This is a genomic window from Aeromonas jandaei (genome assembly GCF_037890695.1).
Taxonomy (GTDB): Bacteria; Pseudomonadota; Gammaproteobacteria; order Enterobacterales; family Aeromonadaceae; genus Aeromonas; species Aeromonas jandaei.
Genome location: NZ_CP149571.1, coordinates 710,483 through 760,000, shown reverse-complemented (window position 1 = coordinate 760,000; position 49,518 = coordinate 710,483). Strand labels below are relative to the sequence as shown.

Annotated in this window: 40 protein-coding genes, 2 rRNA genes and 1 pseudogene (2 of these 43 only partly in view); 22 read left to right on the top strand and 21 right to left on the bottom strand. The window is 57.4% G+C overall.

Annotated elements, in window-relative coordinates; all coding sequences use genetic code 11:
• The 3 genes from WE862_RS03760 to tcdA form a co-directional block, all read left to right on the top strand.
• Nucleotides 1–825, top strand: a 23S ribosomal RNA gene (locus WE862_RS03760) (it extends 2,064 nt beyond the left edge of the window).
• Nucleotides 826–907: 82 nt separating this feature from the next.
• Nucleotides 908–1,022, top strand: a 5S ribosomal RNA gene (gene rrf / locus WE862_RS03755).
• Nucleotides 1,023–1,216: 194 nt separating this feature from the next.
• Nucleotides 1,217–2,053: a tRNA cyclic N6-threonylcarbamoyladenosine(37) synthase TcdA gene (gene tcdA / locus WE862_RS03750; protein ID WP_042029618.1), complete on the top strand. Its 837-nt coding sequence runs from the start codon at nt 1,217–1,219 to the stop codon at nt 2,051–2,053.
• A gap of 21 nt (nt 2,054–2,074) precedes the next feature.
• Here tcdA and WE862_RS03745 read toward each other — a convergent pair whose 3' ends face one another.
• Together WE862_RS03745 and WE862_RS03740 are read right to left on the bottom strand one after the other, a co-directional pair.
• Entirely contained in the window at nt 2,075–2,509 is a 435-nt protein-coding gene (locus WE862_RS03745) for a SufE family protein (protein ID WP_042029601.1), read from the bottom strand.
• Nucleotides 2,510–2,522: 13 nt separating this feature from the next.
• Entirely contained in the window at nt 2,523–3,743 is a 1,221-nt protein-coding gene (locus WE862_RS03740; protein WP_042029600.1) for a cysteine desulfurase, read from the bottom strand.
• A gap of 181 nt (nt 3,744–3,924) precedes the next feature.
• Here WE862_RS03740 and rep point away from each other — a divergent pair, with 181 nt between their 5' ends.
• A complete protein-coding gene (gene rep, locus WE862_RS03735; protein ID WP_042029598.1) occupies nt 3,925–5,937 on the top strand; it encodes a DNA helicase Rep in 2,013 nt (670 codons plus the stop codon).
• A 2-nt stretch (nt 5,938–5,939) separates the two neighbouring features.
• On the opposite strand, the gene WE862_RS03730 is transcribed toward rep, so the two are convergent.
• From WE862_RS03730 to WE862_RS03710, 5 genes are all read right to left on the bottom strand, one after another.
• A complete protein-coding gene (locus tag WE862_RS03730; RefSeq protein WP_042029595.1) occupies nt 5,940–8,216 on the bottom strand; it encodes a putative bifunctional diguanylate cyclase/phosphodiesterase in 2,277 nt (758 codons plus the stop codon).
• Nucleotides 8,217–8,306: 90 nt separating this feature from the next.
• Complete coding sequence (locus WE862_RS03725; protein WP_042029593.1) at nt 8,307–8,762, bottom strand: c-type cytochrome; 456 nt, start codon at nt 8,760–8,762, stop codon at nt 8,307–8,309.
• Between the two features lie 196 nt (nt 8,763–8,958).
• Nucleotides 8,959–9,987, bottom strand: a complete 1,029-nt coding sequence (gene tdh, locus WE862_RS03720; protein ID WP_042029592.1) for an L-threonine 3-dehydrogenase — start codon at nt 9,985–9,987, stop codon at nt 8,959–8,961.
• Between the two features lie 60 nt (nt 9,988–10,047).
• The gene (locus tag WE862_RS03715; protein WP_042029591.1) at nt 10,048–11,238 is read right to left on the bottom strand and encodes a glycine C-acetyltransferase; all 1,191 of its coding nucleotides are present in this window, start codon (nt 11,236–11,238) and stop codon (nt 10,048–10,050) included.
• 115 nt (nt 11,239–11,353) lie between these two features.
• Entirely contained in the window at nt 11,354–11,998 is a 645-nt protein-coding gene (locus WE862_RS03710) for a TetR/AcrR family transcriptional regulator (protein WP_042029590.1), read from the bottom strand.
• Nucleotides 11,999–12,155: 157 nt separating this feature from the next.
• Between WE862_RS03710 and rfaD the strand changes: the two genes are divergently transcribed.
• The 4 genes and pseudogenes from rfaD (at nt 12,156) to WE862_RS03690 (ending at nt 16,993) form a co-directional block, all read left to right on the top strand.
• Nucleotides 12,156–13,109 carry an ADP-glyceromanno-heptose 6-epimerase gene (gene rfaD / locus WE862_RS03705; protein ID WP_042029589.1) on the top strand — a complete coding sequence of 318 codons (954 nt, stop codon included), beginning with the start codon at nt 12,156–12,158 and terminating at the stop codon, nt 13,107–13,109.
• Between the two features lie 108 nt (nt 13,110–13,217).
• Nucleotides 13,218–14,977, top strand: a pseudogene (locus WE862_RS03700) (polysaccharide deacetylase family protein).
• Nucleotides 14,978–14,990: 13 nt separating this feature from the next.
• Nucleotides 14,991–16,235 (top strand): O-antigen ligase family protein, encoded by a 1,245-nt coding sequence (locus tag WE862_RS03695; protein WP_225628305.1) that lies wholly within the window; start codon nt 14,991–14,993, stop codon nt 16,233–16,235.
• A complete protein-coding gene (locus tag WE862_RS03690; RefSeq protein WP_082035406.1) occupies nt 16,235–16,993 on the top strand; it encodes a glycosyltransferase family 25 protein in 759 nt (252 codons plus the stop codon). The genes WE862_RS03695 and WE862_RS03690 overlap by 1 nt, the downstream gene beginning before the upstream one ends.
• A gap of 45 nt (nt 16,994–17,038) precedes the next feature.
• Here WE862_RS03690 and WE862_RS03685 read toward each other — a convergent pair whose 3' ends face one another.
• Complete coding sequence (locus tag WE862_RS03685) at nt 17,039–18,100, bottom strand: glycosyltransferase (protein ID WP_042029584.1); 1,062 nt, start codon at nt 18,098–18,100, stop codon at nt 17,039–17,041.
• Nucleotides 18,101–18,336: 236 nt separating this feature from the next.
• Between WE862_RS03685 and WE862_RS03680 the strand changes: the two genes are divergently transcribed.
• The 6 genes from WE862_RS03680 to WE862_RS03655 all read left to right on the top strand — a co-directional run bounded on the left by WE862_RS03680 (nt 18,337) and on the right by WE862_RS03655 (nt 23,417).
• On the top strand, nt 18,337–19,548 hold the full coding sequence (locus WE862_RS03680; RefSeq protein WP_082035407.1) for a 3-deoxy-D-manno-octulosonic acid transferase: 1,212 nt from the start codon (nt 18,337–18,339) through the stop codon (nt 19,546–19,548).
• A 198-nt stretch (nt 19,549–19,746) separates the two neighbouring features.
• Nucleotides 19,747–20,568: an AraC family transcriptional regulator gene (locus WE862_RS03675; protein ID WP_042029582.1), complete on the top strand. Its 822-nt coding sequence runs from the start codon at nt 19,747–19,749 to the stop codon at nt 20,566–20,568.
• A 40-nt stretch (nt 20,569–20,608) separates the two neighbouring features.
• The gene (locus tag WE862_RS03670; RefSeq protein WP_042029581.1) at nt 20,609–21,244 is read left to right on the top strand and encodes a LysE family translocator; all 636 of its coding nucleotides are present in this window, start codon (nt 20,609–20,611) and stop codon (nt 21,242–21,244) included.
• A gap of 229 nt (nt 21,245–21,473) precedes the next feature.
• Nucleotides 21,474–22,139, top strand: coding sequence for a DUF3313 domain-containing protein (locus WE862_RS03665; protein WP_042029579.1), 666 nt, complete (start codon nt 21,474–21,476; stop codon nt 22,137–22,139).
• 239 nt (nt 22,140–22,378) lie between these two features.
• Nucleotides 22,379–22,891 carry a cupin domain-containing protein gene (locus tag WE862_RS03660; RefSeq protein WP_042029577.1) on the top strand — a complete coding sequence of 171 codons (513 nt, stop codon included), beginning with the start codon at nt 22,379–22,381 and terminating at the stop codon, nt 22,889–22,891.
• Nucleotides 22,892–22,970: 79 nt separating this feature from the next.
• Nucleotides 22,971–23,417: an SRPBCC family protein gene (locus tag WE862_RS03655; protein WP_042029575.1), complete on the top strand. Its 447-nt coding sequence runs from the start codon at nt 22,971–22,973 to the stop codon at nt 23,415–23,417.
• Between the two features lie 99 nt (nt 23,418–23,516).
• On the opposite strand, the gene WE862_RS03650 is transcribed toward WE862_RS03655, so the two are convergent.
• Nucleotides 23,517–24,017, bottom strand: coding sequence for a DUF1993 domain-containing protein (locus tag WE862_RS03650; protein WP_042029574.1), 501 nt, complete (start codon nt 24,015–24,017; stop codon nt 23,517–23,519).
• A gap of 380 nt (nt 24,018–24,397) precedes the next feature.
• Here WE862_RS03650 and WE862_RS03645 point away from each other — a divergent pair, with 380 nt between their 5' ends.
• A complete protein-coding gene (locus WE862_RS03645; protein WP_052448093.1) occupies nt 24,398–24,859 on the top strand; it encodes a hypothetical protein in 462 nt (153 codons plus the stop codon).
• A gap of 286 nt (nt 24,860–25,145) precedes the next feature.
• Nucleotides 25,146–25,343, top strand: coding sequence for a putative selenium delivery protein YdfZ (gene ydfZ / locus WE862_RS03640; protein WP_005357022.1), 198 nt, complete (start codon nt 25,146–25,148; stop codon nt 25,341–25,343).
• A gap of 192 nt (nt 25,344–25,535) precedes the next feature.
• On the opposite strand, the gene WE862_RS03635 is transcribed toward ydfZ, so the two are convergent.
• Nucleotides 25,536–25,991 (bottom strand): hypothetical protein, encoded by a 456-nt coding sequence (locus tag WE862_RS03635; protein WP_042029612.1) that lies wholly within the window; start codon nt 25,989–25,991, stop codon nt 25,536–25,538.
• Nucleotides 25,992–26,423: 432 nt separating this feature from the next.
• On the opposite strand from WE862_RS03635, the gene WE862_RS03630 reads away from it, so the two are divergent.
• Nucleotides 26,424–27,821 (top strand): DNA cytosine methyltransferase, encoded by a 1,398-nt coding sequence (locus WE862_RS03630; protein ID WP_042029571.1) that lies wholly within the window; start codon nt 26,424–26,426, stop codon nt 27,819–27,821.
• A 27-nt stretch (nt 27,822–27,848) separates the two neighbouring features.
• Here the strand turns inward: WE862_RS03630 and WE862_RS03625 are convergent, their stop codons facing one another.
• Both WE862_RS03625 and uvrD read right to left on the bottom strand, forming a co-directional pair.
• A complete protein-coding gene (locus WE862_RS03625; RefSeq protein WP_042029569.1) occupies nt 27,849–28,586 on the bottom strand; it encodes a PmeII family type II restriction endonuclease in 738 nt (245 codons plus the stop codon).
• 199 nt (nt 28,587–28,785) lie between these two features.
• Nucleotides 28,786–30,957 (bottom strand): DNA helicase II, encoded by a 2,172-nt coding sequence (gene uvrD / locus WE862_RS03620; RefSeq protein ID WP_042029568.1) that lies wholly within the window; start codon nt 30,955–30,957, stop codon nt 28,786–28,788.
• Between the two features lie 508 nt (nt 30,958–31,465).
• Between uvrD and WE862_RS03615 the strand changes: the two genes are divergently transcribed.
• From WE862_RS03615 to WE862_RS03600, 4 genes are all read left to right on the top strand, one after another.
• A complete protein-coding gene (locus tag WE862_RS03615; RefSeq protein WP_033115676.1) occupies nt 31,466–32,464 on the top strand; it encodes a BMP family lipoprotein in 999 nt (332 codons plus the stop codon).
• A gap of 91 nt (nt 32,465–32,555) precedes the next feature.
• Nucleotides 32,556–34,121 (top strand): ABC transporter ATP-binding protein, encoded by a 1,566-nt coding sequence (locus tag WE862_RS03610; protein ID WP_041209785.1) that lies wholly within the window; start codon nt 32,556–32,558, stop codon nt 34,119–34,121.
• Complete coding sequence (locus tag WE862_RS03605; protein ID WP_041209784.1) at nt 34,121–35,236, top strand: ABC transporter permease; 1,116 nt, start codon at nt 34,121–34,123, stop codon at nt 35,234–35,236. The genes WE862_RS03610 and WE862_RS03605 overlap by 1 nt, the downstream gene beginning before the upstream one ends.
• A gap of 2 nt (nt 35,237–35,238) precedes the next feature.
• Nucleotides 35,239–36,204, top strand: a complete 966-nt coding sequence (locus WE862_RS03600; RefSeq protein ID WP_033115673.1) for an ABC transporter permease — start codon at nt 35,239–35,241, stop codon at nt 36,202–36,204.
• Between the two features lie 172 nt (nt 36,205–36,376).
• Here the strand turns inward: WE862_RS03600 and WE862_RS03595 are convergent, their stop codons facing one another.
• Nucleotides 36,377–38,362, bottom strand: coding sequence for a bifunctional 2',3'-cyclic-nucleotide 2'-phosphodiesterase/3'-nucleotidase (locus WE862_RS03595; protein ID WP_042029567.1), 1,986 nt, complete (start codon nt 38,360–38,362; stop codon nt 36,377–36,379).
• A 347-nt stretch (nt 38,363–38,709) separates the two neighbouring features.
• On the opposite strand from WE862_RS03595, the gene WE862_RS03590 reads away from it, so the two are divergent.
• Nucleotides 38,710–39,657: a hypothetical protein gene (locus WE862_RS03590; RefSeq protein ID WP_042029566.1), complete on the top strand. Its 948-nt coding sequence runs from the start codon at nt 38,710–38,712 to the stop codon at nt 39,655–39,657.
• 87 nt (nt 39,658–39,744) lie between these two features.
• On the opposite strand, the gene mgtE is transcribed toward WE862_RS03590, so the two are convergent.
• The 8 genes from mgtE to WE862_RS03550 form a co-directional block, all read right to left on the bottom strand.
• Nucleotides 39,745–41,169, bottom strand: a complete 1,425-nt coding sequence (gene mgtE, locus WE862_RS03585) for a magnesium transporter (RefSeq protein ID WP_042029565.1) — start codon at nt 41,167–41,169, stop codon at nt 39,745–39,747.
• Between the two features lie 344 nt (nt 41,170–41,513).
• Nucleotides 41,514–42,914 (bottom strand): siroheme synthase CysG, encoded by a 1,401-nt coding sequence (cysG, locus tag WE862_RS03580; RefSeq protein ID WP_042029563.1) that lies wholly within the window; start codon nt 42,912–42,914, stop codon nt 41,514–41,516.
• 12 nt (nt 42,915–42,926) lie between these two features.
• Entirely contained in the window at nt 42,927–43,739 is an 813-nt protein-coding gene (nirC, locus tag WE862_RS03575) for a nitrite transporter NirC (protein WP_042029562.1), read from the bottom strand.
• Between the two features lie 57 nt (nt 43,740–43,796).
• On the bottom strand, nt 43,797–44,114 hold the full coding sequence (nirD, locus tag WE862_RS03570; RefSeq protein ID WP_042029610.1) for a nitrite reductase small subunit NirD: 318 nt from the start codon (nt 44,112–44,114) through the stop codon (nt 43,797–43,799).
• Nucleotides 44,114–46,660: a nitrite reductase large subunit NirB gene (nirB, locus tag WE862_RS03565; RefSeq protein WP_042029560.1), complete on the bottom strand. Its 2,547-nt coding sequence runs from the start codon at nt 46,658–46,660 to the stop codon at nt 44,114–44,116. Before nirB ends, nirD begins: the two co-directional genes overlap by 1 nt.
• 295 nt (nt 46,661–46,955) lie before the next feature.
• Nucleotides 46,956–48,044, bottom strand: coding sequence for an ABC transporter permease (locus tag WE862_RS03560; protein ID WP_042029559.1), 1,089 nt, complete (start codon nt 48,042–48,044; stop codon nt 46,956–46,958).
• A gap of 3 nt (nt 48,045–48,047) precedes the next feature.
• Nucleotides 48,048–49,157 (bottom strand): ABC transporter permease, encoded by a 1,110-nt coding sequence (locus WE862_RS03555; RefSeq protein ID WP_042029558.1) that lies wholly within the window; start codon nt 49,155–49,157, stop codon nt 48,048–48,050.
• Nucleotides 49,154–49,518, bottom strand: the 3' end of a protein-coding gene (locus WE862_RS03550) for an ATP-binding cassette domain-containing protein (protein WP_339058701.1). Its footprint extends 1,390 nt past the window's final position; the window shows 365 of its 1,755 coding nt (coding positions 1,391–1,755); the start codon falls outside the window, past its right edge; its stop codon occupies nt 49,154–49,156. Before WE862_RS03550 ends, WE862_RS03555 begins: the two co-directional genes overlap by 4 nt.

Below are 49,518 nucleotides of genomic sequence, written 5' to 3'. Positions count from 1 at the left end.
CAGCTTGGCACTGAACATTGAACCTACATGTGTAGGATAGGTGGGAGGCTTTGAAGGCGTGACGCCAGTTGCGCTGGAGCCGTCCTTGAAATACCACCCTTGTATGTTTGATGTTCTAACGCAGGGCCCTGAATCGGGCTCGCGGACAGTGCCTGGTGGGTAGTTTGACTGGGGCGGTCTCCTCCCAAAGAGTAACGGAGGAGCACGAAGGTTGGCTAATCCTGGTCGGACATCAGGAGGTTAGTGCAATGGCATAAGCCAGCTTAACTGCGAGACGGACAGGTCGAGCAGGTACGAAAGTAGGTCATAGTGATCCGGTGGTTCTGAATGGAAGGGCCATCGCTCAACGGATAAAAGGTACTCCGGGGATAACAGGCTGATACCGCCCAAGAGTTCATATCGACGGCGGTGTTTGGCACCTCGATGTCGGCTCATCACATCCTGGGGCTGAAGTCGGTCCCAAGGGTATGGCTGTTCGCCATTTAAAGTGGTACGCGAGCTGGGTTCAGAACGTCGTGAGACAGTTCGGTCCCTATCTGCCGTGGGCGTTGGATGATTGAAGGGAGTTGCTCCTAGTACGAGAGGACCGGAGTGAACGAACCTCTGGTGTTCGGGTTGTCACGCCAGTGGCACTGCCCGGTAGCTAAGTTCGGAATCGATAACCGCTGAAAGCATCTAAGCGGGAAGCGAGCCCTGAGATGAGTCATCCCTGACCCCTTGAGGGTCCTAAAGGGCCGTTGGAGACCACAACGTTGATAGGTGGGGTGTGTAAGCGCGGCGACGTGTTGAGCTAACCCATACTAATTACCCGTGAGGCTTAACCATACAACACCCAAGAAGTGTTCTAAGGCTTGTAGCAAATACGAACGAATTACTTACGTCAGCTTTCTCAGATTGAAGATTTTTGCCTGGCGGCAATAGCGCCGTGGAACCACCTGATCCCATGCCGAACTCAGAAGTGAAACGCGGTAGCGCCGATGGTAGTGTGGCATTCGCCATGCGAGAGTAGGACACTGCCAGGCACCCAATACAAGAAACCCCGCTCATCGAGCGGGGTTTTTTATTGCCTGAAAATCAGCAAGTCGCCTGATAATTGACCGTTCATTCTCTCTTCTCTGCCGTTTTCTCTGTTTTCTCTCCCCGATTTTCTCCGGTTATGCCATCGCCGCTGGCTCTGGTTGCCGCTATAATGGCCGCCCTCAAGCAAGGTGGTGGTATGAAAGAAGAGTATCTACAGCGATTTGGGGGCATTGCCCGTCTTTATGGTCAGAACGCCTTGCGTTCCTTTAGCCAGGCCAAGGTTTGTGTGGTGGGGATCGGTGGCGTAGGCTCCTGGGCGGCCGAGGCGCTGGCTCGGGCCGGTATCAACCAGATCACCCTGATCGACATGGACGATATCTGCATCACCAACACCAATCGCCAGATCCACGCCATGCAGGGTACGGTTGGTCGCCTCAAGACCGAGGTGATGGCCGAGCGTATTCGCGCCATCAACCCCGATTGCGAAGTGATCGAGGTGGATGATTTCGTCACCGCCGATAATCTGGCCGAGCATATCAAGCGGGAGTTTGACTATGTGGTGGATGCCATCGACTCGGTCAAGGCCAAGGTGGCGCTGATTGCCTTCTGCAAGCGCAACAAAATCCCGGTGATCGTCGCGGGTGGTGCCGGCGGGCAGATGGATCCGACCCAGATCACTGTGGCGGATCTGGCCAAGACCATTCAAGATCCGCTCGCTGCCAAGGTGCGCTCCGACCTGCGTCGCTTGCACAACTTCAGCAAGAATCCGGCGCGCAAATTCGGGGTGGAGTGTGTCTTCTCAACCGAGCAGCTGAGCTATCCGGATGGCAATGGTGGCACTTGTCAGGCCAAGGCAGCCAGCGATGGCACCATGAAGATGGATTGCGCCTCCGGCTTTGGTGCTGTGACGCCGGTGACGGCAACCTTTGGGCTGGTTGCCGCGTCCCGGGTATTGAAGAAGATTGCCGAGCGGGGTGCCCGCGCCGAGAAAGAGGCTGGGAATGAAGAAGTAGGGTCGATTGGCGAAGCCTAATCGACCTCTGTACAAGGCGGGTTAGACTGCCTGCTCCCGGATCGCCAGCACGATCGCTCTGAGCCCGTTACCTCGTGACGGGCTCAAGTGTTTCTCAAGTCCCAGTGCGGTGAAATAGCCTTCCATATCAAATGCCTGGATCGCCGCAGACGATTGGTGGTTGAGCGCTGCCAGCACGATGACGATAAGGCCACGCACGATGCGAGCATCGGAATCACAGGCAAAGTGCCAGCAGCCATCCTCGCTTTGTTCTCCCTTCAACCAGGCCTGGCTTTCACACCCCTTGAGGCGAAACGCCTCCTGCTGCCATTCGCCGGGTAGCACCGGCAACAGCTTGCCGAGCTGGATGATGAGCCGGTACTGGTTCTCCCAGCCGTGAGCGGCGGCAAACTGCTGGCGGATGGTGTCGGCGTTGGGGTCAATGCCAATCTGGGTATAGCTTGCGAGGTCACTCATTCGGTTGTCTGCCTTAGAAGAAGTCACTGAGTTTGTGCAGGGCGGCCAGCAGGGCGTCGATATCGTCCCGATTGTTGTAGCAGGCCAGCGAGGCGCGAATGGTGCCGCCGATCCCGAGCGACTCCATCAGCGGCATGGCGCAGTGATGGCCGACTCGCAGGGCGATCCCCTGCATATCGAGCAGGGTGGCGGCATCTTGCGGGTGGATATCCTCCAGCAAGAAAGAGACCGCACCGGCGCGTTGGCTGGGTTCGCCGATCAGACGCAGCCCCGGCACCTGCCGCAGGCCGGCGATCAGACAGTCGGTCAGCGCCTGTTCGTGGCTGGCGAGCCATCGCCGGTCTTGCGCCATCACAAAGTCGATGGCGGCGGCGAGGCCGATAGCGCCAGCAATATGGGGGGTGCCCGCCTCGAATTTGAAGGGCAGGGCATTGAAGGTGGTGCCGCTGAAACTGACGCGATCGATCATCTCACCACCGGCTTGCCAGGGCGGCATCCGTTCCAATAGCTCGGTGCGGCCCCACAACACGCCGATGCCGGTCGGGCCATAGAGCTTGTGACCGGAGAAGGCGTAGAAGTCGCAACCGATGGCCTGCACATCGACGTCGAGATGAGCCACCGCCTGGGCGCCGTCGATCAGCGTCACGGCCCCCACTGCTTTGGCTGCTGCTACTATCCGGTCGACCGGATTGACGGTACCGAGGGCATTGGAGACGTGGGCCACGCTCACCAGCCGGGTGCGTGGCCCCAGCATGGCGTGATAGGCGGCCAGATCGAGGTCGCCCCCTTCATCTAGCGGGATGACCCGGATGACTGCGCCGGTGCGCTGGGCGACCAGTTGCCACGGGACGATATTGGCGTGGTGCTCCAGGGTGCTGAGGATGATTTCGTCTCCTGCCTTGAGCTCGCTCATTCCCCAGCTCTGGGCCACCAGATTGATCGCTTCCGTGGTGCCGCGGGTCCAGATAACTTCGTGGCTGCGGGGCGCATTGATAAAGCGGGCGACCGTCTCGCGGGCAGCCTCAAAGGCGCGGGTCGCGCGGCCACTCAGGGCGTGGGCGGCGCGGTGCACGTTGGCATTGTCTGCCCGATAGTAGTGAGCGATGGCATCCAGTACCGCTTGCGGTTTCTGGGTGGTGGCGGCGTTGTCCAGATAGACCAGAGGGTGGCCGTTTACCACCTGCGCCAAGGCCGGAAACTGGCTGCGCAGTTGGTCATGCTGTTGCTGGTTCATGCTCCCCTCATCATCCGGAAAAAGTCATCATCTCGAAAGGTCGGCCATGATCCTGAAAATAGCGCTCGAACACAAGGCGCGATAAGCCCGATTGGCGGTTGCCTGCCGTGCAGCAGGTACGGCTCGTCGGGTGATTTCTGGTACAATGCCGCCCCTCATCATAAGCCAAGAGATCCGGCCCATGAAGCTCAACCCCAATCAGAACGAAGCGGTCAAGTATGTTTCCGGCCCTTGCCTGGTGCTGGCGGGTGCCGGATCGGGCAAGACCCGCGTCATCACCAACAAGATTGCCTATCTGGTGCAGCAGTGCGGCTACAACGCGCGCAACATCGCCGCAGTTACCTTTACCAACAAGGCGGCACGGGAGATGAAGGAGCGGGTTGGCCAGACTTTGGGCCGCAAGGAAGCGCGGGGGCTGATGGTCTCCACCTTCCATACTCTGGGGCTCGAGATCATCCGCCGAGAGCACAAGAGCCTGAATCTCAAGGCCAACTTCTCCCTGTTCGACGATACCGATCAGCTGGCTCTGCTGAAAGAATTGACTGAAGACGAGCTCGACAACGACAAGGACAAGCTCTCGGCCCTCATAACCCAGATCTCCAACTGGAAAAACGACCTGATTCTGCCAGCCCGCGCGATGCGCATTGCCCGCGGGCCGGAAGAGGTGCTGATGGCCCAGCTCTACGAGCGTTATCACCGCCAGATGGTGGCCTATAACGCGCTGGATTTTGACGATCTCATCGTGATGCCAACCCTGCTGCTCAAGAGCAATCAGGAGGTGCGCGAGCGCTGGCAGAACAAGATCCGCTACCTGCTGGTCGACGAGTATCAGGACACCAACACCAGCCAGTACGAGCTGGTGAAGCAGATCGTCGGCGAGCGGGCCCGCTTTACCGTGGTGGGGGACGATGACCAGTCCATCTACTCCTGGCGAGGTGCCAAGCCGCAGAATCTGGTGCTGCTGAATGAAGACTTTCCGAACTTGCGGCTCATCAAGCTGGAGCAGAACTACCGCTCCAAGGGGCGCATCCTCAAGTGCGCCAACATCCTGATCGCCAACAACCCCCATGTGTTCGACAAGGCGCTCTTCTCCGAGCTCGATTACGGGGTGCCGGTCAAGGTGCTGTTTGCCAAGAATGAGGAGCACGAGGCGGAGCGCATCGCCGCGGAAATGATGGGCCACAAGTTCATGAATCGCACCCGGTTCAAGGATTACGCCATCCTCTATCGAGGCAACCATCAGTCGCGCATCTTCGAGAAGGCGCTGATGACCAACCGGATTCCTTACCGTATCTCCGGCGGCACCTCGTTTTTCTCCCGCACCGAGATCAAGGACATCATGGCCTACCTCAAGTTGCTGGTGAATCCGGACGAGGACACTGCCTTCCTGCGGGTGGTCAACTTGCCGCGCCGCGAGATTGGTCCCACCACGCTGGAGAAGCTGGGCCAATACGCCAACCAGCGCGGCAAAAGTCTGTTTGCCGCCAGCTTCGAGCTGGGGCTGGAGCAGCACCTCTCCGGGCGGGGCCTCGTGGCCCTGCAGGCATTCACCAACTGGTTGGTACGCCTTGGCGATGAGGCGCTGCGCGGCAATCCGGTGGAGGCGGTGCGGGACATGATCAAGGAGATCCACTACGAAGAGTGGCTCTACGAGACCTCGCCCAGCCCGAAAGCAGCCGAGATGCGGATGCAGAACGTCTCTACCCTCTATCGCTGGATCACCGAGATGCTGGAGGGGGATGAGCTGGAGGAGTCGATGACGCTGGCACAGGTGGTTACTCGCCTCACTCTGCGCGACATGATGGAGCGCAACGAGGGGGAGGACGACGCGGATCAGGTGCAGTTGATGACGTTGCATGCCTCCAAGGGGTTGGAGTTCCCCTATGTCTACATGGTGGGGATGGAGGAGGGCTTGCTGCCCCACCAGACCAGCATTGATGAGGACAATGTGGAGGAGGAGCGGCGTCTCGCCTATGTGGGCATCACCCGGGCCCAGACCGAGCTGACCTTTACCCTTTGCAAGGAGCGGCGTCAGTACGGCGAGTCTGTGCGTCCGGAGCCGAGCCGCTTCCTGCTGGAGTTGCCACAGGATGATCTGGAGTGGGAAAACCAGAAGAAGGTGACGGCCGAGGAGCGCCAGCAGAAGGGGCAGATGGCGGTGGCCAATCTGCGCGCCATGTTCAAGAAGGATTGACCCTAAAGGCTGGCCGGGGTGAGCAGCGGTACTATGTCTGTGCCCGGCATGGGCGGTGAGATATAACGGCCCTGTCCCATCCGGCAGCCAATATCGATCAGTTTCTGCAATTGCTGCTGGTTCTCGATGCCTTCCACCACCAGGGTGTAATCCAGATCCTGACAGATGTCGCGCATGGCGCGGATTAGCGCGAGGTCTTTGGGGGACTGCAACATGCGCTGGGTAAAGCTGTCATCCACCTTGATGTAGTCCACCGGGAAGTGGAACAGGGCGTTGAGAGAGGAGAATCCTGTCCCAAAATCGTCGAGGCTGATCTGGATGCCCTTGGCGCGCAGCTCGTGCAGCGAGGCCAGCGCATCGGAATCCTGCCGTGACAGCTCCCGCTCGTTAAATTCAAATATCAGGTAGCTGGGGGAGACCCCCTCCTCTTCCAGAATGGTTATCAGCCGCATGATATGGTCGTGGTTGACCAGATGCTTGCCGGAGAGATTTATCGCTACCTTGAACTTGCTCTGTCCCGACAGTGGCAACCAGTTTTTCAGCTGCTGGCAGGTGTGGCGCAGGATCTGGTAATCCAGCTCGAGAATAAGGCCGCACTGTTCCGCCAGCGGGATGAAATCAAAGGCATCTTTCAGCACACCTTCTTCCGTCAGCCAGCGAGCCATCACCTCAAGGCCGGTCAGCCGGCTGTCCTGCAGCCGGATCACTGGCTGGAAGTAGGGGACGATACGCCCTTCGCGCAGGGCTCTGGCCAGCATCTCTTCCGGCGAGTTCCAGTTCTGGCTTATGCAATCCTCCGAGTAGCTGACGATGCGGCTACGGCCATTGCGCTTGGCCTGATACATGGCGAGATCGGCCTGATGAAGCAACTGGCTGATGTCCGTTGTTTGTTCGGATGCGATAGAGACGCCCAGGCTGACGGTGATGCTCAGCTCGTTGCCGAGCAGCCTGAAAGGGTAGGAGAGCCGGCTGATGATCCGGTTCAAAACCGGGCTGATGTCGTCATCGTTCTTGCTGCTGTCCAGATAGATGACGAACTCGTCCCCTCCCAGCCTTGCCACCAAATCATTTTGCCGAATGCAGGTTTGCAGGCGGCGGCTTATCTCCTTGAGCAACTGATCCCCGGCGCTGTGGCCCAGGGTATCGTTGATCTGCTTGAAGTGATCCACATCGATAAAAATCACGGCAAACCCGGGCGATTTGTAGCGGTTGTAGTGGGTCATGGCGTGGTTGAGGTGATTCATCAGCAAAGCCCGGTTGGGCAGCTGGGTTAGCGGGTCGTGCAGGGCGTCAAATTGCAGCCTGCGTTCCAGCTCCTGATGCTGTTTGAGCTGCTTTTGTAATCTGAGGTTGGTCTGGCGCAGCTGCTGGAGGCGCTGGTTGATGGAGTCTTCGGTATTGATGTCGTTGAGCTGCTGGCGGATCCGCTTCAACTCAAGCAGCAGGGTCAGCTGGCCGCGCAAAAAGTCGAGGAAGAGTTTGTCATCTGTCTCCAACGGGGTGGATGTGCTGATGATAAAGTGGGCGAAATACTGTTGTTGCAGGCGCAGCGGCATGCTGTGCCAGAACAGCGACTCTTTGCTGACCTCGATATTGCTGGTGCTATGACACAAGCCGCTGATGAACTCATCACTCTGATGGGGGGTCGCCGGGTAGACCTTTTCCAGCTTGTGAGTATTGAGCCTGACCAGCAGCATGTCCTCAATAGCCAGCATCTGGCGCAGCACAGCTTCCAGCTGAGAGAAGAGGGCCTGACCGGGAAGGGTATTGGCCAGTCGCATGATGCGGCTGATGCTCTCGATTTTCTTCTGCCAGTTGGGGTCTTTACGGATCAGTGGAGAGGGGGGCTCTGCCAGATGGGAGCCTGCCTGGGTTTCGGTCAGCCGTTTGGCCAGACATTCGAGCAGCAGGCGCAGGGTCGGGAGATCTGTTGGTGTGCTGCGTGCCAGCAACCACTGTACCTGACCATGTTCGATGGGAAAAACGCACCAGCCATCGGCCTCATCCAGCTGGGTCAGTTGATCGGTGATCCGGGACTGCTCCCGTCCCAGCTGCTGTTTGAACGAGTCACTGATCTTGTGGGCATAGACCCAGTTCAACCCGGTATCGGAGAGGCCCAGCATGCCAAAGTGTTGCAGGGGGCAGAGTTGGTCAATCTGCTGGATCAGGGCGTCGTAGTTATCGGTCGTTGCTGTGTGCGGCGCGGGAAAGTCCATAATGGCCGAGACCAACGCCAGCAGAGGAGTTGAATAGTGGGATTCGATGGATTGGGACGACATGAGATGAGCAACTCCCGAGTATGTCTACCATACAAGAGTAGCTGGAAGGCGATAGATTGAAAGGGCCGCATATGCGGCCCTTTCAAATACTTAGAGCTTGTCGATCATGTAGTGGATGGCGTTCTCAATCTCTTCGTCACTACAAGTTGCGCAGGTGCCGCGTGGAGGCATCATGCCGGATTTGCCGGTAAAGCCACCGATGGCATGCTTCTTGAGCGTTTCAATGCCCTGGGCGATACGGGGCTCCCAAGCCGCTTTGTCGCCACGTTTGGGCGCGCCGGCTGCACCGGTGTCGTGACAGGCGAAGCAGGCGCCCTTGAACACGGTTTCGCCATCGCGCGGGCCGGAAGAAGCGGCTGCCGCAGGCGCTGCGCCCGCACCGGCAATACCTTCCAGATCCTTGGCGGTATAGACCTGACCGACCGGTTTGATCCGCTCGGCAATGGCATCCGGTGACATATTGTCAGCAGCAAATACTGCTCCGGACAGGCTGACAGCGGTCATACCGACAGCCAGCAGATAGCTCAGTTTTTTCAGCACGCTCATATACTCCCAGCACTCTCTTATTATCCCTGTGAACCGGACGGATTATAACCGAATAGTTACAGCCATTTAAACGCTTGTGTGTGAAGTGTTAAACACTCTGCAAGCAAACTTTTGGCCCGTATCACGCTGTCTGACGCTGTGCTTCTGAAAAAGAAACCCGGCTGATGCCGGGTTTTAACAAGTTAAGGGTAACAGGTTAGTTATCCCAGCTCAGAATCACCTTGCCGGAGTGGCCGGAGCGCATGGCATCAAAGCCTTGCTGGAACTCGTCGATGTGGAAGCGGTGGGTGATGATGGGGGAGAGATCCAGTCCGGACTGGATCAGACTGGCCATTTTGTACCAGGTCTCGAACATCTCGCGGCCATAGATACCCTTGATAAACAGCCCCTTGAAGATCACCTTGTTCCAGTCGATGGCCATGGTCGAGGGTGGAATACCTAGCATGGCTATCTTGCCGCCATGGTTCATCTTGTCGAGCATCTCCTGGAAGGCGCTCGGCACGCCTGACATCTCCAGCCCCACGTCAAACCCTTCCGTCATCCCCAGCTCGTTCATTACGTCGGCGAGCTTCTCCTTGCCGATGTTGACGGTACGGGTGGCGCCCATCTTGCGGGCCAGTTCCAGCCGGTATTCGTTGACGTCGGTGATCACCACGTGGCGGGCACCAACATGACGGCAGACGGCGGCAGCCATGATGCCGATGGGGCCAGCGCCGGTGATGAGTACATCTTCACCCACCAGATCGAAGGAGAGGGCGGTGTGCACCGCATTGCCAAACGGGTCGAAAATGGCGGCCAGCTCATCCGGGATATTGTCCGGCAGCTTGAAGGCATTGAAGGCGGGGATCACCAGATATTCGGCGAAGGCGCCGGGGCGGTTGACGCCCACTCCCGTGGTATTGCGGCAGAGGTGGGTACGGCCTGCGCGGCAGTTGCGGCAGTGGCCGCAGGTGATGTGGCCTTCACCGGAGACGCGATCGCCGATGGCGAAGCCGCGCACCTCCTGGCCGATAGCGACGACTTCGCCGACATATTCGTGGCCTACCACCATGGGGACCGGAATGGTTTTCTGTGACCACTCATCCCAGTTGTAGATATGGATGTCGGTACCGCAGATGGCGGTTTTGCGAATTTTGATCAGCAGGTCGTTGTGGCCCAGCTCCGGTGTGGGAACGTCGGTCATCCAGATGCCGATCTCGGGCTTGAGTTTGGACAGGGCTTTCATGGCGGATCCTTTGCTATGAATGCGGAAAGAAGGGAGGGGCACAGGGCCCCTCGATACAAATCAGATGATGGCGAGCTCGCGGCCAATGCGGATGAAGGCATCGATCGCCTTGTCCAGCTGCTCGCGGGTGTGGGCGGCGGACATCTGGGTACGAATGCGCGCCTGACCTTTCGGCACTACCGGGAAGGAGAAACCTACCACGTAGATACCGGCCGCCAGCATGCGGCTGGCCATCTCGGCAGCCAGCTTGGCATCGCCCAGCATCACCGGAATGATGGCGTGATCGGCCCCAGCCAGGGTAAAGCCGGCAGCACTCATGCGCTCGCGGAAATAGCGGCTGTTCTCCTGCAGGCGGGCGCGCAGGTCGTGACCTTCGGCCAACATGTCGATCACCTTGATGGTGGCTGCAACGATGGAGGGGGCCAGCGAGTTGGAGAAGAGGTAGGGGCGGGAGCGCTGGCGCAGCCAGTCGATCACCTCTTTCTTGCCGGAGGTATAACCGCCGGAGGCGCCACCGAGTGCCTTGCCCAGAGTGCCGGTGATGATATCGACCCGATCCATTACACCGCAATATTCGTGGGTGCCGCGACCGTTTTCACCGATAAAGCCGACGGCGTGGGAGTCATCCACCATTACCAGCGCATCGTATTTGTCGGCCAGATCGCAGATGGATTTGAGGTCGGCGATAACGCCATCCATGGAGAATACGCCATCAGTGGCGATCAGCTTGAAGCGGGCGCCATCGGCGTCAGCCTGTTTCAGCTGGGCTTCCAGCTCTGCCATGTCGTTGTTGGCGTAGCGATAGCGTTTGGCCTTGCACAGGCGCACACCATCGATGATGGAGGCGTGGTTGAGTGCATCGGAGATGATGGCGTCTTCGGCGCCGAACAGGGTCTCGAACAGACCGCCGTTGGCATCGAAGCAGGAGGAGTAGAGGATGGTGTCTTCGGTGCCCAGGAAGGCAGACATCTTCTGCTCCAGCTCCTTGTGCTGATCCTGGGTGCCACAGATAAAGCGCACCGAGGCCATGCCGAAGCCGTGGCTGTCGAGGCCCTGATGGGCCGCGGCGATCAGATCCGGGTGATTGGCCAATCCCAGATAGTTGTTGGCACAGAAGTTCAGTACCTGCTCCCCACCCACGGCGATGCTTGCCTGCTGGGCGGAGGTGATGATGCGTTCCTGCTTGTACAACCCTTCAGCTTGCACCTGATGCAGTTGCTCGGTCAGGTGACGATAGAATCCGTTAGACATCCTCGATCCTTATTGGCTATTTCAGCTGAGTATCAACAGAGGGCCACATTTTACTTCAGTTTGTTGCGGTTAATTCAAATTATTGTTCTGCAATTAAACAATTGTGAAACAGATCTCACCCAGCTGGTTGGGCTAGTTGGCGGTAGTGTTGCTCCAGCTGCTGGATCTGTTCGGCGACTTGCGGTTGTACGTAGGGGCGAAGCAGAAACAGCACCTTTAGTACTCCCTGATAGAGCAGTGGCTTGGTGATGCGGGTATTGGGGGCCTGGGCAATCTGGAACGGGATCCAGCAGGTGACCACCATCTTGATGGTTTGGCCGAGATCCGGCAGATCGGCATCGGTAACATCTATGATGCCCCCTTCGCGCAGGCTCTTGAGCAGGGTCACGACCGAGGATCTCATCTGCTCCTGCGCCTTGAGGTATTTCTGCTGCAGTGGCTCGTCCCGACTCAGGATGTCCGGCAGGTTGGCGTAGAAGAAGCGGAACTGCCACATCAGATAGAAGATGGCATCCAGATAACCCATCAAATCCTGCAGGGTGATTTCACGGTTGCGGGTCGGGATGAAGCTTTCGCTCAGGTGGCGGGCATATTGATCGAAGATGGAGTGGATGATGTCCTCTTTATTACGGAAGTGGTAATAGAGGTTGCCCGGACTGATGCCCATGTGCGCCGCAATATGGTTGGTGGTGATGTTGCGCTCACCCTGATCGTTAAACAGCTCGGTGGCGCTGTGAATGATCCTGTCTCTGGTCTTCATCACTCATTCCTCCAACGGGTTCCGTCCGGGACAAATGGAACAAGGTCGAATCCCCAGACTGCCCGTGATAAACTTTTCGGCAATTTCAAATTGGCTCACTATACACAGCTTTAACAAGCAGTCACATGTAGCCATCAACGTACGAGAGGCAAACTCCATGATCGTAGTAACTGGCGGTGCTGGCTTTATCGGCAGCAATCTGGTCAAGCAGCTGAACGCTCAAGGACGGACCGATATCGTGGTCATTGATGACCTGACCGACGGCACCAAGTTCGTCAATCTGGTCGATCTGACCATCGCTGACTACATGGACAAAGACGAGTTCCAGGCGCGTATCGTCTCCGGCGACGAATTCGAAGAGTGGGACGGCATTGAGGTTATCTTCCACGAAGGTGCCTGCTCGGCGACGACCGAGTGGAACGGCAAGTTCATCATGGAGGTCAACTACGAGTACTCCAAGGACCTGTTCCACTACTGCATCGAGCGTGAAATTCCGTTCATTTATGCCTCTTCTGCCGCCACCTACGGCGGTCGCAACGACAACTTCATCGAAGATCCCAAGTTCGAACAGCCGCTCAACGTCTATGGCTACTCCAAGCAGCTGTTCGACCAGTACGTGCGCCGCTGGATGCCGGAGATCAACTCACAGGTCGTTGGCCTCAAGTACTTCAACGTCTACGGCCCGCGCGAGCAGCATAAAGGCTCCATGGCATCCGTTGCCTTCCACCTCAATACCCAGGTGAAGAAGGGCGAGAATCCCAAGCTGTTCGAAGGTTGCGACGGTTTCCCCAACGGTGGCCAGATGCGTGACTTCATCTATATCGACGACGTCTGCAAGGTAAACCTCTGGTTCTGGCAGAACCCGCAGCACTCCGGCATCTTCAACTGTGGTACCGGCCGCGCCGAGCCGTTCCAGAACGTGGCAGAAGCGGTGATCAAACATCATCAGAAGGGTTCTATCGAATACATCCCCTTCCCGGATCACCTCAAGGGCCGCTACCAGAGCTTTACCCAGGCCGACATGACCAAGCTGCGCAACGCAGGTTATGACGCCGAGTTCAAGACTGTGGCTGAAGGGGTTGCAGATTACATGGCATGGCTCAACCGCTAACGGGTGAGCTTTACACTGCCTATGTAGACAAGCCGGAAGCAGGCTCTACCTGTTTCCGGCTCTGTTGTTTGTCACTGTTTTTCTCAGTTTCTACCAGGTAACCACGCAATGAACATATTGATGGCTCTCTCTCAGCTCGAAGTGACGGGCGCCGAGGTTTATGCCACCACGGTCGGCAACGAACTGACCCGGCGTGGTCACAACGTCTTTTATGTGTCGGATACGCTGACCAAGCCGACCCTTGGTCCCGTCTTCAAGCTTCGATTCAACAAGCGCAGTATCCTGCGCCGTTTCTGGCACGTCTTTTACCTCATCTATCTCATCAAGAAGCACCATATCCAGTTGGTGCATGCTCACTCCCGCGCCTCAGGCTGGAGCAGCTATGTTGCCTGCAAACTGACCGGCACCCCCATGATCACTACGGTACATGGTCGTCAGCCGGTACATGCATCCCGCAAAGCCTTCCATGCCCTTGGATTCAGGGCTGTCGCCGTTTGCGAGGATATCGCCCGGCAGATCATCGACAACCTTGGTGTAGATCCCGCTATCGTGCAGGTGCTGCGCAACGGTATCGAGACCGACAAGTTCCAGCCCGTGCCGACGCCGGATAATGACAAGCCAGTGATCGCCATCATTGGCCGTTTGAGTGGCCCCAAAGGGGAGCTGTGCTACCGCCTGCTCGACGAAGTACTCGATCTGGATGCCTGCAAGGTACGGATTGTGAGCGGTACCCGCGTGCCCGAGCGTTTTGCCCGTTTTCAGGAGCGTGCCGAGTTTGTCGGTTATGTCGATGATGTGCCAGCTCTGCTGGCGGGTTGCGACCTGGTAATTGGTGCCGGTCGGGTAGCCATGGAAGCGCTGCTCTGCGGTCGGCCCGCCTTCGCCATCGGCGAAGCCAAGGCAATTGGTCTGGTGACCGAACAGAATCTGGATGAAGCGCTGGCCAGCAACTTCGGCGATATTGGCTCAAGGATCTGGCTATCGATTTTGCTGCGCTGAAGGGCGAAATCAAATCCGCCCTGGCCAGCAAGGTGGTGCCGGAAGCCATTCGCCAGCGGATTCAGGACGAGTACGGCTTGCAGGGGGTAGTATCCGGCCTCGAAACCATCTATCAGGATGCTGTGGTTGAAACCCTGCGCCGCGAGATGCCGGTCATCATGTACCACCGCTTTATCGAACACGAAAGTGAGAAAGGGGTTCACGGCACCTGGATGCCGATCACCATGTTCGAGAAGCACCTGCGCCTGATGAAGTGGCTCGGCTACGAGACCCTGACTTTCCGCGATCTGGCGGACAAAGGCTTTATCCACCGTCTGCAATACGGCAAGAAGTACCTGATGATCACTGCCGATGACGGTTATCAGGACAATCTGACCCGCATGCTGCCGCTGCTGGAAAAATATGGTTACAAAGCAGTGGTGTACGTGGTGACTGGCGAAGGCTATAACCGTTGGGATGTGGAGCATCCGACCAATCCCGATACGTCTGTTTCCCTGATGAATGGTGAGCAGATCAAGGCGTTGGCGGCGAGTGGCCATGTGGAGATTGGCGGTCACACCCTGACCCATCCTCGCCTGAGCAAGCTCTCGCCAGAGCAACAAGCCCATGAAATTCAGGAAAACAAACGCCAGCTTGAGGCCTTGCTTGGCCAGCCGCTGCTCTCGTTTGCCTATCCTTACGGAGACATCAACGAGAGTGCCAAGGAGCAGGCCATAGCCGCAGGGTATCGTTTTGCCGTTGCCACCAACAGTGGCCCCAAAGCGATGCACCAGGACCCCTACCAGATCCGCCGGATCGCCATCTTCCCCCGTACCGATGTGTTTGGACTGTGGCGCAAAATTCGCGGGAATTATGTGTTTAGAAAGTGAGATGCAGGAAATAATGATGGTTTTATTTAGTAAAGAGAAGTTCGTGCCTTTTATGGTGCAAGCATCTGCTTTTTTATTTGGTGCTCTGGCTCTTGCTGTCCCAAGTGGGTACTCGTATGGTCCAGCTTTGCTTGCGGTTGTAAGTCTTTTTGTCTTTTGGCGTAAAGATTACCTCTCTGCGATGGAGAAAGAACATAAAATAATTGCATCATTGCTTTTATCATATTTCGTTCTTTTTTTAATATCTGTTATTTTCGATGGTAGTTCATTTAGCCAATTAGATAGGCCAAGTCGGGCATTAATGGCTGCTCTAGTAATTCCTACACTTGCTAGACATAAAGTTAAGTTGGAAGTTTTGCTTTGTGGGTTCGCTTGTGGTGCGTTAATAGCAGCCTGTATCGCAATTTACGATAAATTCTATCTCGGATATGAGCGAGCATTCGAATTTTATTCAATACCTATACAGTCCGGAAACATTAGCATGTCTCTCGGTCTTTTTTGTTTATGTGGTTATTTTTGGTCTAGGGCGAATAAATTTTATAATTACTCTTTCTTTTATATGATTGGTGCAATATCTGGTCTGATTGGTAGTTTTTTGTCTGGTTCTAGGGGGGGGTGGATATTACTTCCAGTCGTTATTTTTTCGATATTAATGCTTTACAGAAATTTGATTGCGAGCAATGAAAGAAAAGGGTTGTTGTGTTTGCTTTTTATTATCATCGCCATGGTACTTGCGCCTCAAACTGGAATGTTGAAGAGATTTGATGCTGCGAAAACTGATATAGAACAATACGTAGATGGTACTAACTTGGATACATCTCTAGGTATTCGATTCCAGTTGTGGAGAAGTGCATGGGACTCTTTTAAGGAAAAACCATTTTTCGGATGGGGACAAGATGGTCTGCGTGAGTCACAAAAACAACAATTAAAAGAAAATAAAATCACTAATTTCATATATAACTTTAACTATCACGCCCATAACCAATATCTTGAAGAGATGGCAAAACGTGGAATTATAGGGTTATTAGTACTGATAGCCATGCTGTGTGTTCCGATCATCTTGGTGAAGAAAAGATTTTCTATTATGGCGCAAGAGTCTCTTGCATATAGTGGAGGTGTCCTCGTTATTGTCACTTGTTTGACAACAGCTGACTATCATCTTAGCCAAGCCTATTTTTCTCACAATTCAGGTATCTCGTTTTTTGTCTTCTCTTTAGTATTGGCGCTATCAGTTTCAATGGATGATGGGAATCATTAATGAATATATATGTTGTTAGTCTGGAACGTTCCAGTGAGCGTAGAGAGCGGATCACAAAGCATTTATCTGATTTAGGTATTGCATTTGAGTTTTTCTCTGCAGTGGATGGTCGTGTAGATAAAACTCCAGGATATGATGATAAACAAAGGATAAAAGAGAAGGGGCATTCACTAACTCTGGGTGAAAGAGGCTGTTTTTCAAGTCATAGAGCATTGTGGGAAAAGTGTGTTTTATTAAATGAGCCGATATTAATTTTAGAGGATGATGTAGATTTTTCTGATTCGTTTTTAAATTTTGTCAAAGAACTCGATGATATTTTATCACATTATAGTTATGTTCGATTAGGGCGAGGGCCACTAAAAAAGATGCCAATATTTGGCGCATATTATTTTATGCAACATCTTAGTGGAGTAGAAGGTTATTCACTCGTCAAGTATTTGAGAGGGCCGAGTTGCTGTCACGGATACGCGTTGTCCCCTGCTGCTACGGAAAAATTTCTAAATTATTCAGAGTCCTGGTGGTGGCCAGTGGATGACTATATGGATAGTGAACATATTCATGGAGTTTGTGACTATGGTATTGAGCCACCGATCGTATTGCAAACAGACTTACCATCTGAAATTGGATATTCTGAACGAGAAAATAAAGGAAAACGCTCTCTATTTTCGAGAGCGAGAAAGGAGGTATTTCGTTTTCGCGGCGATTTATTAAGCTATTTATTTAATCTTGTTATCTATATTAAAAATTCGCGGCGTTGATTGTTTTTTAACTAAAAATGGTGATTTTAATATAAATCACCATTTTTATAGAGCCATAAAAGTAGTGATTGTTTCTTTTTTAGAGAACGCTTTATATAAGTCGCCATTTATAATAGCACGGTAGTAATCCATATCAGAAATAGCCAAGGCTAGTTTATGAAGATCATCTAAAGGAACTAAATATTTTTCTATATCAGAGGTGATGATCTCCGCAGGCCCAGACGGACAATCCACGCTGATCACTGGCGTATGGCAGATGAGTGCTTCAATTAGTACTGTTGGCAGCCCTTCTGCATCTGATGTCAGGATAAGTGCTTGGGCGGCCTTTATATAGGGATAGGGATTCTTCTGAAAATTGATAATTTTCACCTTGCTGGCAAGGTTCATTTCTTCGATCATTGATTCTATTTTTGGACGTAGATCCCCTTTGCCCATCAGGACGAGTGGCGTGTCAACGCCGCTTAGCTGATATGCCTGCAAGAGACGATCGTGGCGTTTTCTCTCTTCGAAGGTGCCGACATGGATAAAGTACTTGTCGAATGGCTTGCTGAAAGGCTCATCGGCCAATGCCTGAATTTTATCGATATCAAACGGATTGTAGATAACCTGGCACGATTTAGGGGTGGCTTTTACATTTTTTAAAATATCATCAGCTATGCCACGAGATACGCATATTAATTTTTTTCCGTTATAAAAGCGTTTGAATTTTCCATAACCTTTTGCGTTGTCTTTGGCAAAGCCGGTGACATTTCCGTGGATCCAGTAATAAATGTTCAGTGTACCAGGTAGGTGTCTGGTAATTTTGTCACATGAGCATGATATAATTACGTCAGGCGAGATCTCTTTGACTTTTTTCAAGATAAGAGATGCTTGTATTTTTTCAACCGCAATATTGGATATGGCTTTAGTCAGTTTTGTGACAATGCCAAGATTAATCGGATAGATATTATCAGGCAGCGTATGATCTATTTTTTCCCGCAAGGTAAACAAGGTAACATCGGCACCGGCATCTTTTAGCAATGATGCGGTATTAAGCAGAACCTTTTCAGCACCACCACCATACAAGTCTTCAACAATAAATAGGAACTTTTTAACTGGTGGGGTCATAACTGCTCCGCAGGTCTCATAACTGACTGGTAAATCTACTAAAAATGTGAATCGTAAACGAGCAAAATCAGGTGGCAACTGTTAAAGTCGTTAGCAATTTTTTCAATAGGTGTGGATCAATGATTGGTCTTAGTGGGCGCTACCATAACGCATTATTCGCGGCCTGTATATTTGTCGGGCTGCTGATCTCCCTGATTTTCTTCCAGTTGCAACTCCTCACCGGCGATCAGACCCAGATGCTCTACAAGGGTTACCTAGGGGCTTATGAGGGGGTCTGGCTCAGCTATGGCAATGCCGCGAGTGCGGTGGGCAATGTGCCGGGCAGCTTGTCGGCCTGGCTGATTGGTGGGCCGCTGCTGCTGTGGGACTCTCCCTATGCACCCATGGCGCTGCTGCTGGCGATGCGGCTGGTCGGGTTCCTGCTGTTTGATGCGGTGATCCGTCAGGTGTTTGATGACCATGTATTGAATAGCAAGGTGCGCCTGCTGTTTCTGGTGCTCTGCTGGCTCAACCCCTGGTTCCAGTACGAGAGTCTGCTCTACAACCCCTCCTATCTGTTCCTCTTCTCGGCCATGCACTGCTGGTCTGCCTGGCATATGCGCGAGCGGGCCTCCTTCTGGCACATGATCGTCCACCTGCTGGCCATCGGCATGGCGATGCAGCTGCACTACTCCTGGCCGCTGCTGGCGGTGATGTCCACTTACCTCTTCTGGCGCCGCATCCTCAAGGTGAGCTGGAGCGGGGTGGTGGTGGCTGCCCTGTTGATCGGTGCCTCCCTGATCCCTTACGCGATGGAAGTGATGAGCAATAGCCACATCACCCAGAATGTCGATCCCGAGGCGCGTCAGCGCTATATCGGCTGGGGGCTGGTGCATGTCTATCCGGTGCTGAAATCGGTGCTCTACTGGCTTCGTTACGGCTCCTGGCTGTTTGCCAGCAAGCTGGTCAACGACACCCAGTTCATCTGGCTGGCAGGCCACGAATATCTGCAGATGGCAGCGATCTGGCTGTGGCGCATCGTGATTTACGGCGTGGGTTCCGCAACTGTGCTGCTGGCGGCCAAAGCCAACTGGCAGCTGTGGCGCGAACTCAAGCCGCGTCTGCTGCGCAGCGACCGTGCGCCAGTAGATGGCGAGAGCTGGCTCGGCCTCTATGCGCTGGCGGCGGTGCTGGCGGTGCTGGTGAGTGCGGCTCTGTCGCCCATCATCTTCAACTACTGGCACCTGATGCTGATCTTCCCCTACGCATTGTTCCCGATCCTGCTGCTGCTGGTGCGCTGGAGCCGTCGTTACCCGCAGTGGGTTGGCAAGGGGCTGCTGGCGGCCACCCTGTTCTGCACCGCGGTCAACCTGATTGCGGCGAGCGACAGCACCAAGTTCTCCTATCAGGCGGACTACAAGCTGCAGGTGCAGGAGTATCTGCAGGAGATGAAGTTGCAACCCAAGTAACGGGGTCGTGCGATCAGACGAAGGGAGGCGTGATGCCTCCCTTCGCTATTTACGGCACCAGTCAGGCGGGTTGCTGTTCGCCAGAGTAGCTGATGGATTGCGGGCTTGCCCCGGCAGACGTCGAGCCAGCTGCAACCGCGCGGCCGGAATGCAATAATCTACAAGCTCTCCAGCTTGCTTGCGGTGTATCTATAGCCCATGAGTACTACTGATTCCCTTATCCGCTACTGGCAATCCCCGCACCTGCCGGGGGTCGAGCTGTCACACTCCCATCATCGGGCGTTCAGCTATGGCCGCCATGTCCATCTCGACTACCATATCGGGCTGGTGCAGCGGGGTGGCCAGAAGTTTATCCACAAGGGAAACAGCCACACCCTGGTGCGCGGTGAGCTGTCGACCGTCAACCCGGACGAAGTGCACGACGGCCTCAGCCTGCTGCCGGAAGGGTACGAAGTGCGGGTCTTTGCCATCGATCCGCAGCAGCTCTCCCTCTGGCTGCCCGATCAGCCGGAGCCCTTCTTCGACAAGGGGTTGCAGAGCCGGCCCGACCTCTATCAGGGCTTTGCCCAGCTGCACAGCTACCTCGACAACCCGCAGGCCGATGGCCTGCTGATCGAGGGGCAGCTGCTCGCTTTGCTCGGGGAATTGCTGCAACTGGCGCCCGAAGTGCACCAGCTGGCCGATCCCCAACTGCGCTATCTGCGCGATTATCTGCTGGCCCGGCTCGACGAGCCTCACTCGCTGGAGGAGCTGGCGGGGCTGGTCGGTCTCGATCGCTTCGCCTTTCTGCGCCAGTTCAAGAAGCGCAGCGGCATGACGCCCTACGCCTGGCTCAAGCGACTGCGGCTGGAGCAGGGCAAGCGGCTGTTGGCTAGCGGCATGGCGGTAAGCGAGGTGGCGCTGGCGGTCGGTTTCTTCGACCAGAGCCACTTCCACCACGGTTTTCGTCAGGCTTTTGGCCTGACCCCCGCCGAATTTCGTGCCCAGATGCAATCTTTTACAAGCCGGACGCCCCTCTGATCCGCCATGCTGGCGGCATATCACTTTTTTGAGAGTTGCTATGCTGACCAGTCTTTTCTTAACCCTTGGCCTTATGCACCTGATTGGGCTGGCCAGCCCCGGCCCCGATTTTGCCCTGATCCTGCGCACCAGCCTGCACCGGCCGACCGCCCTTGGCGCGGCGCTTGGCATCTCGCTGGCTATCATGGTGCATGCCACCCTGAGCCTGACCGGCATCAGCATGCTGATCGCCAACAACCCCATGCTGTTTATGGTGATCAAGTGCGGTGGCGCCCTCTATCTGGGCTGGCTGGGCTGGGGCGCCCTGATGGCGGCTCGCCAGCAGAGCAGCGCCGTGATGCAGAGTGCTGCCAACGAACTGCGCGGTTGGGGCAAGGGCGTGCGCGCCGGTATCGCCACCAACCTGCTCAACCCCAAGGCGCTGGTGTTCTTTATCGGCATGCTGGCGGCCATGGTGTCACCAGAGGTGGATGGAGTGGCCCGCAGCCTGCTGGTGGTCGAGCTCTTTATCATCTCGGTCTGCTGGTTCGGCATGCTGGCGTGGAGCCTCTCCACCTCCCGCGCCCAGCAACTGCTGCAACGGGTGCAGCGGCCACTCAATCTGGTCACCGGCGTGTTGTTTGCGACGGTGAGCCTCTCCATTCTGGCCAGCATGGGCGTCGAGCTTATCGCCTGACAGAGAGGAGGTGGGGGATCCGTCCCCCATCTCCCAGCTCCGATTGTGGACATTTCCCCCATTTCCGTATGACAACTTGGATGGCGCCTGAACATTCGGTAGATGGCGCTTGTGAGAGAGGGGGGAAATAGGGTATTTCTCTGGGTGAATCGGAGGCAACCAGCACGGGATCGCCCGCCGTGTGGAGCAAAATCCACAGCAAAAACAATCGGTCAATGCAGGAGCAAATATGAAAAAGGTCGTGATGGTTGCCATGGCGGCGGCCCTTCTGGGCGGCTGCGCCGTAAAAAATCAGGTCTCCTACAGCTTGCAGTCGCTGCAAACTGTTCCCTTCAGCGCCTTCCAGCCGAACGAGAGCAACCCCAACCAGCGGGTCTACAAGGAGCCGGGCGTTGATCTGCGCCAATACAATGAGGTGCTGCTCGATCCGCTCCAGTTTATCCGGCAGGAGAATGGCCAGTGGTATCTGCTGACCGCCAACGAACAGAACCAGATTGGCCGCTACTACCACGACAAGTTCCAGAGCGAACTGATCAAGCACGGCGTCAAGATTGCCACCGCCCCCGGCCCGAAAGTGATGCGGATCCAGGCTGCTGTCACCAACTTCGACCTGACCCGCCCCGACCCGAAACTGCGTGACCTGATGCCGGCCAAGATCGCCATCAACGTCACCCGCGAAGTGATTGGCAAGGAGCCCTACCTGCTCAAGGTGGGCAGCATGGCCCAGCTGCTCGACTCCCAGAGCGGCAAGCTGCTGGTGCGGGTGATGGATGCCCGCGAGACCCCGGATACAACTCACAAGGATTCGCCCATCACCGCCGAGGAGATGGAGAAGATGATCGACCAGTGGGCGGCCAACCGCGCCAAACAGCTGGCCGACAATCTTGGCAAGTAGGCTCGGCAAGTAAGCACCGACATCATCGAGAGGGGAGCCAGCGGCTCCCTCTTTTTTGGCCCGCAGGCGGGGCGCTGCCATGGCTCGCAGCCCTTGCCAGCAGGGCGATCAACCCGTTGCCGAGTCCGCCGCCACACCATCCGCTGTGCAACGGGCCGACCGATTTCTGCTTTTCTCCCCCGCATTTTGGCAGTTAGGATGACCCTTCCCGAGTCAGCCTCATAGCATAAGGAACCACTATGAACCGCCACCCCTGCATCAAACACTGGAGCGAGCTGCAAGAGCAGGAGCCGCGCTACTACTCCGGCAGTCAGGAGCCCCTGTCGCGCGGTTGCGCCCTCGGCAAGCACTTTGGCTTCAGCCGCATCGGCATCCACCACGAGATCGTCGAGCCCGGCCACCGCACCAGCTGGCCCCATGCCGAAAAGACCGAGGACGAGTTCGTCCACGTGCTGGAAGGCACCCCAGATGTCTGGCTCGACGGCGTGCTCTATCGGCTGCAACCGGGCGATTCGGTCGGCTTCAAGGCCGGTGACGGGCTGGCCCACGCCTTTATCAACAACACCGAAGAGACTGTCCGCCTGCTCTGCATCGGCGACACCGAACGGGAGGATAACCGCATCCACTACGCCGTCCACCCCGAGCGCAACATCACCCTCGGCAAGCTGAACTGGGACGACGTGCCCGCGCGCGAGCTGGGGGATCACGACGGCCTGCCCGACAAGCTGCGCGAGAGCAACGGCCCCTTCTAGCGCAGGGAAGTGCCGCCCGATGGGGCGTTTCCCGCTCTGGCGACTATCCTTTGGGACTCAATCCAACAAGGAGGTGAATATGACAACAGGAACAGTGCGACTTCATCGCGTCATCAAGGCGCCGCCGATGCGGGTCTATCGGGCCTTTACCGAGGCGCAGGCGCTGGCCAAATGGCTGCCGCCCCACGGTTTTACCTGTCAGGTGGAGCATCTGGATGCCCGGGTTGGCGGCTCGTTCCGGATGTCCTTCACCAACTTCGCCAGCGGCCATAGCCAGACCTTCGGCGGCGAATACCTTGAACTGGTGCCGGGCGAGCGGATCCGCTACACCGATCGCTTCGATGAGCCCGGTCTCGCCGGGGTGATCCATGTCTCCATCATCCTGACCGCGGTGAGCTGCGGCACCGAGCTGGCGGTGGTGCAGGAGGGGATCCCCGCCGCCATCCCGCTGGAGATGTGCTATCTCGGCTGGCAGGAGTCGCTGGCCCAGCTGGTGGCGCTGGTGGAGCCGGATATTCCCGCTTAATGGCCGGTGGCGGGCCGGACATTCACCCCGCGCGCCAGCCGCTTGCAACAAAAAGAGCCTGCCAGATGGCAGGCTCTCCTCATTCTGGTCGGGGCGACCTTATTGCATATTGAGCCCGCCCAGATAGTCGCGCTTGCCGAGATCGACCCCGGCGCGGCGCAGCAGGGCGTAGGCCATGGTGAGGTGGAAGTAGAAGTTGGGAATGCCGTACTCATGGACGCAGGTATGGCCATCCATCCCCTTGCCGCCCGCCCAGTGGGGCACGTAGCGACCGCTGGCATACTGGCTGTAGTCCGCGTCCAGCTTGCCTTGCAGATAGGTGATGGTCTTGCCGATATGGGCGCGCAGATCCGCGATGGTTTTGGGCTCATCGCCCATGGCCGGCAGCTCGCTGTGGCTGGCGGTGGCCACCACGGTGCGGGCCGAATCGCAGCAGATCAGCACCTGCTTGCTGAAGGGCAGCATATCGACGATCAGCCGATCGCCGAAGAAGTTGTCCACGTTGAACTGCTTCACCGCGGCGTGGGCCTCGGCCTTGGCCAGACAGTGATCCAGATTGGTCAGCATCTTGATGAACTGGGCGGTGATATCGCGATTCATGAGCACTCTCCATCTTGTTGAAACAGCGGCCCGCGTGCGCGGCCACGGTGAATGAGACTGGCTAATCGGCCACCAATATAACGCAACTTTCCATCGGATAACCCTCATTCCCCCATAAAGTCTGGATCTTGCTGCGATAGGAGTTGGCAGGCATAAAAGATCGAGTGTCTCATGCTTTTCATTGTGCGTGCCCCTGTCAGATCTACGCCTAAAATTGACCGATGAGTTTTTTCGCATCTGATATGGTTTTATTGGGTTTGCTATGGATACATTCAAGTAGTAAGGCGCGGAATATATTTTTAGCCAACCAGATCTAGCTGCTTGATTCAGTAGCAAGATAATTCTTTATATGCGCCTGTTTATACCAATGAGGGTTAAGCATGTCTTATATCGTGGAAATGACAGCGCGGGCACTTGATAACGATGACTGGACTCGCGGAATGCCAGAAGGAAGTGGTTGGCAAGTCGTCAAGAATAAAAATAATGACCCCCAAGATTTCAATCAGGGAGCGAAAGGGAAATATATTTATATATATTATCAGACTGCCACCAGCGGAAAGGGGGTCGCAGCCATGCGCTTTATTACTGGCAAAGATGCGACCGCTCCTACTGGCTGGCAAAAAGTTGATGTGGATCTTAATGACGGTGCCGGCGGTCAATATATCTATTTGTGCTACCAGAAAAATGCTGATGCTGACTATATCGCAACCTTGCAATCTGGATATGGTGACTCGGTAGAGAGTGCATTCGGCGATTTTGGCCGTAGTGCAGTGGTACTTGCTCAGGATTTGAATGAAGATGCCAAAGGCAAATTCATATATCTTGGATATTATTTCAATTAATACAGCACCTATTTTATATCGGGAGCCTGCGATATTCTCGCGGGCTTTTTTGTCATCCTGTAACTGCGCCGTAGAGGTGGTGCCAGATGTGACCCAAGATAGTCATAGACATGCCGGGGAGCTGGGTGACCGGCATAAGGTGACCAATCCGTCATGCTCGCTCTTTCACCTCACGAGTTCCTCTCTGCCCCTTTTTTGATCTGTGACATAAATCACCTTTTTTCAGAGGCGTAGGCTGATCCCGCTGCCCGGAGCACCCACCCGGGTACAAGAAAAGGAGAGTGTAATGAAGATCTATGACCGGAACCGAAATGTGCTGAACCAGGGTCAGCGCGTCATGATTGCCGCCACCGGCGCCGTCGACTTCCTGAAAGAGGCTCATACCGACAACATGACTCCCTATCAGGCGGAGCACGAGAAGTGCGTGCTGCTGGCAAACTCCGGGGAGCGCTACGCCCCCATCGAGTTGATTAGACTAGGCTGATCCCTTTCCCTGTCACCCTACTCTTTACAATTCACCCGGCCGCCGCGCCTGACGGCCGGGTTTCTGATCTCCCTTCTTCTATTGCCCACCCTGATATTGCATCGCCTCAAGCCGGTTTGAGCCATCGAGCTGATTCGAGCAGCGAAGCGTCATCGAAAGATCCCGTTGCTTACGGCCTGCCAGCAAGGTGGCTCATTTCTGACTGGCTGGAGCCGCCGCAAATAGCCGCCTGCCTGCATGGCGGATCAGCAGCAGAGGCGACATCAGCGTGAGCAGCAGCCAGTGGGTGTGGGGTAGGATAAAGCTCCAGATGATCTCGTGTGGCAGCCAAGTCGATGCGGTTGCCGTCATAAAAGCGAGGTCATAGGTTTGCCACAACCAGAGTCCGGCAAAGAGCGGCAACAATAGCGGGCGGGGTATCAGCAAAAACAGGGGTAAGTAAACACACGCGAGCAAGGCGCTGAACTCCAGCATGGTTGGGGCCAGTTCAGCAAAGGTCCTTTCTGAAGAGAGGCCACTCCATTCGAGGGAAGTATCCTCGGTCAGTGCAGGCCACCACGATACGTATTGAAACAGGGTAAACGAGATCATAAACAGCAGGCTGGTCAGCAGCGCCAGCGCCGTTTTTCGCAAAAACCAGCGCCCCATCCGGCGCAGTGTCGGTATCCACTTAGACATTAATGACTCCCATCTGATGACGGGGCAGTATGCCTTGGCTGGTTGTGTGGTTAAAGCAACGCGCAGTTGCAATTCAGATCGGCCAACCCCTTGTTGGTGCCTGTGATAACAGCTTCGAGCCCTGAGTTGCAGCAAAACAGTTGGTATAAATTTAATTTATAGGTTTTGCGAAAATACCATCGTTTTGTCTTATGCCGACAGGCGGCGGGCCACACGCTCCCGTTTGGCTGCCAGCGGGGCGCCGGAGGCCAATGGCCGATTTGAGATAACGGGAATGGCACAACATAAGAGGCGTGTAGGTGCGATTACGCTTTGCCAATCTCCCTATAGCCCTTATTGACAGCCATACATTAATACCTCAAAATTTAATGGTACCTCATTGTAGTTTCGCAATGGAAAGTTATGGAAAGTACCATTTTATCATCAAAAGACGCTGCGTTATTCTTGGGTGTTAGTGAGCAATATGTTAGAAATTTGTGTAGAGCTAATGTCGTTTCGGCCAATAGAATTGGTAAAATGTGGTTATTAGAGAAGTCTTCATTGGAAAAATATAAAAGTCAGCAAGAATCAAAAACCAAGCATGTTATTTCTTTGGATCGTAATTCAATGGAAACAGTTTCAGATAAGCCGATAGCTATTAGTTTTTTTTCTGGTGCAATGGGGCTAGATATTGGAATTGAACGTGCAGGATTTGATCTTCGCCTTGCTTGTGAAGTAGATAAATTTTGTCGCCAAACCATTAGTCTTAATAGACCAAAATCTGCATTGTTAGGGGATATCAATAATTATTCTAAGGAAGATATTCTCAGATCAGCCGGTTTGGGGGAAAAGGATGAAATAAGTTTAATTGTTGGAGGCCCTCCCTGCCAAGCATTTAGCACTGCGGGTAAAAGAAAGGCCTTTCAAGATGAAAGGGGTAATGTTTTTATAAAATTCATTGAGTTAGCTACATCGCTCAACCCTAAATATTTTATTATTGAAAATGTAAGAGGGTTATTGTCATGCCCATTGATTCATAAGCCGCATAATGAAAGGGGAATAGAGTTTACAGAAAGCGCTGAGGATTCTATGAAGGGCGGGGCGCTGAACTATATTTTAAAAATGATAAAAGCATCTGGTTATGCATACTCATTTAATCTATATAACTCTGCAAATTTTGGAACACCACAGATTAGAGAGCGAGTTATAATTGTTTGCTCTCGCGATGGTGTGAAGCCTCCATATATAGAACCTACACACTCTGAATCTGGACTTTTTGGGTTGCCTTTGTGGAATAATTTAAGCTCTTGCATTAATGATATTTCTGAGCATGAACATCTTAACTTTCCAGAGAAAAGAATTAAATTCTATAAAAAATTAAAGCCGGGGCAAAACTGGAGAAGTCTATCAGAAGAAGACCAAAAAAATGCTATGGGTAAATCTTATTTTTCTGGTGGTGGAAAAACAGGTTTTTTCAGGCGACTAGCATGGGACAAACCATCGCCGACATTAGTGACACATCCTGCTATGCCTGCAACTGACTTAGCCCACCCTGAGGAAAATAGACCTTTATCGATACAAGAGTATAAAAGAATTCAGGAGTTTCCTGATGACTGGTTAATTGCAGGGCCATTGATTCAGAAATACAAACAAATTGGTAATGCTGTACCGGTTAGCGTGGGATTGGCAGCCGGACGACTTATAATGAAACTAATCAAAGGAGAGGAGGTTAGGCAGTTTGAGCATTTCCCATACTCTAGATATAAAAACACAGATGATATCTCTTGGGAGCTCGATTTCAACAAAAGAAAACATAAATAATTAGTGGGGCAACTTGCCCCACATAGTTTATTCTTCTGAGCTAAGAGCTATGATCTTATCCCAATCAATATCGCCATTTTTGGTACAGAATTGTAAGGAAAAATCTTTTTCAAAATTCGCTATGACTTCTTCATATTTTCCATGAGAATGCTTGATTCTATTGCACTTATCTTTTGCAATAATTGCTATTAACTCTCGATGAAAATTTTGGTTCCCAGTTATGAACTCCCAAAATTTCGCACCACAAAGCTTATAGTATCCTTCTTTTTTATATGGAGACCGGTCAATACCATAACAGCAGCCATTAATGGCAATAATTTCTGTATCGTTGTTATTTGTTGTTCGTAATATTTTTTTTGCTTTATTGAAGTTATCAACCATTCTTTTAATTTGTGACGAATTACCCCAATTAGGGCCAGATTTGATGGATACTAAATATTTTTTTCCATCTTTATTAAATTCGAGGTCTATTCCTTCCGCCGCAGACTTCATGCCGCCATACACGCGATTGTTTATATTTATAGCTATTTCCTCTAGTACTCCACCAAAAACAGCTTCTTCTTTAGAGGATAAAAATGCATCTAGTAGAGGCCTTATTAATTCATAAGGGGATGTGATGCCTTTAGCTTTGAATAAATATGGGTTCTTGCGTTTTAAAACATCTTTTAGTTTTAACTTTTTAAGTCCATCAAGTAATTTTTCATCATACTCGCTAATCTTTTTTTCAATAAAATCCGAAATATCTTCATTGCGTACAGAGTTCATTTTTTAAATGCCATCTAATTATTTATAGAAATTTTTATCCTATAATAATTCTCAAAGGAGGCTATGTCTACAGTACAGTTTCATTGCAATCTTATGATATTTTCCTTATGTCAATAAGATAGATGCTTGTCTAAGAAAGTGAGCATGGAGAACCCCTACTGCCTATGGAAGTAGGGGCTGATTGAAGAGATAAAGGAAATTACAGCGCTTCCAATCTGGCATACGCCGTCACCAGCCACTTGGCGCCGACGTCGTCGAACTGGATCTGCACCCGGCTCTGCTGGCCGACCCCTTCGAAGTTGAGTACCACCCCTTCGCCGAATTTCGGATGGAGCACCCGCTGGCCGAGCTTGATGCCGCTGGCGTCAAAGCTCTGCTGCACCTCGTTCTGGCTAAAGCGACCGTACTGGGTGGGGCGGCTGACCTGAGTGCGCAGCCGGATCTCTTCCAGACACTCGGCGGGCATCTCGCGGATAAAGCGGCTCGGCTTGTGGAACATCTCGCGGCCGTAGATACGGCGGCTCTCGGCATAACAGATGTAGAGCTTCTCCATGGCGCGGGTCATGCCGACGTAACATAGGCGGCGCTCCTCCTCCAGCCGGCCCGACTCCTCGGTGGATTGCTGGCTGGGGAACATGCCCTCTTCGACGCCGACCAGCAGCACCAGCGGGAACTCCAGCCCCTTGGCGCTGTGCAAGGTCATCAGCTGCACCGCGTCGGCATATTCGTCCGCCTGATTCTCGCCCGATTCCAGCGCCGCGTGGGCGAGGAAGGCGGAGAGATCGCTCATATCTTCCAGCTCGTCCGGGCGCTGGTACTGGCGGCAGGCGGTGACCAGTTCGTCCAGGTTCTCTACCCGCGCCTGGGATTTCTCGCCTTTTTCCGCCAGATACATCGCCTTGAGGCCGGAGTTCTGGATGGCGATATCCGCTTGCTGGTGCAGCGGCAGCATGGAAACCTGCTCCTCCAGCGCGTCGATCAGCTCGACAAAGCCGCGCACCGCATTGCCGGCGCGACCGGTCAGCACCTTGTCGTTGAGCAGGGCCTTGGCCGATTGCCACAGGTTGAGCCCCTGATCGCGGGCGTTGCCGCGCAGGATCTCGAGGGTGCGATCGCCGATGCCGCGGGTCGGGGTGTTGACCACCCGCTCGAAGCTGGCGTCGTCGCCACGGTTGTTGATAAGCCGCAGGTAGGCCATGGCGTCCTTGATCTCTTGCCGCTCGAAGAAGCGCAGGCCGCCGTAGATGCGGTAGGGCATGGCGTCCTGCATCAGCGCCTCTTCCAGCACCCGTGACTGGGCGTTGGAGCGATAGAGGATGGCGCAGTCGGCGAGCAAGCCCCCTTTCTCTTTCCAGTCCTTGAGACGGCCGACCACGAAGCGCGCTTCGTCCACCTCGTTGAAGGCGGCGTAGAGGGAAATCGGGTCGCCCTCGGCCCCTTCGGTCCACAGCTCCTTGCCAAGACGCTCGGCGTTGTTGGCGATGACGCTGTTGGCGGCCTTGAGGATATTGGCGGTGGAGCGGTAGTTCTGCTCGAGGCGGATGGTCTCGGCCCCCTGATAGTCGGTCAGGAAGCGCTGGATGTTCTCGATCTTGGCGCCGCGCCAGCCGTAGATGGACTGGTCATCGTCGCCGACGATCATCACCTTGCCGCTGTTGCCCGCCAGCATCCGCAGCCAGGCGTACTGGATGCCGTTGGTATCCTGAAACTCGTCCACCAGGATGTTCTGGAAGCGGTCGCGGTAGTGCTCGAGGATGTGCGGCTTGTTCAGCCACAGTTCGTGGGCGCGCAGCAGCAGCTCGGCGAAGTCCACCAGACCGGAGCGATCGCAGGTCTCCTGATAGGTCTTGTAGATCTGCTGATAGGTGCGGGTGACAGGGTCGCCGTAGAGGTCGATGTCGCCGGGGCGCAAGCCTTCATCTTTCTTGCCGTTGATGTAGCCCATCACGGCGCGCGGGGCCCAGTGCTTCTCGTCGAGGTTGAGCGCCTTGAGCACCCGGCGGATCAGCCGGTACTGGTCGTCGGAGTCGAGGATCTGGAAATCCTGCGGCAAGCCCGCATCCAGATGATGGGCCCGCAGCAGGCGGTGGGCGATGCCGTGGAAGGTGCCGATCCACATGCCGCGCACGCCGTCGCCGATCACCTTCTCGACCCGGCCGCGCATCTCGGCCGCCGCCTTGTTGGTAAAGGTGACCGCGATGATGGAGAAGGGTGAACAGCGTTCCACCTGCATCAGCCAGGCGATACGGTGCACCAGTACCCGGGTCTTGCCCGAACCGGCACCGGCCAGCACCAGCAGGTTGCTGCGGGGCGCCGCAACGGCATCTCTTTGCTTGTCGTTGAGCCCGTCGAGCAGGGTTGAAACGTCCATCACCACTCCTGTTTATTTATACAGGCGGCGATTATACGGCCATCCCCCCGTCAGACCAACTGCAAACTCCGCTCGGCGGGCAGGTGAAGGGAGTCGGGCAGGGCGGCTGCGCCGGTTTCTGGTCGGCAAAATGGGGGCGGGCGGAGGATGGTTTCCAGCTGTAGCCAGCGGCCGGATGGCGCGCCGCGCGGTTATTTTGCGAGCCGGATCACGGGGCGATGGGTGGGGCGGATGCCCAACCGGGGAAAACGGTTTAGAGTAACCAATTGAACAATAAGAGAAATGTCGTTTGGGTCTCTGAATTGTCAGCATAAACAACTGAAAAGTAGCTAAAAAACAACTGCTTATAAGGTTATTTGCTTATAATTCAAACCGTTAACGCAAACGTTTTTCCCTTATCATTTGCTTGACCCGCATCGGGGCTGACTTAGAGTAACCCTGCGTGCTAGATGACCCGCTTCGGCGGGCAAGCAAGTTCCCTCACTTAATAACAATCAAGGATACGATCGTGACTAAAGTGCTCAAACTGGCCACCGTGGCCTCCCTCACTCTCGCTGCTCTCTCTGCTCAGGCTGCTTCCGAGCCGGCCGTGATCTATGACACCGCGGGCAAGTACGACAAATCATTCAACGAAGCCGTGTTCCGTAACGGCGTCGAGCTTTACAACAAGGACAAAGGGGTAAAGGTCAAAGAGTTTGAGCCCCAGAACGAAGCCCAGCGCGAGCAGGGTCTGCGTCGTCTGGCCAGCCGTGGCAACGGCCCGATCGTGGCGGTCGGCTTCAACATGGGTTCTGCGGTAGAGAAAGTGGCGACCGAATTCCCGAAAACCCAGTTCACCATCATCGACATGGTGGTCGACAAGCCGAACGTCCAGTCCGTCATCTTCAAGGAGCATGAAGGTTCCTTCCTGGTGGGCGCACTGGCTGCCATCGCCTCCAAAACCGGCAAGGTCGGTTTCGTGGGCGGCATGGACATCCCGCTGATCCGCAAGTTCGAGTGCGGCTACGAGCAGGGCGCCAAGTACGTCAATCCGAAGATCGAAGTGTTCCAGAACATGGCGGGCTCCACCCCGGCCGCGTTTGCTGACCCGGCCAAAGGTGCCGAGCTGGCCAAGTCCCAGTTCGCCAAAGGCGCTGACGTGGTTTACGCCGCAGCCGGCGGTACCGGTATCGGTGTCTATCAGGCAGCCAAGGACAGCGGCAAGTTTGCCATCGGCGTAGACTCCAACCAGAACCACCTGCAACCGGGCACCATGCTGACCTCCATGGTCAAGTCTGTGGGTCTGGCTGCTTACCAAACCTGGGATGACGCGGCCAAAGGCCAGTGGAAACCGGGTATCAAGAACCTGGGTCTGGCCGAAGGCGGTGTGGATTGGGCGCTCGACAAGGACAACGAGAAGCTGATCACCCCGGAGATGAAAGCCAAGGTGGATGCCATCAAGGCCGAGATTATTTCAGGCAAGGTCAAGGTTCATGACTACATGAGCGACAATACCTGCAAATACTAATTAGATAGTTGCTGCTACGACTCTCAACGCACCGACCGGCCCGCACGGGCCGGTTTTTACAGTCTTATTTCATGAAACGCAGGGCTGCATCATGGACCAGACAGATCGCTATGCCATCGAATTAAGAGGTATCGATAAGCGGTTCGGCGAAGTGTACGCCAACAAGCTGATCGACCTTAAGGTTCGGAAAGGCAGTATTCACGGCATCGTTGGCGAAAACGGCGCCGGTAAATCCACCCTGATGAGCATCATTTACGGCTTCTACCATGCCGATAAAGGCGAGATGTTCATCGATGGGAATCCTTTCAAACCCCACGGTTCACAAGATGCGATTGCCGCAGGCGTGGGCATGGTGCACCAGCACTTCATGCTGGTGAACAACTTTACGGTTTTGGAAAACGTCATCCTCGGCGCTGAAAATGGCTGGCACCTTCAGCAGAGCGTGGCGTCGGCAGAGAAGCTGCTCGGCGAGCTGGCGCGGGACTATGGTCTCGAGGTGCCGCTGCACGAGAAGGTGGAAGATCTGCCGGTGGGCCTGCAACAGCGGGTCGAAATTCTCAAGGCGCTCTATCGCGGTGCCCGCATCCTGATCCTCGACGAGCCGACCGGGGTACTCACCCCGCAAGAGGCGGATCACCTGTTCAAGGTGCTGGAGAAGCTGCGGGATCAGGGGGCGACCATCATCCTCATCACTCACAAGCTGCGCGAGATCCTGGCCATCACGGATCAGGTCTCCATCATGCGCCGCGGCGAGATGGTGGCGCACGTTGCCACCAAGGATACCGACAAGGAGCAGCTGGCCGAACTGATGGTGGGCCGCAAGGTGCGCCTCAAGGTCGACAAGGGGCCGACCCAGCCGGGCGAAGCCAAGCTGAAGGTCGAGGGGCTCAGCTACTTTGACGCCAGCAAGGTGGAGCGGGTCAAATCGGTCAGTTTCGAAGTGCGCGCCGGTGAGGTTGTCGGCATCGCCGGGGTCTCCGGCAACGGCCAGTCCGAGCTGCTCAGCCTGCTTGGCGGCATCATCAAGCCGAGCAAGGGCGGCTTTACCATCAGCAGCCGCAGCGGCGTGCACAAGGTGAGCGCCGATCATGCGGCCGATCCCGAAATGGTGCGCAACTTCGGCCTCGGCCATGTGCCGGAAGATCGCCACAAGATGGGTCTCATCAACCGCTTCGAGGCGAAAGAGGCCTTTATCCTCGGTTATCACCGTCGTCCGCAGTACAACAAGGGGTGGCTGCAGAACAAGGAGGCGATCCAGCAGGATTGCCAGGCCAAGATGGAGAAGTGGGACGTGCGCCCGCCCCATCCCGACCACAAGACCGCCAACTTCTCCGGTGGCAACCAGCAGAAGCTGGTGATCGCCCGTGAAGTGGAGCAGGACCCGGATGTGCTGTTGATCGGCCAGCCGACCCGCGGGGTCGACATCGGCGCCATCGAGTATATCCACCAGCAGATTATTGCTATGCGCGACAAGGGCAAGGCGGTGCTGCTGGTCTCGGTAGAGCTGGACGAGATCATGAGTCTCTCTGACCGCATTCTGGTTATTGCCGACGGTCGCATCGTCGGCGAGCTGGATGCCGCCAAAGCGGACGAGCGCACTATCGGCCTGATGATGGCCAACATAGTGCCGGATGAAGTTGCCAAGGAGGCCCACTGATGAGCCAAGTACGTATTCCTGCCTGGGTCTCCGTGGGCGTCGTGTCTGCGGTCAACATCCTGCTGGCCTTCCTGGTGTCGGCCATCCTGTTCTACTACCTCGAGATCAACCCGGTCGATGCCGCCAAGATTATGTGGTACGGCGCGTTCGGCACCGGTGAAGGGTTTGGCTTCACCCTCTACTACGCAACCGGCTTTATCTTCACCGGTCTGTCGGTAGCGGTCGCCTTCCACGCCGGTCTGTTCAACATCGGTGGTGAAGGTCAGGCTTATATCGGTGGTCTGGGGGTGGGGCTGGTCTGTCTGACCCTCGGCGATGTGCTGCCGTTCTCCCTGCTGTTGCCGCTCTCCATCGTTGCCGGTGGTCTGTTCGGCGCGGCCTGGGCCTTTATTCCGGCCTGGCTGCAAGCCAAGCGCGGCAGCCACATCGTTATCACCACCATCATGTTCAACTTCATCGCCGCCTCGCTGATGGCCTATCTGCTGGTGGAGGTGTTCAAGCCGCCCGGTTCGATGGCGACCGAGAGCCGGGTGTTTGCCGAAGCGAGCTGGCTGCCCAAGATGACCGGGCTGGCGAGCCTGTTTGGCGTCGAGATGCCGAACAGCCCGCTCAACATCAGCTTCTTCTGGGCGCTGATCTGTGCGGCGCTGGTGTGGGTCTTTATCTGGCATACCCGCTGGGGCTACGAGATCCGCTCGGTCGGCGCCAGCCAGAGTGCCTCCGCCTACGCCGGTATCTCCTATCCCAAGGTGGTGATCCTGGCCATGGTCATCTCCGGCATGCTGTCGGGCTTCTTCGCCCTCAACGTGCTGCAGGGTGAGCTGCACCAGATCAAGCTCAACTTCGTGGAAGGGTTCGGCTTCACCGGTATCGCGGTGGCGCTGATGGGGCGCAACCACCCGGTCGGCGTCATCATCGCCAGCCTGCTGTTCGGTTTCCTCTATCAGGGGGGCGCCGAGCTCAGCTTCGAGTTCGGTGTCGACCGCAACATCGTCGTGGTGTTGCAGGGTCTGGTGATCCTGTTCTGTGGCGCCCTTGAGCACATGATGCGTCCGCGCATCGAGCAGCTCTATCTGGCGTTTGCCAACCGCTCTGCGCAAGTCAAGGGGGCCTGATCATGTTTGAAATTCTGATCCTGATGCTGGATGCCACCATCCGTACCGCGCCGCCCCTCATTCTGGCCGCCATGGCCGGCATGTTCTGCGAGCGCTCCGGGGTGGTCAACATTGCGCTGGAAGGCAAACTGCTGGCGGCGGCGTTCGCCAGTGGTGCGGCGGCGGCGGTCTCCGGTTCTGCCTGGGTGGGTCTGGGTGCCGGGATTGCCATCTCGGTGCTGTTTGCCCTGATGCACGGCTTTGCCACCATCACCCACCGCGGTGATCAGGTGGTGAGCGGGATGGCCATCAACATTCTGGCGGCCGGTCTGACCGTGACGCTGGGCCGTTACTGGTTCGATCAGGGTGGCCAGACGCCGGCGCTCTCCGGCGATGCCCGCTTTGCTCCCATCGACTTCCCCTATGCCAAGGAGCTCTACGATGTGCCGGTGATTGGCCAGCTCTACAGCGAGCTTTTGAGCGGCCACTCCCTGCTGGAGTACGTGGCGTTCGCCTGCGTTCCGCTGGCCTGGTGGGTGATGTTCCGTACCCGCTTCGGTCTGCGGCTGCGGGCGGTGGGTGAGGCGCCGGCTGCGGTCGATACCGCCGGTATCTCGGTGGTGCGGATGCGCTACACCGCGCTCATCATCGGCGGCCTGCTGGCCGGTATCGGTGGCACCTATCTGGCGGTAGCCCAGACGGCCCAGTTCATCCCCAACATGAGTGCGGGCAAGGGCTTTATGGCGCTGGCGGCGCTGGTGTTCGGCAAGTGGCGCCCCTGGAATGCCATGGCAGCCTGCCTGCTGTTCGGCTTCCTCGATGCGGTCGCCATCCGTTTGCAAGGGGTGACCATCGGCGACTTCCCGATCCCGGTACAGGCCATCGAGGCGCTGCCCTACATCCTGACCGTGTTCCTGCTGGCCGGCTTTATCGGCCGCGCCGTAGCGCCGAAGGCACTTGGTACACCCTATGTGAAGGAGCGGGAGTAGCGCCCTTAAGCGCGATATTCCCGACCACACAGATAACAGCAGGCCCACTTCGGTGGGCCTGTTTTTTTATGGCTGCTGCTGCGTGGATACTGTGGCCACCTTGCCGGGTGGGCTGGAAATAAAAAAGCCCCCTCATACGGGAGGGGGCTTGGCCTGATGGCTGGTTTCTGACTCAGGGAACCAGCTTGTAGACACCAAAGCCGGGGTGCTTGGGATCGCTGGCCGGCAGGGTCTCCACATAGTTCAGCTTGCCACCGGTCAGGGCTTGCGCCTCGCTGCGCGGGGAGCTGTAGATACGCAGATCCAGTGTGCCGGGCAGGGGGGCCAGCTGCCAGTTGTTGTCTGCCGCTGGCGTGAAGCCGCCCGGGTTGTTGGTGGCCAGCAGCTTCAGATACTCGGAGAGCACTTCGCGAGTTTCGAAGGGATCTTCATGGACGATCACCTTGCTGTTGATGCCCGGGAAGTTGCCACCGCCGCTGGCGCGGTAGTTGTTGGTCACCACGTAGAACATCTGGGCCGGATCGACCGGTTGTCCCTGATAGGTGAGATCGGTGATGCGGTAGCTGTCGCTCACCTTGTTGCCATCCACGTCGTAGCGGGCCGCCTTGGTCACATCGACCTTGTAGTTGACCCCGTCGATGACATCGAAGTTGTAGGTGCGGTACTTCTCGTTGACCAGCCACTGGGTTGCTGTGTTGGCAGGGTCGATCTTGTTGAACTGGACAGCGCTCTTCTCCAGCCACTCCTTGACGGTGGCACCGTTGATGGCCACGACCTGCAGGGTGTTGGGGTAGACATAGAGGTCGGCCACATTGCGCAGGGAGATATTGCCCGCCGGCACATAGGTGAAATCGGTCGGGCCATTGCGGCCCCCGCGGAACGGTGCGGCGGCGGAGAGGATCGGCCACTTCTCCTTGAGCTGTCCATCCTGCTGCAACTTCTTGGCGTGCCAGAGCTGGGCATCGCTGACGATCTGGATGGAGGGGTCATCCTGTACCAGCGCAAAGAAGCTGTGGATGGGTTGGGTAATCTTGCTGAGGGGCTCGTCCAGCCACTGGTTGGCCTGCTCGTGCTCGGTGATGACCTGATCGACCACCGCCTGATCTTCCACGCTGGTGGCGCTGCTGTCGATCTTGCGCAGCTGTGCCTGGCTGGAGCTGACCTGCCAGCGACCATCCTGCCAGGTCATATGCAGGTCGATGATGCCGAGGTGGTTGCCCCATACGCCGGGCATGACAGCCGGTATGCCCGCCAGGGTGCCCTTGTCGTTGTCCACATCGGTCATGTTGGGGTAATCGCCCGGGAAGGTGCGGTGGGCATGGCCCAGCAGCAGGGCGTTGACCCCCTTCACCTTGGCCAGCGGCAGAGCGGCGTTCTCCATCAGCGGCTCGCGCGGGTCGCCAATGATGCCGGTGTGAGCGACCACCACTACGATGTCGGCGCCTTTGGCCTGTATCTCGGGTACATAGTGCTCGGCGGTCTCGACCATATCGGCCACCACTACCTTGCCCTCCAGATTGCGCTTGTCCCACTGGGTGATCTGGGGCGGTGTCAGGCCGAGTACACCAACCTTGATGGTCTGGTTGTTGCCGTTGGCATCCTTCACCTGACGATCAAGCAGCACGTAGGGTTTGAACTTCTGCTTGCTCCAGTCGATGGTGCCCTTGCCATCGCGACTGAAGGCATCGGCCTCGAAGACGTTGGCGTTGATATAGGGGTAGTTGGCCCCCTTGAGCGTCGCGGCGAGGAAATCGAGCCCGAAGTTGAATTCGTGGTTACCCAGGTTGCCGACATCATAGTTCAGAGTGTTCAGCGCCTTGATGGCGGGGTGGGTCTGCTTGCTCAGCCACTGCTGTTTGACCTGCTGGTCGTGGATGTAGTCGGCCAGCGGGGTGCCCTGAATCAGATCGCCGTTATCGATCAGCAGGTTGTTGGCGTTTTCCTCGCGCGCCTTGCGGATCAGCACTGCAGTACGGGAGAAGCCGAGCGAGGCATCCGGCTTGTTCTGGTAGTAGTCATAACCCAGCAGGTTGGAGTGGATATCGGAGGTCTCTATCAGCCTCAGGTTGACGTCACCGGGAGCCTGAGAGTTGTTGTCGTTGCAGCCGGACAGCAAAAGAATAACGGCCACTGCGCTCAATTTGAGAGTGGTTTTCATGGGTAGGGTTCTCTTTGTTATGGGAATTGCCAGCACCGGGCATTTTATCGGCGACCAAAGAGACGGGCTGTGAGCCTGCTAACACTCCCGGCTAAGATGGCTCCTATCAATAGAGCTATGGGTCTGATTTGGCAGTTTTTTCCAATTTTTTCTCGCCATGCGTGACGCCTTGTATTGCTGCGGTTTCGCTAAAAAGGGTGGGGTAACTGGATCTTTTTTGGGGCCTTTTTGCTCGTCTGTAATGGTTGGTTACAGATCTCCATTCGACTGCCGAGTGACCTCTCAATTAAATTCAGCGCCGATTTATTGCACTTCTAATTACAAAGCAATCGCAAGGAACAACAACCATGAGAATGTGTAACAAGGCGCTGCTGGCTTTGGCCTGCACTGCAGCACTGTCTGCCTGTGATGGCGAAAAAGCCGCCAACAGTATTGCCAAGCGCCTGCCGCTGGATCTGCCGGAGGTTGGTGTTCACGAAGCCAACCTGCTGGGTCGGGACAAAGATGGCGCCCCATTGAAGATGATTGCCGGCGCCGAGGGATTTGCTCTGGTCTATCCCGAGCGGAACAAAGAGCAACGCTGGGGCGTTTGGGCCGAGATGGAAAAGAATGACACGGCTTCCCAATGGCTGGGCAAAACCGGTAAAGATGCCGATAAAGATGGCATCTATCCCATTTCGGTTATTCGTGACTCCGAGCGAGGTCTCACGCATTCCGGCAGCTCGGAAAGCAATTATCATCTGATCTCCTTCAAGGAGCAGGAGGTAGTCAACCTCAAGGGGCAGACCGAAAAGCTCAGAGCGTTTGACTTTGCCACCAACGGTCTCAAGTTTGGCGACAATACCGAAATTTTTGCCGGGTGGCGTGGCCAGATCTCCACTCGGAAACTGGCTTCACTCTCGATTGAAAATGGTGCCCGTTGGAGCGAGGCGGACTATAAAGGCGAGACCGACGCTATGGTCGGGGATATCAAAACCAGCAACAACAGCGGTGCATTGACCGTTGAAATTCAATTCCCCTACCATGGTTGCACTCTGGTGGGCACAGGTACCGCGAGCGCAGGACTGAGTGCGCTGACGTTTACCGGATTTGCGGATCCCAAGTGCAACTTCAACAGAGAGATGGTCGGTGCTGGCTATATTGCCGATAAGTGGCTCAAGGGGCTGAAGGCCGCCAAAAATGGTGAGATTGCCTACTCCACAGTGATAAAGCACCCGCAAACCAGCAAAGAGACTCTGGTGATCGGCTTCCCCGAGATGAATGGTTTTGTACTGATGGCTGACAAGCAGCCGTAATGACTTCCACATGTTTTCCTCTCCGTTTTCACCCCGGCCATGCCGGGGTTTTTTTATATGGAGAGGAGGGGATTTTCTTGCGCGGGTTTAGAGCAGGAACAGGGTGGCCAGCCCGAGGAAGATAAAGAAGCCGCCGGTGTCGGTGATGGCGGTGATCATCACGCTGGCGCCTACGGCCGGATCGCGGCCGAGCCGGTTCATGGTCATGGGGATAATGACCCCCATCAGCGCCGCCACCAGCAGGTTGAGCACCATGGCAAGCGTCATCACGGCGCCCAGCGCCGCATCCTGATAGAGCAGGAAGGTGGCTACCCCCATGGTGCCGCCCCACACCAGCCCGTTGATCAGCGCCACCCCGAGTTCCCGCAGCAGCAGGAAGGAGAGGTTGCCCGCCTGAATGTGCTGCAGCGCCAGCGCCCGCACTATCATGGTGATGGTCTGGTTGCCGGTGTTGCCGCCGATCCCGGCGACGATGGGCATCAGGGCCGCCAGCGCCACCAGCTGGGAGATGGTGTGTTCGAACAGGCCGATCACCCGCGAGGCGACAAAGGCGGTGCAGAGGTTGATGGCCAGCCAGGCCCAACGGGTCTTGACCGCCTTGGAGACGGGCGCGAACACATCCTCCTCTTCACTGATACCCCCCATCCGGCGCAGGTCGGTGTCGCTCTCTTCATAGACCAGATCCACCACCTCTTCGACGGTGAGGCGGCCCATCAGCTTGCCCTTGCCATCCACCACGGCGGCGGAGAGCAGGTCATCCCGCTCGAAAGTGCGGGCGGCCGCTTCGTCGTTATCCTCCGGATCGAAGGTGACCGGATCCTGCTCCATCACTACATTCACCCGGGTGTCCGGTTTGTGCAGCAGCACTGTGGTGAGCGGCAGCTCCCCCAGCAGGTGGTTGCGCCGGTCGATGACGAACAGCTTGTCGGTGTTGGCGGGGATCTTGCCGCGCAGGCGCAGATAGCGCTGGACGGTGGCGAGCGTTACCTCGGGGCGGATGGTGATGATCTCGAAATCCATCATGGCGCCGACGGTGTGCTTGCCGTAGCGGATCACCTCGCGCACCCGATCCCGGTCGGCGGGGGCCATGTAGGTGAGCAGCCGTCCCATCAGGTTGCGCGGCAGGTATTGGCCCAGATAGATCTGATCGTCGATGTCGAGGGTGCGCAGGGCATCGAGCAGCTCTTTGTCGCTCATGCCGCTGATGAGGCTGTCCCACACCGTCTCCGACGCTTCGACCAGAGTCTGGCCGCGCTTCTCTTCACTCACCAGCGCCCACAACACATGGCGCTCATCCGGCGGCAGCGACTCCAGCGCATCGGCGACGTCGGCGGCGGGCAGGCTGTTGACCAGCCGGGTCAGCTCGCTGGTCTGGTCGCGCTGTTCGGCATCCTGTACTGCCTGCGGATCGAGCAGGCTGTCGGTGAGGGCGTCATCGCGCAGCAGCAGGGTGAGAATGCGGGATCTGTCTTCCGCACGCTGCTTGGCGCTGTTTTTGATGGGAAGAGACATGAAGAGGTTCCTGAGCTGGTGGCCATAGGGCCGAATAGCCATAGGATACCAGACTTAAAACAACAGGTTATGACGGCGCGCAGTGGTGCAGAGATTTATCCGGCAGAGGTCGGGCGAGGGCTTGGCGCAGGCGCAATGGCAGGAGGGGGGCGGTTTCGAGGTGAAAATGACTCGGTATAAATTTAATTTATGGGTTTTCCCTGAATGGCCCAACTTTAACTTATGAAGAGTGGGTTGCTCCCTTCAGCCCGTTTCAATGCTCGCAGATTGCCAGCCATGGCCATCGCCCGATCCCGGTGAGAGGGTTATTCAGCCGGGATCGGGTGACGGACAGATTCAAATGGTCAGGCGAGGGCTCGCTGAGCCTGTGGTGCCTCACCAAACCAGGCGAGCTGGTCGGCCAGCGTCACCACCGAGCCCACCATGATCAGCGCCGGGCTCTCGATGCCCACCGCCAGCGTGGGCAGCTCATCGAGGGTGCCGCGAATGACCCGCTGGCAGGGTTGGGTGCCGCGCTCGATCAGCGCCACCGGGGTGTCGCCCCCCTTGCCGTGGGCCAGCAATTGCTCGCGGATGGTGGCGCAGGATGAGAGCCCCATATAGAACACCAGCGTCTGCTTGTCCTTGGCCAGCAGCGGCCAGTCGAGATCCCGGGCGCCCCCCTTGCCGTGGGCGGTGACGAAACGGACGCTCTGGGCGTGATCGCGGTGAGTGAGCGGAATGCCGGCGTAGGCGGCGCAGCCGCTGGCCGCGGTGATGCCCGGCACCACCTGAAAGCCGATGCCAGTGCCGACCAGCGTCTCCAGCTCCTCGCCGCCACGGCCGAAGATGAAGGGGTCGCCCCCCTTCAGCCGCACCACCCGCTGGCCCTTCTTCGCCTCCTCCAGCAAGAGCTGGTTGATCCCCTCCTGCGGCACGCAGTGGTTGCCCGCCTGCTTGCCGACGAAGATGCGTTTGGCGTCGCGGCGCACCAGCGCCATCACCTCGTCGGAGACCAGCCGGTCATAGACCACCACGTCGGCCTGCTGCATCTGGCGCAGGGCGTGCAGGGTGAGCAGGCCCGGATCGCCGGGGCCGGCCCCCACCAGCACCACCTCGCCACGGGAGTGACTTTCATCGGCAAACAGGTTGTCGGCCAGCTGGTGGGCAGAGGCGCTATCGCCCCGCGCCAGCGCCTGACCGAGCCGATCCGCCCCGAGCAGCCGCTCCCAGAAGCGACGCCGCTCGCCCATGGTGGCGAAGCGGGCCTTGACCCGCTCCCGCAGGCTGCCGGCGAAGGTTGCCACGGCCCCCAGATGTTGCGGCAGCAGGGCTTCGAGTTTTTCTCGCAGCAAGCGGGCCAGCACCGGCGCCTTGCCGCCGGAGGAGATGGCCACCATCAGCGGCGAGCGATCGATGATCGACGGCATGATGAAGCTGGAGCGTTTCGGGTCATCCACCACGTTGGCAAAGATCCGCGCCTGATTGGCGCTCTGGTAGACCAGCGCGTTCACCTCACGCCGATCGGTGGCGGCCACCACCAGCCACTTGCCCGCCAGTTGTGCCGGCGCAAATTCACCGGCCAGCCACTCGATGCAGCCGTTGGCAGCCAGTTCCGCCAGCTCGGGGTCGAGTTTGGGGGCGACAACGGTGAGGCGGGCACCGGCATCCAGCAGCAGGCGCGCCTTGCGCTCCGCTACCTCGCCGCCACCGACCAGCAGCACGGGTTTGTTGTCGAGTCGGCAAAAGATGGGCAAGTAGTCCATGGGGCCTCCGGATCAGGCGGTTCGGGTCTGGTTGGCTGTGCTGGTGGTTTCGCTCACCGCGACCGGGCGCTCAGCCTTGGGAGTGGCATACCAGTAGCCGAGGCCCATAAAGAGGGCGCCGGAGACGGTGTTGCCCAGGGTCACCCACAGCAGGTTGTGGCCGATGCCGCCCAGGGTGTAGGCATCGGAGTGGGCGCCAAACCAGGAGAGGGCGAACAGGGTCATGTTGGCGATGGAGTGCTCGTAGCCGGAGGCGATAAAGGCCAGCAGGCACCACCAGATGGCGATGAAGCGGGCGGCTCCTTCGGTGCGCAGCGCCATCCAGATGGCGAGGCAGACCAGCCAGTTGCAGAGGATCCCCTTCATAAACAGGGTCAGGGCCGGTGCCTGGGTTTTGGCCAGCGCCACCTTGTGGGCCAGACTGCCTGCGTCCGGCAGCAGGCTGCCGCCGTAGGAGTAGATGAGCGCCACCACGATGGAGCCAATCAGGTTGCCCGCCCAGGTTTGCGGCAGGATGCGCAGCAGGTCGGCCATGGTGATCTTGCCGGTTTTCACCCCGAAGGTGAGGAACATGGTGTGACCGGTGAACAGCTCGGAGCCGGCGATGATCACCAGCGTCAGGGCGATGCCGAAGGTGGCCCCCATCACCAGCGGCCGGATGGCGGGATCCACCAGATTGCCGAGGGTGAAGATCAGGATGATGCCGAGGCCCACATAGGCCCCCGCCATGGCGGAGCTGAGCCAGAAGCCGAGCTTGTCGCTGCGCTCGAAGCGGTTGATGCGGGCCGCGTTGGCGGCGCACTTGTTGATGGTTTCCGTGTACATCTTGTGAGTCCTTGAAAGGGCTGCCCTCGGGCAGCCCGAAAGAGAGTGAAATCGGCTTTAGACGGCGACCCAGACCTGCTGATCGCGCACTTCAACGGGATAGCTCTGCACCGACATCGCAGGGTTATCGACGCAGTGGCCGTCGCTCAGGCGAAAGCGCTGCTTCTTGAGCGGGCTGGCCACCCAGAGCTCACCGTCGTGTTCGCAGATCAGGCCCCGCGACAGTACGTTGGCGGCGAAGAAGGGATCCCGGTTGTCGATGGCGAACACCTCGGCGGCTGCGCTCGGGCGGAACAGGGCGATCTGGCGGCCTTCGAGCAGAGCGCAGACGCCGGTGCCAGGGAGTATGTCGTTGAGTTGGCAGGCAAGTTTCATCATTTGGTTTCCACCTCGATCTGGTAGACGGGGATGCGCTCGGCCGGAGTGGCGGGTCGATGCTGGTCGCGCTCGGAGACGAACTGGACGTCCGGGTCGCGCTTGTCGCTGTTGATGAAGTGGCTGAAGCGCTTGAGCGCTTCCTCTTCGTTGAGGGTGCGCGACCATTCGCACTCGTAGCTGTCGATCAGGGTCTGGATATCGCGCTCCAGCGTCTCGGCCAGCCCCAGCTTGTCGTCGACGATCACCTCGCGCAGGTAGTCGACGCCCCCTTCCAGATTGCCGAGCCAGACCGAGGTACGCTGCAGTTTGTCGGCGCTGGTGACGTAGAACATCATAAAACGGTCGATCAGCTTGATCAGGGTTTCGCGGTCGAGATCGGAGGCCAGCAGGTCGGCGTGGCGCGGCTTCATGCCGCCGTTGCCGCCCACATAGAGGTTCCAGCCCGCATCGGTGGCGATGATGCCGACATCCTTGCCCTGCGCTTCCGCACATTCGCGGGTGCAGCCGGAGACGCCGAACTTCATCTTGTGCGGGGTGCGAATGCCCTTGTAGCGGTTCTCGAGGAAGACCCCGAGGCCGACGCTGTCCTGCACGCCGAAGCGGCACCAGGTGCTGCCGACGCAGGTCTTGGCCATGCGCAGCGCCTTGGCGTAGGCCTGACCGGTCTCGAAACCCGCTGCCAGTAGCTTGCGCCAGATGGCGGGCAGATCATCCTTCTGGGCCCCGAACAGGCCGATGCGCTGGGCGCCGGTGATCTTGGTGTAGAGCTGGTAGTCGCGGGCCACTTCGGCCACTGCCAGCAGCCCTTCCGGAGTCACTTCGCCACCGGCCATGCGCGGGATGACGGAGTAGCTGCCGTCCTTCTGCATGTTGCCGAGGAAGATGTCGTTGGTGTCCTGCAGCGGGGTGTTGCGCGGGCTCAGCACATGCTCGTTCCAGCAGGAGGCGAGGATGGAGCCGACGGTCGGTTTGCACACTTCGCAGCCATAGCCCTGACCGTGTTTGGCCAGCAGCTCGTCAAAGCTCTTGATCCCCTCCACCTTGACCAGATGGAACAGCTCCTGACGGGAGTGGGGGAAGTGGGCACAGAGGTGGTTGTTGACCTCGATGCCCTGCTTCACCAGCTCGGCGTTGAGCACCTGACTGATGAGCGGCACGCAGCCGCCGCAGCCGGTACCGGCCTTGGTGTGCTGCTTGATGGCGGCCAGGGTGGTGTGACCCTCGGCCACCGCTTGGGCGATGTCGCCCTTGGAGACGTCGAAACAGGAGCAGATCTGGGCGCTCTCCGGCAGGGCATCCACCCCCAGCGTCGGCTTGGCACCGGCGTAGGCGGGCAGGATCAGGGTATCCGGGTGGCTCGGCAGCGGCAGGGTGTTGAGCATCATCTGCAGCAGGTTGCCGTAATCCTCCACGTCACCCACCAGTACGGCGCCGAGCAGGCGGCTGTTGTCTTCGCTCACCACGATCTTCTTGTAGACGCCAGCTTGGTCATCCTGAAACACATAGCTGTGGCTGCCCGGGGTGCGGCCGTGGGCATCACCGATGGAGCCGACGGAGACGCCGAGCAGCTTGAGCTTGGCGCTCATGTCCGCCCCCTCGAAACGGCTGTCGCCGCCGAGCAGATGGTCGACGGTGATCTGGGCCATCTTGTAGCCCGGCGCCACCAGCCCGAAGAAGCGACCCTGCCATGCGGCGCACTCGCCGATGGCGTAGATGTCGGGGTCGGAGGTGAGGCAGTGATCGTCGATGACGATGCCGCCGCGCTCGGCGATGGCCAGATCACCGTAGCGGCCCAAGGTATCTTGCGGGCGAATGCCGGTGGAGAAGACCACCACGTCCACTTCAAGCTGGCTGCCATCGGCAAAGGCGAGGCGGTGTTTCGCCTGCTCGCCGCCATGCATCAGGATCTCGCTGGTGCTCTTGCTGGTGTGTACCTGCACGCCCATGGATTCGATCTTGCGGCGCAGCAGCTGGCCGCCCTGACCGTCGAGCTGCTCGGCCATCAGCACAGGAGCAAACTCCACCACGTGGGTCTCGAGACCCAGCGCCTTGAGGGCTCCGGCGGCTTCGAGGCCAAGCAGGCCGCCCCCGATCACCACCCCGCTCTTGCCGCTCTTGGCGGCGCTGCGAATTGCTTTCAGATCCTCGATGGTGCGATAGACGAAGCACTCGTGGTGCTGGCTGCCCGCAATGGGCGGCACCCAGGGGTAGGAGCCGGTGGCCAGCACCAGCTTGTCGTACTCGACCACAGTGCCCTTGTTGGAGTGCACTTCGCGGTTGGCCCTGTCGATTTTTTTCACCGCTTCGCCGAGCAGCAGGCGGATGCCGTGCTTGTCGTAGAAGCCGGGTTTGACGAGGGAGAGATCTTCACTGGTGTGATGGGAGAAGTAGGAGGAGAGATGGACGCGATCGTAGGCGGGACGGGGTTCTGCACCGAAGACGGTGATCTCGTAGCGGCCCGGGTCGGCCCGCTCGATCAGCTCTTCGATGAAGCGGTGCCCCACCATGCCGTTGCCCACAACGACCAGTCTGACTTTGCTCATGATTGCCTCTAGTTTGGAGTAATAAAACATCATTCTGGGGCTAGGCTACCCAGTCAGTCGGGGCGGGCAATTGATGCAAATCAAGTGTCTATTTATATATCTCGTCAGGGGTAATTCGATAAAATTCAAAGATATACAAAAATAGGTATACCAGTTGATGATTTCTGCGCTGGTGTGGAGTGAGGGATGGTGGAGGGAAAGCCCGGTTTACCCACAGCCGGGGAGTGAAGACTTCTGTCTGAAAAGCCCGGTCTCGCACTGGGCGAGACCGGCATCAGCTGAGCAAGGCGGCGCGTCAGGCGATATGGCGGCGGAACATGGCGAGCGCCAGCGACAGGGTGACCCCGGCGATGGCGAGCAGCGGCCAGAGCAGGGGCCAGGCTGCCGACCAGTCAAACCCCTTGAGGAAGACCCCCTTGAGCAGCACGATAAAGTGGGTGAGGGGGTCGATGGCCGCCAGCCACTGGAACACCTGCGGCATGTTCTCCACCGGCGAGATGTAGCCCGAGAGGATCACCGCCGGGACGGTGAAGGAGAATACCCCGAGAAACGCCTGCTGCTGGGTCGAGCAGAACGACGAGATAAAGAGCCCGATCCCGGCCAGTGCCAGCCCGTAGCAGACCATGCCCGCCATCAGCAGGCTGAGGCTGCCGGCAAAGGGGAGGTGAAAGACAAAACGGGCGGCCAGCGCGACTATGCACCCTTGCCCCACCGCCACCATGATGCCGGGCACCGCCTTGCCCGCCATGATCCAGCCTGCGGTGAGGGGGGAGACCAGCAGCTGGTCGAAGGTGCCCTCCTCCCGCTCCCGTGCGACCGAGAGGGCGGTGACGATAAGACACCCCGTGGTGGTGATGATGGCCACCAGCGCCGGCAGGATATGCCAGTGGAACTCGACGTTGGGGTTGTAGAGGTTGCGTACCGCCAGCTCGGGTTGCCCCTTGCCCTCACTTTGCCAGCGGGCGATCACCTGACTGATGTAGCCCGCCGCTACCTGACCACCGTTGGAGCGGCGGCCGTCGATGATCAGCTGCACCTTGGCCGGTTCGCCACGCGCCAATCGGCGGGAGAAATCGCTCGGAATAATCAGCCCGAGCAGCGCCTGCTGCCCGGTGATGGCCTCGGTCATTCCCGCCTCGCCTTGCACCGGGATGATGGTGGTAAAAGCGGGCATATGGGTGAGGCGCTCCAGCAGCTCGCGGCTCTGGGCGCCGCCATCCTGGTTGTAGATGGCCAGCGTGTTGCCGGTCACCTCCAGGGTGGCAGCGAACGGGAAGAGGGCGGTTTGCAGCAACACCGGCATGATGAGCAGAAAGCGCCCCTGAGTATTGCCCATCAGGGCCTGCAGCTCTTTTCGGATCAGCCACCAGAGTCGGATCAGCATGGGTTACTCCAGAGTGCGCCGCGTCTTGCGGGCGGTCAGGGCCAGCCAGAAACCCGCCAGCAGCAGCAGACAGAAACCGTTGACCAGCAGGATCGAGAAGACGCTGCCCGCCTGATAGAGGGTCTGCAACGAGCTGGCGAAGTAGCGGGCCGGAATGAGGTGGGTGATGGCCCGCAGCAGCGGCGGCATGCTGGCGATCTCGAACACGAAGCCCGACAGCATCACCGCGGGCAGAAAAGCGGCGATCAGCGCCGCCTGCGCGGCATTGAACTGGCTGCGCATCACGGTGGAGAGAAACAGCCCGAGTCCGAGCGCGCTGCCAAGAAAGACGCTGGTGACCAGAAAGAGCAGCAGCAGGGAGCCGCGCCACGGTACTTCCATTACCGCCACCGAGAAGAGCAGGCAGAGCAGCATGGCGATGATGCCGAGGCCGTAGTAGGGCAGCAGCTTGGAGAGCAGCAGCTCCCCCTTGGTGACCGGGGTGGCAAGCAGCGCCTCCATGGTGCCGCGCTCCCACTCCCGCGCCACCACCAGCGAGGTGAGCAGGGCGCCTATGATGGTCATCACCACCGCAACGGAGCCCGGCACCAGAAAATTGCGGCTTACCAGCGCCGGGTTGAACCAGGCGCGGCTCTCTATCGACACCGGCATGGCGACCCCCTCGCCAGCGAGCCACCCCTGCCAGATCCCCTGCACATAGTTGGTGACGAAGTTGGCGGTGTTGGGCTCGGAGCCGTCGGTGAGCAGCAGCGCCTGCGGCGTGCCATTGCCCTGACCGGCCATGGCGCGGGAGAAGCCGTCATCGATCACCAGCAGGCCGCGGATCTCGCCGCGGGCCAGGCTGGCGAGCAGGGACTCCTTGCTCGGGCCGCTGTGGATCTCCAGCGCGGTAGAGCCGCGCAGGGCCTGCTCCAGCCGCACCGCCGGTGCGCCGCTGTCGGTGCGCCAGATGCCGAGGCGTAGATGGTCCACATCCAGATTGATGGCGTAACCCATTACCACCAGCAGTACCACCGGCATGATGAAGGCGATGAGGATGCTGCTCGGGTCACGGACGATTTGCAGCGTCTCCTTGCGGCAGAGGGCCAGCAGTCGCCGACGGTTGATGCTCATGCGTCCTCCTCGCTGGCCCGCTCGACCAGGGTTATAAAGGCCTCTTCCATGGTCGGCAAGGAACCGGTTGGCAAAGAGGTCGCCGCCTCTTTGGCGGCCAGCCCCTTGAGATCGTCCGGAGTGCCGAGCGCCAGCAGCTTGCCGCGATAGATGAGGGCAATGCGGTCGCAATACTCCGCCTCATCCATAAAGTGGGTGGTGACCAGCACGGTGACGCCGTGGTCGGCCAGCGCGTTGATGTGCGACCAGAACTCGCGCCGGGTCACCGGATCGACCCCGGAGGTGGGCTCGTCGAGGAACAGCAGCGGCGGCTCGTGCAGCAGGGCGCAGGCCAGCGATAAGCGCTGGCGCAGGCCGAGCG

What these genes read in the sequence shown, in the direction of transcription:
- tcdA (WP_042029618.1), top strand. Translation starts at nt 1,217, where the DNA reads ATGAAAGAAGAGTATCTACAGCGATTTGGGGGCATTGCCCGTCTTTAT.
- WE862_RS03745 (WP_042029601.1), bottom strand. Translation starts at nt 2,509, where the DNA reads ATGAGTGACCTCGCAAGCTATACCCAGATTGGCATTGACCCCAACGCC.
- WE862_RS03740 (WP_042029600.1), bottom strand. Translation starts at nt 3,743, where the DNA reads ATGAACCAGCAACAGCATGACCAACTGCGCAGCCAGTTTCCGGCCTTG.
- rep (WP_042029598.1), top strand. Translation starts at nt 3,925, where the DNA reads ATGAAGCTCAACCCCAATCAGAACGAAGCGGTCAAGTATGTTTCCGGC.
- WE862_RS03730 (WP_042029595.1), bottom strand. Translation starts at nt 8,216, where the DNA reads ATGTCGTCCCAATCCATCGAATCCCACTATTCAACTCCTCTGCTGGCG.
- WE862_RS03725 (WP_042029593.1), bottom strand. Translation starts at nt 8,762, where the DNA reads ATGAGCGTGCTGAAAAAACTGAGCTATCTGCTGGCTGTCGGTATGACC.
- tdh (WP_042029592.1), bottom strand. Translation starts at nt 9,987, where the DNA reads ATGAAAGCCCTGTCCAAACTCAAGCCCGAGATCGGCATCTGGATGACC.
- WE862_RS03715 (WP_042029591.1), bottom strand. Translation starts at nt 11,238, where the DNA reads ATGTCTAACGGATTCTATCGTCACCTGACCGAGCAACTGCATCAGGTG.
- WE862_RS03710 (WP_042029590.1), bottom strand. Translation starts at nt 11,998, where the DNA reads ATGAAGACCAGAGACAGGATCATTCACAGCGCCACCGAGCTGTTTAAC.
- rfaD (WP_042029589.1), top strand. Translation starts at nt 12,156, where the DNA reads ATGATCGTAGTAACTGGCGGTGCTGGCTTTATCGGCAGCAATCTGGTC.
- WE862_RS03695 (WP_225628305.1), top strand. Translation starts at nt 14,991, where the DNA reads ATGATGGTTTTATTTAGTAAAGAGAAGTTCGTGCCTTTTATGGTGCAA.
- WE862_RS03690 (WP_082035406.1), top strand. Translation starts at nt 16,235, where the DNA reads ATGAATATATATGTTGTTAGTCTGGAACGTTCCAGTGAGCGTAGAGAG.
- WE862_RS03685 (WP_042029584.1), bottom strand. Translation starts at nt 18,100, where the DNA reads ATGACCCCACCAGTTAAAAAGTTCCTATTTATTGTTGAAGACTTGTAT.
- WE862_RS03680 (WP_082035407.1), top strand. Translation starts at nt 18,337, where the DNA reads ATGCTCTACAAGGGTTACCTAGGGGCTTATGAGGGGGTCTGGCTCAGC.
- WE862_RS03675 (WP_042029582.1), top strand. Translation starts at nt 19,747, where the DNA reads ATGAGTACTACTGATTCCCTTATCCGCTACTGGCAATCCCCGCACCTG.
- WE862_RS03670 (WP_042029581.1), top strand. Translation starts at nt 20,609, where the DNA reads ATGCTGACCAGTCTTTTCTTAACCCTTGGCCTTATGCACCTGATTGGG.
- WE862_RS03665 (WP_042029579.1), top strand. Translation starts at nt 21,474, where the DNA reads ATGAAAAAGGTCGTGATGGTTGCCATGGCGGCGGCCCTTCTGGGCGGC.
- WE862_RS03660 (WP_042029577.1), top strand. Translation starts at nt 22,379, where the DNA reads ATGAACCGCCACCCCTGCATCAAACACTGGAGCGAGCTGCAAGAGCAG.
- WE862_RS03655 (WP_042029575.1), top strand. Translation starts at nt 22,971, where the DNA reads ATGACAACAGGAACAGTGCGACTTCATCGCGTCATCAAGGCGCCGCCG.
- WE862_RS03650 (WP_042029574.1), bottom strand. Translation starts at nt 24,017, where the DNA reads ATGAATCGCGATATCACCGCCCAGTTCATCAAGATGCTGACCAATCTG.
- WE862_RS03645 (WP_052448093.1), top strand. Translation starts at nt 24,398, where the DNA reads ATGTCTTATATCGTGGAAATGACAGCGCGGGCACTTGATAACGATGAC.
- ydfZ (WP_005357022.1), top strand. Translation starts at nt 25,146, where the DNA reads ATGAAGATCTATGACCGGAACCGAAATGTGCTGAACCAGGGTCAGCGC.
- WE862_RS03635 (WP_042029612.1), bottom strand. Translation starts at nt 25,991, where the DNA reads ATGGGGCGCTGGTTTTTGCGAAAAACGGCGCTGGCGCTGCTGACCAGC.
- WE862_RS03630 (WP_042029571.1), top strand. Translation starts at nt 26,424, where the DNA reads ATGGAAAGTACCATTTTATCATCAAAAGACGCTGCGTTATTCTTGGGT.
- WE862_RS03625 (WP_042029569.1), bottom strand. Translation starts at nt 28,586, where the DNA reads ATGAACTCTGTACGCAATGAAGATATTTCGGATTTTATTGAAAAAAAG.
- uvrD (WP_042029568.1), bottom strand. Translation starts at nt 30,957, where the DNA reads ATGGACGTTTCAACCCTGCTCGACGGGCTCAACGACAAGCAAAGAGAT.
- WE862_RS03610 (WP_041209785.1), top strand. Translation starts at nt 32,556, where the DNA reads ATGGACCAGACAGATCGCTATGCCATCGAATTAAGAGGTATCGATAAG.
- WE862_RS03605 (WP_041209784.1), top strand. Translation starts at nt 34,121, where the DNA reads ATGAGCCAAGTACGTATTCCTGCCTGGGTCTCCGTGGGCGTCGTGTCT.
- WE862_RS03600 (WP_033115673.1), top strand. Translation starts at nt 35,239, where the DNA reads ATGTTTGAAATTCTGATCCTGATGCTGGATGCCACCATCCGTACCGCG.
- WE862_RS03595 (WP_042029567.1), bottom strand. Translation starts at nt 38,362, where the DNA reads ATGAAAACCACTCTCAAATTGAGCGCAGTGGCCGTTATTCTTTTGCTG.
- WE862_RS03590 (WP_042029566.1), top strand. Translation starts at nt 38,710, where the DNA reads ATGAGAATGTGTAACAAGGCGCTGCTGGCTTTGGCCTGCACTGCAGCA.
- mgtE (WP_042029565.1), bottom strand. Translation starts at nt 41,169, where the DNA reads ATGTCTCTTCCCATCAAAAACAGCGCCAAGCAGCGTGCGGAAGACAGA.
- cysG (WP_042029563.1), bottom strand. Translation starts at nt 42,914, where the DNA reads ATGGACTACTTGCCCATCTTTTGCCGACTCGACAACAAACCCGTGCTG.
- nirC (WP_042029562.1), bottom strand. Translation starts at nt 43,739, where the DNA reads ATGTACACGGAAACCATCAACAAGTGCGCCGCCAACGCGGCCCGCATC.
- nirD (WP_042029610.1), bottom strand. Translation starts at nt 44,114, where the DNA reads ATGAAACTTGCCTGCCAACTCAACGACATACTCCCTGGCACCGGCGTC.
- nirB (WP_042029560.1), bottom strand. Translation starts at nt 46,660, where the DNA reads ATGAGCAAAGTCAGACTGGTCGTTGTGGGCAACGGCATGGTGGGGCAC.
- WE862_RS03560 (WP_042029559.1), bottom strand. Translation starts at nt 48,044, where the DNA reads ATGCTGATCCGACTCTGGTGGCTGATCCGAAAAGAGCTGCAGGCCCTG.
- WE862_RS03555 (WP_042029558.1), bottom strand. Translation starts at nt 49,157, where the DNA reads ATGAGCATCAACCGTCGGCGACTGCTGGCCCTCTGCCGCAAGGAGACG.